Here is a 55,753-nt window from a genome sequence, read left to right on the forward strand (position 1 = left end):
CGCTCCGGCGCGAACGACCTGGGCGGCACGCTGATGGAGGAGACCATCTCGCGGATGGCGGGATCGTCGTACGGCTCCTACAAGTCGGTGAAGGACCTGATCGCGGTGGCGGAGGCGGCGGGCCGGCCCGCACGTCCGCGCACGACCCTGTACGGGGACGTGCCCGAGGAACGGCAGAAGGCGGCGCGGGTCTCCGACGGGCACCTGCCGGAGCTGCTGCCGGTGCTGGACTGAGCGTCGGTCGGGACAGGCGTCGAGACGGGGGCCGGTACGATGATCCGACCCCCGTTCGACGGGGATCCTGAGCCGAGGAGATGCGTGCCGTGCCAGCCCCGAAGGTCTGGGTGACGGGTCTGACCGTGGGGGCGATCGCCGCCGTCGTCGCCCTGGCCGTACAGGCCGACAAGGGAACGAAACCGAGCGTGGCCCTCACCGGCCGGCCCAGCGCGTCGGCGTCCCCGAGCGCGTCCGCGCGGCCCGAGCCGTCCGCGACCGCGGTCCCGGACGACTCCGGCACCGGCCGCCGGATCGTCTACTCGCTCGGCGACAAGCGGGTCTGGCTCATCGACGCGAGCGAGGCGGCCCGGCGGACCTTCGCCGTCTGGCCGGGGACGGTCGACCCCGCCCCCGGCACCTACTCCGTCTCCCTGCGCCGGGGAGACCCGACGACCGGGTCCGACGGCGTGCGGATCGAGCACATCGTGTACTTCACCGCCGTCGACGGCGTGAACGTCGCCTTCTCCAACGCGGTGGACGGCTCCTCGCCCCCGCCCGCGAACGGCGCACAGACCGGCGGCATCCGCATGAAGGCGGCGGACGGTTCGGCCCTGTGGACGTTCGGCGAGACGGGGACGAAGGTCGTCGTCGTCAACTAGCGCTGCGGTCCGGCAGGTTGACCACCAGCAGCACGACCCCGCTGAACACGAACACCCGCAGCGCCGCGTCCAGCCCGTTCCAGGTGTCCGACTGCCACATGGAGAACCACTCGCCGCCGATCGCGATGAACCCGGCGCCGAACAGCAGCATGAGCATGAGCAGACCGTAGGTGGAGAACCGCCGGGCGGCCTGGTCGTCCCGGCGCACCCACAACCACGTGCCGTAGATCAGCACAAGTGCCGCGAGCGTCTCCCAGACGATGATCGCGACGTACGCCGTGTTCTGAAGTCCCTTGCTGGTGACGGCTCTCCACATCAGATCGTCGTCCTTGAACGTCGTGTCCATCGCGAGAACATGCTGCACGAACGCCTGGTTGGTCCCGAAGTCCGTGATGTTCCCGAACGCGACGAGCGCTATGTACAGCGCGACGCTCGCGGTCAGCAGGGTGGCGGAGAGGTGGAGTGCGCTGCGTGGGGTGCGTGGGGGTGTCGATGCCATGGGGGCCATCTTCCCTGCGCCGGGCGGTGTGATCCAGATCGGTTGCGTCAGAATGAGAGGCGGACGGGCCGCGACGAGGGGACGGACGCATGACGCAGGCGGAGCCGTCGGCGCAGGAACTGATCCTGCGGCGCACACGAGCCGGCTTCGTGGGCCGTGAGGCCGAACGGACCGTGTTCCTCGGCAATTTCGACATCCCGCCCTCGGACCCCCGGCACCGCTTCCGGTTCCATGTCCACGGCAGCGCCGGCATCGGAAAGACCTCCCTGGTCCAGGAGTTGGCCCACCTCGCCCGGGAACGCGGGGCGCTCACCGCCCACGTCGACGACAGCGTCGGCAGCGTGCCCGAGGCGATGGAGACGCTGTGCCGCGAATTCGCCGACCAGGGACGCCGGTTGAAGGACCTGGAGCGGCGCCTGGCGACCTGGCGGGAGCGCCGGCGCGAGGCGGAGGCGGCCACCCTCGCCGCACTCGCGCCCGAGTCGGCGCCGGAGACGGCGTCGACCGGAAGCAGGATGGCCGTGGACGTCGGCCTGGGCGCGCTGGAAGCCGCCCTGCCGGGCGCCGGGCTGGTCACGCGGGCCCTCCCCGCCGACCGGCTCGCCCAGGGGGCCGACCGGCTGCGGGCCGGCCTCGGCGCCCGCTTCCGCAACCTCGACGACGTCGACCTGGTCCTCACCCCCGAGCGGGTCCTCACCCCCGTGCTGCTCGGCGAACTGCGGACCGCCGCCTCCGCCGTCCCCTGGATCGTCCTGTTCTTCGACACCTACGAGCGGACCGGCCCCTTCCTCGACCCCTGGCTGTACGACGTCCTCACCAAGCCCCGCGAACACGGCCGGCTGCCCGCCGCCGTCGTGGTGGTCACGGCGGGCCAGCGCCCCCTGGACACCGCCCGCTGGGGCGGCCTGGACTCGGTGGCGGAGCTGCCGCTCGCCCCCTTCACCGAGGCCGAGGCGCGCCGCCTGCTCGCGGCGCGGGGCGTCGTGGCCGAACCGGTCGTCGAGGAGGTGCTGCGCCTGACGGGGGGCCTCCCGGTCCTCGTGTCGACGCTCGCGGCCAGACGCCCCGACGGCCCCGACGACGTGATCGACCCGAGCGCGACCGCGGTGGAACGGTTCCTGAAGCCGGAACCGGAGGCCCGCCGCAAGGTCGCCCGGGCCTGCGCGCTCCCCAGACGGCTGGACGCGGACGTCTTCCGGGTGCTCGTCACCTCCCCGGAGGACGAACTCGACGACCAGTACGCCTGGTTGACGGGGCTGCCGTTCGTCGCACAGCACGGTGAGCGGCTCCAGTACCACGACGTCGTCCGCGCCCAGATGCTGCGGCTGGAACGGCGCCGGTCCCGGACCGAGTGGACCAGCCGCCACCGCAGACTCGCGCAGGCGTTCGCCGAGTGGCGCGAGGACGCCGAATTCGGCCGCCGTCCCGAGGAGTTGTGGAAGGACGAGGAGTGGTGGGAGCTGCGCCTGGAGGAGGTGTACCACCTGCTCTGCGCCCGCCCGCCGGCGAGCCTCGCCGAAGCGCTGCGCGGCCTCGTCGTGGCCTGCCGCCAGGACGAGGTCGTCGCCCGCCGCTGGGCACGGATGCTGGAGGAGGCGGGCGAGGCGGCGGACAACGCCGTACTGCGCACGTGGGGACGGTCGTTGAGCACCGCGCTCGCGGACGAGGAGAACGGGCAGGCCCGGGCGGCGGACCTGCTCCTGGCCCGTCCCGGTCTCGACCCGGCCGGCCGGGCGGAGGCGCACGTGCTGCGCGCTCGGGAACTGCGCAGACGGCAGGAGTACGGGCAGGCCCTGGAGGAGTACGCCCACGCGCTCGAACTCGACCCCGGGCAGCCGCTGGCCCACTACGGCAGAGGACTCACCCACCAGCTCCTGGAGGACTACCCGGCGGCGCTGGCCGCCCTCGACCGGGCCGTCGAACTTGCCCCCCACACCGGGTGGATCATCGCCGAGCGGGCCGAGACGTACCGTCTGGCGGGCCGTTTCGAGGAGGCGGACGCCGACTTCGGCCGCGCCGTCGCCCTCGACCCCACCGACGACGTCGCCCTGACCGGGCGGGCGGTGTGCCGGCACGGCATGGGCCGCCTCGACGAGTCGCTCGCCGACTTCAACCGGGCGCTGAGCATCGACCCGGAGCACCTGTGGGCACTCGTACGCAGGGCCCGGCTGCACCGCACCCGGGGCGACCTGGACAAGGCGTTCGCCGACCTCGACCGGGCGGCCGCGCTCGCACCCGACCTGGCCTGGGTCGCGTCGGAACGCGGGGACGCGTACCGGATCGCGGAACGGTACGAGGAGGCGGTGGCGGAGCTGGGGCGCGCGGTGTCCCTGGAGCCGGGCTACGCGTCGGCCCTCGCGAGCCGCGCCCAGAGCCTGCACGAACTCGGCCGCCACGAAGAGGCGTTGGCCGAGTTCGACCGGGCCCTCGCGCTGATCCCCGACTACGCGTGGGCGCTGGTGATGAGATCCCGGGTACGGCGTCGACTGGGCGACCGGGAGGGCATGTTCGAGGACCTGCGGCGCGCCGCCGAGGCGGAGCCGGGCGCCCACTGGATCCACTCCGAGCTGGGCTGGGCGTACTGGCTCGCGGGGCGGCACGACGAGGCGACGGCCGTCCTGAGCGCGCTCCTGGAGCAGGACCCGGACCACGAGATCGCCCTGGCCGGCCTTGGAGCGATCCACCACGCCCGCAAGTCCTACGAGGAGGCCCTGCGCCACCTGGACCGTGCCGTGGCCGCCGACCCCGAGTACGCCTGGGCCTACGGCCGACGGGGCCGGGTGTGCCTGGCCGTCGGCCGCACCGAGCAGGCCCTGGCCGACTTGGACCGCTGCGTGGCGCTGGACCCTGAGATGACCTGGGCGCGGGAAGAGGCGATCGAACTGCTGGTGCTCTGCGGGCGCTGGGAGGAGGCGGAGGAGCGGCTCGCGACGACCTCCCTCCCGGAGCTGGACGACACACGCGTCGAACTCCACCGCCACCACGGTCGATGGGCGCAGGCCCGCGCCCTCGCCGAGCGCCTGCGCGAGAGGGAGCCACTGGTCGGCGCGTTCCAACTGGCCATGACGGTCCACTGCTCCGAAGGCCCGGAGGCCGCAGAAGCCCGCTGGCGCGACCTCGCCCGACTGGTCGAGCAGGACCCCGACATGGAGCCCGTGATGCGAGCCCAGGCCCACTGCTTCCTGGGCTGCGCCCTGTCCGACGGCCCGCAGGCGGACCGCGGCCTGTCCGAACTCCTCGCCCTCGCCCCGGAATGGGACGACCTGGCCACCCTGGCCGCCATCCTCACCGAACTGCGCACCGCCCCCGCGACGGCCCCGTCCCCCCACCTCACCACGTGCCTCGCAGCGGTGACCGAGGCGAGGGACGCGATACGGGTATCCGGCTGATAAGCGGCCTTCCGGGGGCAACCGGGTCTCACCTCGCATACCCGTCCGCCCCCTGAACCCCGCACCCCCCGTCGATTACAGTGCTGAGCGTCGTACATACGGACGGTCGCCACGGGAGGTCTTGGTGGGTGCGACAACCGGGGCCGTCGTCTGGGGGCGAGCCGAGCAACAGGACTTCCGCAGCCGGGTGCGCGGGACGCTCCTCGGGGTGGCTGTCGGGGACGCGCTGGGCGCGCCGGTCGACGGGCTCGGGCTGGACGAGATCCGGGAGACGTACGGCGCCGAGGGCCTGGTGGACCTCGCCCTCGGGTACGGCCGGCGCGGCGCCGTCACGCATCTCACCCAGCTCAGCCTCTTCACCGTGGACGGCCTCATACGGGCCCAGGTGCGCCGGGACACCGGCGCCTGGCATCCGCCCACCGACCTGCACCGGGCGTATCTGCGCTGGTTCGCCACCCAGCGGGACTGGGGGCCCGACGAGCGGCGCAAGGACGACGGCTGGCTGGCCCGGGAGGAGTGGCTGTACGCCCGCCGCGACCCGACCCGGTCCCTGCTCATCGGGTTCGGCGACGACACCATGGGGACACTGGAGTCGCCCAAGAACCCGAACGAGCTCGGCCCCGAGGCCACGGCCCGCTCCGCGCCCTTCGGGCTGCTCGTCGGATGGGAACCGCAGCTCGTCGTACAGCTCGCCGTGGAGTGTGCCGCGCAGACCCACGGGCATCCCGTCGCCTATCTGTCGGCGGGCGCGTACGCCGTGATCGTGCACGCGCTGGCCCTCGGCGACAGCCTGGACGGGGCCGTGCAGCGGGCGCTCGCGCTGCTGGCCGCGCGGCCCGGGCACGAGCCCGTGTCGGACGCGCTCCAGCACGCGCTGGGTGCCGTACGGCAGGGGATGCCCACCCCGGCGCGGGTGGAGGAGCTGGCCGCCGACGGTTCCGCTGACGGACTGCTGTCCGCCGCCGTGTACTGCGCGCTGGTCGGGGAGGACGTACGGCACGGGCTGTGCCTCGCTGTGAACCACGACGGCCCCTCCGCCGCGGCCGGCGCCCTCACCGGCGGCCTGCTGGGCGCCCTGCACGGCGAGACGGCCCTCCCGCCGGCCTGGCTGGCCGAGCTGGAGGGCCGCCCCACCCTGCTGGAACTCGCCGACGACTTCGCGATGGAGATGACCCAGGGCCCTGCCCTGCACGGCCCCGCGGGCGCGTCCCCGGGGTGGCTGACCCGGTATCCGCGGGCCTGAGCCGCGCGTGGCTGGGCGCCGGGCCGGCGGCTTGAGCCGAGGTCGCGCCGAGCAGAACTGAGGCGAGTGGGGTGGGTCGGCGGCCCCGCGCGGCGAATACTCCCCGAGCCGGGCCGCCATACGGTCCACCGTGCTGAGCCGCACCCGGCCGGGCCGCCGCGCGTGGCCGCCCACACGGGCCCCCGGCCGGCCACGCGGTCGGTCCTCGCCGAGTCCGAGCCGCCAGGGCGCCCCGAAGGCGCCCGCCCGGCCTCGCGGGACGCGCCCCGCCCGCGGTCCGCGTGACCGGGTGGGGGCGCAGCCCACTTGAACCTGGGGGCTGCGACTCGGGCCCGGCCGCGGCCCACCCGAACCTGGAGGCTCCCCCCTACAGGGCGGCGGCCCCCTGGAGCAGGCCGCACCCCGCCCCGCTCAGTCCTTCACCGGCGTACGGTCCGCCGGCCCCACCGGCGTCGGGATCGCGGCGGCCGCCGACCCGTCCCCGTCCGTGTTGATCTTCTCGATGATCGCGAGGCGCTCCGGGGTGTCCTCGGGCTTGATGAAGCCGACGAGGATGTAGAGGACCAGGGAGACCGCCAGCGGGATCGAGACCTGGTACTGGAGCGGGACCCCGCCCTCGACGTTCCAGCTGATCGGGTAGTTGACCAGCCAGAAGGCGAGCAGACCCATCGACCAGCTGGTGAGCGCGGCCGTGGGGCCCGAGCGGCGGAAGGGGCGGAGCAGGCCGAGCATCATCGGGATGGCCATCGGGCCCATCAGACCGGCGACCCACCTGATGACCACCGTGATGATGTCCTTGAAGGTGGGGGAGTTGACCTGGGTCGCCGCCGCCATCGACAGGCCGAGGAAGACGACCGTGGTGATGCGGGCGACCCTGAGCCCCTGACCCTGGCTCCAGCTGCGCGCCCTGCGCCACACCACCGGAGCGCAGTCCCGGGTGAAGACGGCCGCGATGGCGTTGGCGTCGGAGGAGCACATGGCCATGGTGTGCGAGAAGAAGCCGACGATGACGAGGCCCAACAGGCCGTGCGGCAGGAGCTGTTCGGTCATCAGGCCGTAGGAGTCGGAGCCGTCCGGCTTCTGCGCCTCGACCAGCAGCGGCGACATCCACATCGGGAAGAACAGGACGACCGGCCACACCAGCCACAGGATCGCCGACAGCCGTGCCGAGCGCTCGGCCTCGTGCGCGTTCGCCGTGGCCATGTAGCGCTGGGCCTGGTTGAGCATGCCGCCGTTGTACTCGAAGAGCTTGATGAAGAGGAAGGCCAGCAGGAAGACCGTCCCGTACGGGCCCACCAGCGGCTCTCCGTGGCCCTGGAGCTCCGGCTCGTCCCAGGCGCCGAAGAAACCGATGCCCTTGTCGTTGAGCTTGAGGACTACGGCGACGAACATCGCGACACCGGCGAGGAGTTGGATGACGAACTGGCCCAGCTCCGTGAGCGCGTCGGCCCACAGACCGCCGATCGTGCAGTAGACGGCGGTGATGCCGCCGGTGATCAGGATGCCCTGGTTGAGGGAGATCCCGGTGAACACCGACAACAGGGTCGCGATGGCGGCCCACTTGGCGCCCACGTCCACGATCTTCAGCAGCATGCCGGACCAGGCCAGCGCCTGCTGGGTCTTCAGGTCGTAGCGGTTCTTCAAGTACTCCAGCGGGGAAGCCACATGGAGCCGTGAGCGCAGCCGGTTGATGCGCGGCGCGAACAGCTTCGAGCCGATCGCGATGCCGAGGGCGATGGGGAAGGACCAGGTGATGAACGAGGTGACGCCGTAGGTGTAGGCGATGCCCGCGTACCCGGTGAACATCACCGCGCTGTAGCCCGACATGTGGTGCGAGATGCCTGACAGCCACCACGGCATCTTGCCGCCGGCGGTGAAGAAGTCGCTGACGTCGTCCACGCGTTTGTGCGACCAGACGCCGATCGCGACCATCACACCGAAATAGCCGATGAGCACGGCCCAGTCGAGACCGTTCATATGCGCCCTCCCAGGGATCAGCCCGGCGCTCATCGTGGGTGCCACCGCGTGGACACGACAAGCTGGTGTAGGGTCAAAGGGAGGTAAAGATATTCGAGGTGATGGCCCCCGTTCACCTATATGAACTCACCGCATCAGCTCCCCGGCGTTGACCAGCAACGACTGTCCGGTGATCGCCCGCGCCCGGTCCGAGGCCAGGAACGCCGTCGCGTCCGCCACGTCCCCGTCGGTCGCGAGGTCGGGCAGCGCCATCCGGTCGGTGAGCCGCTTCAGCACGTCCGCCTCCGACACCTTCTCGGTGTGCGCCGTGAACCGCACGTACGCCTGCACCGGCGGCCCCCACATCCAGCCCGGCAGCACGGTGTTGACCCGGATCCGGTCCGGGCCGAGCTCCCGCGCCAGCGAGTACATCGCGCTGGTCAGTGCCCCCTTCGAGGCGGCGTACGCGGCCTGCCGCACCTGTGAGGGGGCCGCCACGGCCGACTGCGTCCCGACGAACACCACCGAGCCCCCGCCCGCCGCCCGCAACCCCGGCAGACAGGCCCGGGTCATCCGCAGCGACCCCAGCAGGTTCACGTCGATGACCGACTGCCAGGTCGTGAAGTCCGCGTCCTCCAGACCGCCGAAGTAGCCGTCCCACGCGGCCACCTGCACCACCGCGTCCAGCCGCCCGAACCGCTCCAACGCCAACTCCGCGAGCCTCGCGCACTGTTGCTCGTCGGTGATGTCCGTCGGCCGGTACGCGGTGTGCGCCCCGTCCGGATCGATCTCGGCGGCGCTCTTCGCGAGGTTCGCCTCGGTCCGCGCACCCAGCACGGCGTTGCCGCCGTCCCGCACGACGGCCGCGGCGACCTGGTGTCCGAGCCCGGCACCGACCCCCGACACGACGACGGTCTTCCCGGAGAGAAGTGACATACCGGCGGCCTCCCTGATTCCTGCCTGGCTCTGGCTCTGGCGCATTATCTGACGGGGCGTCAGAGTATGGGCGGGCGCTGGAGGAGGGAAGGTCCGATGTCAGAAGAGACCCGCAGCGAGACGTACGCCGAACTGGCCGCGACGGGACCCTACGGAGTCCGCCCGGGGCACGCGCTGATCACCATGGTCGAACCGCATCCCGGCCACGAGTACGCCTACAACCGCTGGTACGAGGACGATCACTACTACGCCGGCGCGATGGCCATGCCCTGGATGTTCGCGGGCCGCCGCTGGGTGGCCACCCGGGACCTCCAACTCCTGCGCGTCCCGGAGAAGTCGGCGGTGGCCCAGCCGGTGACGACAGGCTGCTACCTCTCCGTGTACTGGGTCACCGAGGGCCGCTACGACGACCACATGCGGTGGACGGTCGCCATCAACAAACGCCTCAACCGCGACGCCCGCGTCTACCGCGACCGCACCCACGTCTTCACCGCCTTCCAGGACCACGAGGCCACGGTCTACCGCGACGGAGCGGCGGGCCCCAGGGACTTCCACGCCCTGGACCACCCGTACGCGGGCCTGGTGCTGGAGGTGGTCGACGCGGAATCCCCGGAACGGCGCGGGGAGTTGCTGGAGTGGCTGGTCTCCCGCCACCTCCCGAAGCGACTGGCCGGCTCACCGGCGGCCATGGTGACCGTCTTCCGCCCGACCCCCCTCCCCGGCGACCGCATGACGTACGTGAAGCAGGTGGAGGGCGTGGACACCCGGCTCACGCTGCTGTGGTTCCTGGAGAGGGACCCGAGGGAGTGCTGGGAGCAGTGCTTCGCCGGCCTGGAAGACCCGGGCATGGGCCGCCGCGAGCTACTGGCGCCTTTCATTCCAACGATTCCGGGCACGGACCAATTCGTGGACCAGTTGCGCTGACCGCTTTCAGGGGCGCGGGGAACTGCGCGACCAGCCCCCACGCGCCCGCAGCCGCCCGACTACTTCAACTCATCCGGACAAGGCGTACCGCGCGGCACGGTGTACGGCGCCGCCAACCGATACGTCCCCGCCCGCGGAGCGATCAGCATCGTCCACTTGTCCCCGTCCGCGTCCTCAGGCGTCTCCATCAGACACCCGTTGACGTTGTCGAACGTCTTCGGCTCCCCGTCCCCGCGCTCCTTCGACGCCTCCGTCTCCTGCGGGGCCTTCAGCTTCTTGCCCTCCGCGTCGACGATCGACAGCCACGGCGAGTACGGGATCCGGATCAGAATCCGCCCGGCCTTCTTCACCCGCATGGTCATCTCGCCCTGCGCCGCCCGGTCGACCACGGTGTTCGGCGAGGCCAGCGGCGCCGGGTCGGTGACCTGGAACAGCTGCCAGTTCGCGTCGCCCCAGATCTGCTTCAGATACGGCATCCCGCGCTGGACCAGCTCCCGCTCCCGCTCGCCCCCGTCCCCGTCGGGCTCGTCCTTCGGCACGACCACGAAGTGCACGGCCCAGCGCTGGAGCCACTCGTGGTAGTTCGCGGAGTTCAGGGTGTCGTCGTAGAAGAGCGGGTTGCGCTCCATGTCGGCCTGCCGGTTCCAGCCCCGGGCGAGGTTGACGTACGGCGCGAGCGCGGACGCCTCGCGGTGGGAGGCGGCCGGGACGACCTCGACGCGGCCCTTCTCGGCGCCGACCTCCTGGAGCTCGTTGACGAGGGGGGCCAGCTCGCGCGCCCAGGACGCCGTGGGGGTCGTGTGGACCACGTCGTCGACGGACTTGAAGCCGATCCAGACCGTGAAGCCGACGAAGGCGACGACGACGGCGTACCACTTGCGGGTGCGTGGCACCGTGAACGGCAGCGCGGCCGCCAGGGCCACCCCCGCGAACAGCATCGACAGGCGCGAGATGTTGGAGCCGATCTGGGAGCTGACCAGCCAGACCAGGACGACCGAGAGGCTGTACACCCCGGCGGTGATCCGGACCGTCGTCCACTCGCGCGGGACGAGGAGGAAGACCAGGAGGCCGTAGGCCAGGGGCAGCAGCACCGAGGCGATCTTCATCGGCTGGGTTCCGGCGAACGGGAAGAGCCAGGCGGACAGGGCGACGACGGCCGTGGGCGCGAGCCCCAGCGCCCAGGCGCCCGGACGCCGTTTCTGAAGGAAGAGGGCGACCGCCACCAGACCCACGAAGAGACCGGCGACCGGCGAGGCCATGGTCGCGAGCGCGGCGAGCGGGGCCGCGCACAGGGCCTTCGCCCAGCGTTTGTAGCGCCAGCGGTGCGGCCAGCAGAAGACGACGGCGACTGCGCCGAGCGCGAACACCGTGCCGAGGCCGAAGGTCACCCGGCCCGAGGCCGCGTTGCACAGGAAGGCGTACACGCCCGCCAGCGAGGCCCACAACGGGTTCCGCACGGACCGGCTGCGGATGAGGATCAGCGTCAGCAGCCCGGCCGAGACCGTCCCGGCCAGCATCATCGTCGTACGGACGCCGAGGACCGACATCAGATACGGCGAGACGATGCTGTACGACACCGGGTGCATGCCGCCGTACCAGGCCAGGTTGTACGCGGAGTCCGGGTGCCGACCGACGAACTCGGCCCACGCGTCCTGCGCCGCGAGGTCGCCGCCACTGTTCGCGAACGTGAAGAACCAGACGATGTGGAGGACGCCGGACAACGCGGTCATGGACAGGACGGGGTGCCGAAGCAGCCGCTCGCGCAGCGCGAGGAGAGCGGTCCTGGTCCTGGGTCCGTGGCCCTTGCCGGGGCCGCCGTTCCCGGTCTCAGGTGCCGCGGGCACCCCTATTCGCGGGCCGGTACCCGGGCCCGGGTCGGTGTCGTCGGCGCGTGTCGGCTCCGCAGTGGCCACCTGAAGGCACTCCCCGTGGTGTCCCGTCTTCATCTCTCGGCCGCGCCCCAGCGTCGACCTGCCCCGGTTCGTGACGCTAGCACGCGACCCGCCGACCGGAACCCGGGCGGGGTCCGGCCGACGGGCCGAGAAGGTGCGTGCGTCCCGCCTCAGGGTCAGCCGACGCGGGTCAGCTTGTCGGTGAGGCCCGGTTCGGTCAGATCCTTCTGGAGGGTGACCGGGACCTTGACCGCACCGCCCTCGCCGTCACCGACGGTCAGGGTGCCGACCTTGGTGCCGGCCTTCGCGGTGTGCGGTACCTCGTCGGCGGCGAAGGACAGCTTCACCTTGAAGCCGGCCCAGCCGACGGCGGTGACGTCCTTGGTCAGTACGACGGGGGTGTGGCCGCCGAGACCGTCGTCCACGTAGCCGACGACGTCGCCCTTCTTCAGGATCTTCGTCGATTTCAGGGCGCCCTCCGCGGCGAGCAGCGCGACCTTGCTGACGTCGTTGACGGTCTTGATGATCGGCGCCTTGTGCTGGCCGAGGATCGCCCCGACGACGGTGACGGTCTCCCCGCCGACCTCCTTGCGGGACGCGAAGAGGAGGTTGCCGCCGGCGGCGCTGGTGGTCCCGGTCTTGATGCCGATGCCGGTGTAGGGGACCAGATAGTTGTAGTTGTACCACTTCTGTCCGGACGGATCGACCCACTGTCCCATGGACGTGATCTCCATCAGTGCCGGGATCTTCACCAGCTCGTTGCCGAGCTTCACCTGGTCCTCGGCGGAGGAGACGGTGGTCTCCTTCAGGCCCGAGGCGTCGGTGTACTTCGTGTTCTTCATACCGAGTTCCCGGGCGGTGTCGTTCATCTTCTTGATGAACGCCGCCTCGGAACCGGCGTCCCAGCGGGCGAGCAGCCGGGCGATGTTGTTCGCGGAGGGGATCATGATCGCCGCGATCGCCTGCCGCTGGGTGAGGACGTCGCCCTCCTTGACGGTGTTGAGGGTGGACTCACCCTGCTTGTTGTAACCGCCCTCCTTCTCGGCGAGCGCGTCGACGGTGATCTTCGCGCCCTCCTCGCCGGACTTGAGGGGGTGGTCCTTCAGCACGATGTACGCGGTCATGGCCTTGGCCACGGAGCCGATCGCGACGGGGGTCTGCTTGCCGAAGTTCCCCATCGTGCCGACGCCGTTGACGTCCATCCAGCCCTGGCCCTGGGTGGGCCAGGGGAGGTTCGCCCTGCTGCCGTCGAAGGTGTAGGAGTCCTCGGCGGTGAGGCTGAGCGTGGGCTCCGGCAGCGGACGCAGAGCCTGCACGATCGCAAACACGACGACCAGGAGGATGAGCAGCGGGGTCCAGATCTTGACCCGGCGGCCGAGGGTGCGCAGGGGGGTGGGCGGGGGCGGCGGAGTGTTGGTGAGCTCCGCGAGCAGGTCGAGGGGCGGCTTCGGCGGCAGGGGCTGCTGCGTGGTCCGCTCCGGGCCGACCTGGGGGACGGCGGCGGTCACGTCCGCCTTCGGCCGCGCCTCGCGGGGCTCGTCGAGGGCCTTCAGCGCGACGAACCTGCTCGTCCGCTCGGCGGCGGCCTCCGGCTCGGGCTTCGCCTCCGGCTTGGCGTCCGGTGCCTTGCCGAGCTTCAGCATGGTGGTGGGCTGGTCCACGGGGGGCCGGGGGGCCTTGAAGACGGCGGTGGGCTGGTCGACGGGGGGTTCGTCGGCGACATCCGCGTCATCGCCGGGCTCGCTGCTGCCTTGCGGCTTGGCGTCTTCGGGCTCGCTGTCTTCGGGGGCGCCGTCGTCACCGGGGCCGTCGTCCGCCTGGGCGGCCTTGTCGGGCGCGTCGTCCGCCTGCGGGCCGGTGGGCGCCTTGTCGGCCACATCGGCGTCAACGTTTTCGCCGTCCGCCTGCGGGGCCTCGTCGGGCGCGTCGTCCGCGGGGGTTTCCTCGGCCACAGCCGTCTCGGCTGCGTCGCTCTCGCGGGCCGGCTCCGGGGCGCTGTCGGTCTCCGGGGCGGACTCGGCCTCGGGGGCCTCGTCGGCCGGTCCGGCGTCCTTGCCCTCAAGCTTCTCCGCGGGCTTCCCCTCGGGCGTTTCCGCGGACTTCTCCGAGGACTTCTCCGCGGCCTTCGCCTTGTCGGAGCCGTCCCCCGTGGCCACCCACGCCGCCACCGCGTCCCGCAGCCGGGCATCGCCCGCCGCGCCCGGCTCGCCGCCCTCGCCGGACCCGCTGTCGGACACACCGGAGCTCATGGGCGTACCGGAGCCGTCCAGGTCCTCGGCCGTACGGGATTCGTCCGCGGCCTCCGCCTTACGGGAGTCGTCCGCAGTCTCCGCCGTACGGGACTCGTCCGCGGCCTCCGCCTTACGGGAGTCGTCCGCAGTCTCCGCCGTACGGGACTCGTCCGGGTCCTCGGCCGTACGGGACTCGTCCGCGGCCTCCGCCGTACCGGAATCGTCCGGGTCCTCGGCCGTACGGGATTCGTCCGCGGCCTCCGCCGTACCGGAGCCGTCCGAGTCCTCGGTCGTACCGGACTCCTCCGCGGCCTCCGCCGTGCTCGTGTCCTCCGAACCCTCAGCCGTGTCCGAGTCGCCGTCGGCGCTCTCCGCCCCCTCGGCCTCCCCGGAGCCCTTCTCCGGGGCCTCAGGCGCGTCCTCGGGCTTCCCGGCCCCGGACCCGGCCGAACCGGCCGCGTCGGCCTCCACGGGGCTCCCGTCGGCGTCCTCGGGGGCCTCGGGGGACTTCGGGAGGTCACGTACGGAGAAAATCCTCGTGGCCGTGTCGACGCCTCCGAGGGAGATCGACTCCCGTGCCACCGCCAGCCGGGGATCGCGGGCCGAACTCCTCGCCTCGGGAACCGGACTCGCGCTCCCCGACGTCGGTTCTGCCGACGACTCGCGCTGCTTCGACCTGTCGGGGGACTCGCCCGCCACCGATGCCTCCTCCATGTGCCGCAGGTGATCGGTCTCCGTCACCCTGCGTCTGCCGAACCGTTGAATCGCCGCCCGGGCAAGCCACACCACGCTGTCCGAACCATGTACCAGTGTCCTGTGTGCGGCCCTGTCCCAAGCGGTAGACGAGAACGACATACCTACTGGTTCCACTACAAACAGGTCACGCACCCTCGACAGATGAATGTGAGAGGGGTCACCCTGTCTTTCATCCACGCGGGGAGGCATGGATGGGCAGGAGCCGCAGAACACTTCCGGAGGAGCTTCTGCTGCTGGCGTTGGACCCGACCACGGGTACCACCGCACAGCCGCAGTCGCTCGACCTCGGTCTGGCCGGAGCACAGCTAGTGGAGCTGGCGCTGGCCGGACGGATAGCCCCAGACGGGGATCGTATCGCCGTGGTAGCCCCACGGCCGACTGGAGATCCGACTTTGGACTGCGCGTTGGAGTTGCTGCGAAGGCGTGGCGCTCCCGTGCGGGCAGTGAACTGGATCGGCGGGCCGCGCCTTGGGCTCCGCCAGACCTACCTCTCGCATCTGGAGCGGTGCGGCATGGTGCATGCCGTGGCGGGTCAGATGTGCGGAGTGCTGCCGACGACCCGCTACCAGGCGACGGACAACGAGATCAGCCGGGAGATCAGGGCCCGGCTGGACTCGGCGATCCGCACCGGCGTACCGCCGGACCCGCGGACCGCGGCGCTCGCCGCCCTGGCACACGCGGTAGGCCTCGGCAAGCACCTGTATCCGGGCAACGAGGGCCGTTCCTCGCGCTCCCGGCTGCGGGACCTGATCAGGCACGACCCGATGGGCGGACTCGTCGCGCACGCCGTGATGGACGTCCAGAACGGTGTGGCGGCACAGCCACGTCGTAGCCCGGCACCGGCCGGCCGCCAGGCCGCCCCCGGAGCCAGGCCACCCGCGCCGGAGCCCGCTCGTGGCGTTCCGATGCAACCGCGCCGAGGACCGATGGCGCGCGCCGTGGCCCACTGAGCCGCAGTCCCACGGCACACACCACGCACGACCGCACCAAGCACGACCCGCACCACGCACCACTCAGCCGCCGCACCGTCAGTCCCCAAAGACCGGTTCGGGAGCCGCTGGTCCGCGCGGGGCGACGGAACCGTACGTCCGTACACCGGACGTCGCCGGGTTCCGACGCCCCGCGCGGCCGCATGTCCGGGCGCGGTCGGCGAGCGGTCCCGCACTGACGTGCACGCAGCGCATATACACCGTTTCCCAGCGGTAATAAGCACCTTGGTGGCAGTCTGCTCAACAGCAGATACGCAAAGTCAAGAACGAGGCACGCAGCCGGAGGTGCACGTCCCGTGGCGTCCAATGTCAATCCCACCGTCAGGCGGCGCCGGCTGGGCCAGGAGCTGCGCAGGCTCCGCGAGCTCAAGGGCATGACGGCCGAAGAGGTGGCGGAGCGGCTGCTCGTGTCGCAGTCGAAGATCAGCCGGCTGGAGAACGGCCGGCGCAGCATCAGCCAGCGTGACGTCCGCGACCTGTGCGGGGTGTACGAGGTCGAGGACCAGCGCATCGTCGACTCCCTGATGCAGATGGCCAAGGACTCGCGCCAGCAGGGCTGGTGGCACGCCTTCGGGGACATCCCGTACAGCGTCTACATCGGTCTGGAGACCGACGCCGAGTCGCTGCGCGTGTACGAACCCCAGATCATCACCGGGCTGTTGCAGACGCGGCCGTACGCCGAGGCCATCGTGCGCGGCGGCGCGCCGGAGGCGACCGAGACGGAGAACGACAAGCGCGTCGAGGTACGGCTGCGGCGGCAGAGCCGGGTCGCGGCCGAGCGGGATCCCCTGCGGCTGTGGGTCGTTCTGGACGAGGCGGCCCTGCGCCGGGTCGTCGGCAGCCGCCAGGTGATGCGTGAGCAGCTCGAGTACCTCGTGGAGATGTCCCAGCAGCCCCACATCACCGTGCAGGTGCTGCCGTTCGACGTCGGCGCCCATCCCGGGCTCAGCGGGCAGTACTCCATCCTGGAGTTCTCGGACGCGGCCGACTCCAGCGTCGTCTACATCGAGGGCGTCACCAGCGACCTGTACCTGGAGAAGGCGCACGACGTGCAGAAGTACACCGTGATGTACGAGCACTTGAGGGCCCAGGCGCTCAACGTCGACCAGTCGCGTCAGCTCATCGAGGACATCGCCAAGGAGTACGCCCGGGAGTACGCCCGGTGAACCGTCGTTGAGCCGCTTCCGGACAGGGCGGGCCGGATAGTACACCCCGGCCTCGTCCCTCTGGAAGAGTCCTTTGGAATATGCCGCCGTAAGAGTGAATGACTGCTCCGAAAGAGGAAGTCGGCGAGTAGCGTCGATCACGCCAACGATCAGTAAAGGTTGGCGTAATCCGAACACTGCGCATCTGGCTACGGAGCGAATATGGCAATTCGTCTGGGCAACCTGGACTCATGGACGACCTCCACCTACACCAACGCCAACGGGGCGTGCCTGATGGTGAGGTCGACCGAGAAGGAGGCTCTCGAACTCGGCGACACCAAGATCCCCGAGGGTCCCAAGCTGGCCTTCCCCGCCGAGGCGTGGAGTGCCTTCGTGGCCTCGGTCAAGGTGTGACACCACGCCACACCCCTACAACTGCACAAGCACCACCACAGAGCCCTCTCGACCAGATCGCCGTCCTTGCCGAGGGGGCCTGCGGCGCTTTCGCCGTGGGGTCGTGTGTCGGGTGCAGGCCGGTGGGGGCCGATCGCGCAGTTCCCCGCGCCCCTTGAGCAGGTCCGGCTGCACCCAGTCAGGGGCGCGGGGAACTGCGCGACCAGCCACGACGCACCCGCAGCCGCTAAGCCAGAGCACCCTCCACGGCGGTGACGACCTCGTCCGACTCCGGCTCCGTCTGCGGGGAGAAGCGGGCCACCACCGACCCGTCCCGCCCGATCAGGAACTTCTCGAAGTTCCAGCGGATGTCCCCGCTGTGCCCCTCCGCGTCGGCGAAGCCCACCAGACGCTCGTAGAGCGGGTGCCGCCCCTCACCGTTCACCTCGACCTTCTCGGTCAGCGGGAAGGTCACCCCGTACGTCGCCGAGCAGAACTCCGCGATCTCCTCGGCACTGCCGGGCTCCTGCCCGAGGAACTGGTTGCAGGGCACGCCGAGCACCGTGAAGCCCCGCTCCGCGTACCGCTCCTGAAGCTTCTCAAGCCCGTTGTACTGCGGGGTGAGCCCGCACTTGGAGGCCACGTTCACGATGAGGACGGCCTTGCCGGCGTACTGGGCGAGGTCGGCGGAGCCGCCCGTGAGGGCCCCGATCTCGACGTCGAGGGGAGAGGAACCATCTGAAGTCGTCATGAGCGGATGCTAACTCCGCCCGGTCAATCCCCGTTCCCGGCCCCCGACGCCTCCACCAGCACCTCCCCGGCCGCCGTCCGCACGTACAGCACCGACCGCCCCGCCCGCCGCCGCTCCACCAGGCCCGCGTCCCGCAGCACCCGCAGATGCCGTCCCACCGACCCCAGCCCCTGCCCGGTCACGGCGACGAGCTGGCTGGTGCTCAGCGGGGAGTCCAGGAGGACGAAGACCCGGGCCCGCCCGGCACCGAGCAGTGTGCCGAGGCTCGCGGGCACGCTCCGGGCGCCCGGGTCGGCGAGGGCGCCCGCACAGCCGTAGACGAGGGCGTACCGGCCCGGCTCCTCCCACGTCGCCCAGCCGCGGCCCGGCGTGACCGGGACGAAGACGAGTTCGGCGCCGCGGATGTCGCGGGGCGCACGCTCGTACCGGTTCACCTGGAGCCGGTTGCCGCCGAGCCAGCGGGTCTGCCCCGGCAGCAGGGAGTCGATGACGGCCGCCCAGCCGCCCCGGCTCACCTGCGCGGTCCGGGCCACCACGTCCGCCTCCAGGATCCGCCGCCGACGGTCCCAGTACGGCCGTACGGTCGTCGTCCACACCCAGGCGAGGAGCGCGGCCGCCCGCTCGGGCAGGTCGTCGCGCTCCAGAGCGGCGGGCAGCGGGCCACGCAGGGAGACCTGGAGGTGGGCCCGCGCGAGAGCGGGGTCGGTGGCCCGGATCCGCGCCAGCGTCTCCTCCAAGGGCGTGCCGTCACGGGGCAGGGGCGCCAGGAAGTCGGCGATCCAGGACGTGCCCACCCCCGACCGCACCAGCAGCGCGGTCACCGGGTCGGCCGCGAGGCGCGCGCGGTAGCCGGGCAGATGGGCGCGGAGCCAGGCCTCCTCGCCGGGGTGGGCGGTGGTGCCCGTGTGCAGCAGGCGCAGCGTCGCGAAGGTCTCGGTGAACGGGCAGACCACGAACCGGCTGCGGACGAGGGTGTCCCCGTCGACCTGCCACCAGCCCATGAAGCCCCCCGTGGTTTCGCGATCGCGCGAAACACTAACCGTCAGCCGCCGACCGCTCCGAGACTCCCCCGCATGCGCAGCTACCGCACCCTCTTCCGCACCCCGGAATACGCCCCTTTCCTCCTCTCCTTCGCCGCCCACGCCGCCGCCCAGACGATCGGCGGCCTGGCCCTCGCCACGCTGGTCTACCGGGCAACCGGCTCCCCGCTGCTTTCGGCGGTGAGCATGTTCGGACCGCAGCTCGCGCAGATGCTCGGGGCCGCGTTCCTGCTCTCGGGCGCCGACCGGCTGCCCCCGCGCGCGATCCTGACCGTCATCTCCCTGGCCTTCGCGGCGGGCACGGCGGTACTGGCCCTGCCCCAACTGCCGGTCTGGGCCGTCTTCGTCGTGCTGCTCCTCCAGGGCCTGGTCGCCTCGCTGGGCGGGGGAGTGCGCGGCGGACTCCTGAACGAGATCCTGCCCAAGGATGGTTACGTCCTTGGCCGTTCGGTCTTCAACATGCTCTGGGGGCTCGTCCAGATCACCGGCTTCGCCGCGGGCGGCGCGCTCCTGGAGCTCCTGACCCCCCGGGCCTGCCTGCTCCTCGCGGCGGCCTGCTACGTGGCGTCGGCCCTCGTCAACCACCTGGGCCTCACACCCCGCCCACCGCGCTCAGCGGGCCGACCCTCCTTCTCCGCGACCTGGCGCACCAACGCCCTGCTGTGGTCCTCCCGCCCCCGCCGCCTGGCGTACCTGGGCCTGTGGGTCCCCAACGGCCTGGTGGTGGGCGGCGATTCGCTCTACGTCTCCTACGCCCCCGCGGCCGCCGGCACGATGTACGCCTGCGGGGCGCTGGGCATGTTCGTGGGCGATCTGGCGATCGGCCGCCTGGTGCCGCCCGCGCTGCGGCCCCGTCTCGCGACCCCGCTGCGCCTGCTGCTGGCCACGCCCTACCTGCTCTTCGTCCTACGGCCGTCGCCGGCGCTGTCGGCCGTGGCCGCCGCCGTGGCCTCCGTCGGCTTCGCCGCGAGCCTGGTCCTCCAGGAACGCCTGATGGCCCTCACCCCCGACGACCTCGCCGGCCAGGCGCTCGGCCTGCACACCACCGGCATGGTCGCCCTCCAGGGCATCGGCGCGGTCGTCGCCGGCACCCTGGCCCAACTGACCTCCCCGGCCACGGCGATCACCCTGATGGCGACCGCGTCGATCGCGGTGACCCTGACGCTGTTCCTGCTGGAGCGGCGTCACGGCCCGGACGAAGCGGTCCCGGACCTCCCGGCGCCTCTGCCGACGCCCCGGCAGACACGCCCGTGAAGGTGAGGGGGACCGTCTCGGCGCGCCGGTCCCCGAAGTCCTTCAGGTAGGTCTCCAGCGCCGGCGGACGATAGTCGGGGTCGCCCTCGCGGCGGCGCAGGACCGTGTCGGCCAGGTGCTCGTTGCCGGCGAGGCGGCCCTGCTCGTCCTTCTCCAGCCCGATGGGCCGGTGCAGCGGCTTGAAGAGCCGGTAGAAGCCCTTGCGGGAGGGGTTCCACGGGCCCAGCGGGTCGGGCTGGACGGCGAAGTCGGCGCACTCCTGCGGGCGCATGCGGTCCGGCCCCTCCGCGCTGAGGACCAGGGGGTCGAACTCCAGGTCGTACCGGGCGGCCTGCCGGGCCATCCACAGCAGGGTGATGTCGGACAGGCCCGAGTCCTTCTCGCCGCCCCCGACGGAGAGATGCACCCCGGAGAACCACACCTGCCTCAACTCCTGGCTCGTGTCGGCGCCCTTCTCCTGCTGCCACAGGGTCGGCGGGAACGCCGAGCGCTCCTCGTCGACGGCCAGGGCGTGGAAGGCGCCGTTCACCGACTTGCTGAGGGTGGTGTCGTGGAAGGCCCAGCGGTGGTTGAAGCGGTCGACGAGCGGCTGGAGGAACCGGGGCGCGGGCACCGGGATGCCCAGGGAGCCGACCGTGTCCCAGACGCCCACGAAACGGATCTCCGTCTCGTACGAGTACGCCCCGCGGAACAGGGTCGCGGCCACGCTGGTCGGTTTGTCGGCGCGGCTTCGGTACAGCGCCCACGCCTCGTCGATCCGGTCGGCCTGTTCCCGGCGCAGGATGCCGCAGTTGCGCACCAGACCGGCCAGGCTGCGCGCGGTGAACGCGCCCCGGCTGAACCCGAACAGGTACAGGGAGTCCCCGGGTTCGTAGGTGTGGATCAGGAAGCGGTAGGCGTCGAGCACGTTGCGCGACAGGCCCACCCCGAAGGCCCCGCCCCGCAGCTTCTCCCGCCGGCTCGTGCCGACCCCGCTGTGGTAGTACACCCGCTGTTCCGTTCCGGCAGCGGAGCGTCGCCGTACGGCCAGGGCCACCTTGGCGACATTGGTCTTGCTCGGCTGGTCGGCGAGATTCCACGTCCCGTCGCAGCAGACCACCAGACGCTTGGCCATCATGTGCCTCCTCTCCCTGTAGAGAGGACCCCGCGACTGCTCGGTAGATACAGCCAGTACCGCAGGGACTGCGCCGACCCGCAACTCGGGGCCCGGAAGCGGATCGGCGACGGAGCGCGCGGGTCAGGCCACGACGGTGAAGAGTCCCGTCCTGTCGCCCAGCCTGGACAGCGAGATCTTGCCGGGGATGCCGTTGGCGTCGGCGCCGGTGTAGCCGAGGTGGCGCTGCCACTTGGCGTAGGCGGCGACCGTGGTGGTGCCGAAGGAGCCGTCCCCGGCGTAGGACCGGTCCAGGTAACCGAGTTCGGCGAGGGCGGCCTCGGTGAGGTTGGTGCCGGCCAGGTAACTGACGTGGCCCTGCTTGGCCCCGGGGTCGGTCCTCGCCGCCTTCACCAGCCGGGACAGGTCCACGCGGGGCTTGCCCGCCGGCTTCGTCGGCTCCGACTTGCCGGGCCCGGCGGCCAGTTGCTTCTTCACGGCGGCCCGGAAGTCGTCCATGTCGAAGCTCGGGTCGATCTTCCCGGGCTGGCACTCCTTGTGCCCGGCGACGGACTTCTCGCTCCAGCCGTGCGCCCGGCAGATCGCCGCCGCCCACAGCACGGCCTGCCGGTACTGCGCCGCCGGGTAGGGGTCCCCGCCCTTGCCGCGGTTCTCGATCTCCAGCCCGTACAGACAGTCGTTGCCGTCCGCCTTCGCCACGTCGTCGTGGGGGAGCGGCCTCTCGTCCCGGAGCGCGTTCAGGACATCGATGTCGGCGTAACCGGCGTGGTTGGTACGGCCGTTGCCGATCATCCACAGTCCCGCGGTCTTGCCGAGCCAGGCGTGGCACAGCGGTCCCGGCAGATCGGATCTGCCCTTGAAGCAGAGCTCCTTGTCGTCATGGCCGCCGGTGTGGTGGATCAGCACCCCGATGACGGGCCCGAAGGACCTCCCGGAGGCCGCGTCGCGGTTGTGGGTCTTCCAGCCGGAGTGCTCGTGCACGGTGAGGCCCTCGGCCTTCAGTGCGGCGAGCATCTTCGCGGCGGACAGGGGAGTGGCCATGGCGGTGCGTCCCTCCGTGGCGACGCGTCGAAAACGCGTCAAGTAGCCGTTGGATCTTGTGAGTTGAGGTGCTGATGACATTCAGTGGTACGTGCCCGTCCCACTCGCCGCTCATGATTCCGGCAATGGCGCGTCCCGTCGGGGAAAACGCGGCATTCACAGCCGAACGGAGTCACCGGCCCTCGTCCCCAGGAGTTCCGCCGTGCCGCACAGCCCGATCGACACCAGCAGGCCCCACTCGGCCCGCTTCTGGAACTACTTCGTCGGCGGCAAGGACAACTACGAGGTCGACCGGCAGATCGGCGATCACATCAAGGAGATCTTCCCGGGCCTCGTCGACGTGGCGCTCACCAGCCGCCGGTTCCTGGGCCGCGCGGTCCGCCACCTCGCGGGCGAACAGGGCGTACGGCAGTTCCTGGACATCGGCACCGGCCTGCCCACCGCGGACAACACCCACGAGGTCGCCCAGCGGGTCGCCCCGGACGCCAGGATCGTCTACGTCGACAACGACCCGGTGGTGCTGGCCCACGCCAACGCCCTGCTCACCAGCGCCCCCGAGGGCAGGACGGCCTACCTGGACGCCGACCTGTACGACCCCGAGGCCGTGCTGCGAGCGGCCGCCGAGACCCTCGACCTCGACCGGCCGGTCGCCCTGATGATCCTCAACACCCTCGGCCACGTCGCCGACCACGACCGAGCCGTCAACCTCGTCCGGCGGCTCATGTCGGGCCTGCCGTCCGGCAGTTACCTGGTCCTCAGCGACAGCACGGCCACGAGCGAGGGCATGATCGCCGCGTCGGAGGCGTACAACTCCAGCGGGGCGGTGCCGTATTACGTGCGGGCCGTCGACGAGATAGCCGCGTTCTTCGACGGGCTCGAGCTGCTCGCGCCGGGAGTGGTGCGGGTGACGGAGTGGCGGCCGGAGGAGCCGGGCCCGGCCGGGGTGGACGCCTACTGCGGGGTCGGCCGCAAACTCTGAGCGCCGCCGACGTCGTACGCGCGCGGTGTCTCGGTGCACCGGTTCGCCGTGTTCGGCGCGGCGGCCCGAGGGGGAATCGGCCGCCGCGCCGAGGCCGGGTGGCTGTGGCCGGATCGCCGTGGCTGCACGACTGCCGCCGCGCCACGGTGGCCGGATCCCGCGGCTCCGGTCAGCCCGGTGCCACCGCGCGGCCGGTCTGGGGCGAGATCATGCCGGAGCACAGCCCCTTGGCGGCCAGTGTCTGAGCGATGCGCGGGATCGCCGCGCGGGTGTTGGCGGGCCAGTCGTGCAGGAGGATGACCTGCCCGTTGGTGAGGCGGCCGGCCGCCGCGACGATCGCGTCCGTACTGGCGTTGTTCCAGTCCTGCGAGTCGACCTGCCACAGGACCTCGGTGAGCCCGTACTTGGCCTCGACGGCCCTGACCGTCGCGTTGGTCTCGCCGTACGGCGGCCGGAACAGCCTCGGTGTGCCACCGCCGGCGCCGGCGATCGCCTGCTGGGTGCGGGAGATCTCCGAGTCGATCGTGGCCTGGCTCTGCTGGGTCAGATGCGGGTGAGTGTAACTGTGGTTGCCGACCCACATCCCGGCGCTGACCTGGGCCCTGACGAGTGCCGGGTTGGCGGCGGCGTTCTGGCCCGTGTTGAACATGGTGGCCCTGAGGCCGTACTGCCGCAGGGAGTTGAGCAGGGTGGTGGTGCCGCTGCCCGGGCCGTCGTCGAAGGTGAGCCCGACGTATCCGGAGCAGGCGGCGGCCTGCGCGGGGGCAGCGGCGGCGGGGGCGGTGAGGGTGCCGGCGGCGGCCAGAGCGGCTGCGGCCAGTAACGGGAGGTGCGCCCGGGCCCTCATCAGGACACCGTGATGTTGGAGCTGCCGCTGCTCTGGTACCCCTCGGTCGCGAGGATCATGTAGTACTTGAAGCTGCCCATCGGCATGCCGGCCCGGGCCCACGCGTCGAAGTGGTTGCCGGTGGTGATGGTGCCGCCGGTCCGCTTCGACTGCCGCACGCTCCAGTACTGGTTGAAGGTCTTGGTGCCTTCGACGGACGGGGCGTTGTAGCGGGTGGTCTGGTAGATGTCGTACGTCCCGCCGTCGCTGGTGACGGTGCCCTTGTACGTGCCGGTGGGTCGGTAGGTGCCCCAGTTGTCGACGACGTAGTACTCGACGAGCGGATTGGACGTCCAGCCGTACAGGGCCAGGTAGGCGTTGCCGGACGGGCTGAAGCTGCCGGAGTAGCGCACGGTCCTGCGGGAGCCGTTGCTCCAGCCCTTGCCGGCCACGAAGTTGCCGGTGTTGCGCCAGGACGTGCTGTAGTTGCCGCCGGAGTTGAGGGTCATGGAGACGGTGCCCTGGGCGTCGGTCCAGAACGAGTAGTAGTAGCCGCCGTTGGTCCCGGTCTGGTTCGTGGTGATGACCGTGGCCGCCTCGGCGGTGCCGGGCAGGGCCAGCGTGGCGCCGGTGGCCAGCAGGAGGCCGCAGACGCTGCGGCGCGTCGGGTGTGCGGGAGTGTCAGTCATGCCCCACAGTTTTGGTCTGCCCCTGTCAAGCGTCAACACTTTCGACGTATGTTTCGAATGCTTCGAGATCCCTCTCACCTCAGGAAATCCGCGAAATCTTTCGGAAGATCGCAGGAAGATGGAGAGTGGTGAAGGTCCCCCAGCTTCGAATGTTTCGAAGAACTTCCGGATGATCAGGGGCAAAAGAAAAGGCAGGGAGGTCAGCACCTCCTTGCCATGTTCAACGTATAGCGCACCGGGGGACTTGCGGCAAGGCCCCCGTCAAGGCGCACACTTACCGGCCGTAGGCCCCACGGCCGCTGACCTCACACCGGAGCTGTTGCCTTGAGTACCCTGCCCACCAGCGTGTTCGACCTTCCCGAGCGCCTCGCCGCCAAGGCCGACCCGACGCTGATCGCCGCCGACGAGGAACACTTCGCGGCCATCGCGGAGTGCCTGGAGCAGACGATCGCCGAACTGTCCGCCACCCTCGCCGCCACCCTCCGGGCCCCCGGCGGCATCGGCCAGGAGGCCATGGACCGGGACACGGAGGTGCACCGCCTCGGCGCCCGGCTGCGCACCCTGCGCCGCTTCGGCCTGGACCTGTGCCTCGGGCACATGGTCGGCGCGGACGACTCCGAGCCGGTGTACGTCGGACGGCTCGGCCTCACCGACAGCACGGGCCGCCGACTGCTCGTCGACTGGCGTTCCCCCGCCGCCGAGCCGTTCTTCGGGGCCACCCACGCCAACCCGATGGGGCTCGCCAGCCGCCGCAGGTACCGCTGGAAGAACGGCCGGATCGGCGACTACTGGGACGAGGTGTTCGCCCCGGACGGCTTCGCCGGGCACCACGCCTCGCTCGACGACCAGTCCGCCTTCATCGCCAGCCTCGGCAGCGACCGCTCCGAACGGATGCGGGACGTCCTCGGCACCATCCAGGCCGACCAGGACGCCATCATCCGCGCGGGATCACGCGGCGCCCTCGTCGTCGACGGCGGTCCCGGCACCGGCAAGACCGTCGTCGCCCTGCACCGCTCCGCCTACCTCCTGCACTCCGACCCGCGCCTGGGACACCGGCGCGGCGGCGTGCTGTTCGTCGGCCCGCACCGGCCCTACCTGGCCTACGTCTCCGACGTCCTGCCCAGCCTCGGCGAGGAGGGCGTGCAGACCTGCGTCCTCAGGGACCTCGTGGCCGAGGGAGCCACGGCAGGCGTCGAGACCGACCCGGAGGTGGCCCGCCTGAAGTCGTCCGCGGACCTGGTGAAGGCCATCGAGAAGGCCGTCCGGTTCTACGAGGAGCCGCCCACCGAGGGCATGACCGTCACCACCCACTGGTCCGACATCCCGCTGACCGCCGCCGACTGGGCCGAGGCGTTCGACGCGGCGGAGGGCGCCCCGCACAACGACGCGCGCGACCAGGTCTGGAACGAGCTGCTCACGATCCTGGTGGACAGGCACGAGGGCGACGCCCCGGAGGCGCTGCTCCGCAAGTCCCTGCGCCAGAACAGGGAACTGCTCACCGCCTTCAACCGGGCCTGGCCACTCCTGGAGGCCGCCGACCTGGTCTCGGACCTGTGGACCGTCCCGGCCTATCTGCGGATGTGCGCGCCTTGGCTCAACCGCGACGAAGTACGAAAGCTCCAGCGCGCGGACGGCCAGGACTGGACGGTGTCGGACCTGCCGCTCCTGGACGCGGCCCGGCAGCGCCTCGGCGACCCGGAGATCTCGCGCCGCAGGCGCCGCAACGAGGCCACCGTCGCCGCCGAACGCGAGCGCATGGCCACGGTCGTGGAGAACCTGAGCGCGGTCGCCGACGACGAGTACGGCATGGGCCTGGTGACGATGCTCAAGGGCGAGGACTTCCACCACGCCCTGGTCGACGAGAGCGCCCTCCAGGTGAGTGACCCCGACCTGCTCGCCGGCCCCTTCGCGCACGTCGTCGTGGACGAGGCACAGGAACTGACCGACGCGGAGTGGCAGATGCTGCTGCTGCGCTGCCCGTCCCGCAGCTTCACCATCGTCGGCGACCGCGCCCAGGCGCGCCACGGCTTCACGGAGACCTGGCAGGAGAGGCTCGCGCGGGTGGGTCTCGACCGCGTCGAGATGGCCTCCCTGAGCATCAACTACCGCACCCCGGAAGAGATCATGAAGGAGGCCGAGCCGGTCATCCGCGCCGCCCTCCCGGACGCCAACGTCCCCACCTCGATCCGCAGCACCGGCACCCCCGTCACCCACGGCTCGGTGACGGAACTGCCCACCCTGCTGGACACCTGGCTCACCACCCACCCCGAGGGCATCGCCTGCGTCATCGGCGCCCCCGACTTCGAGCCGACCCCGCGGGTCCGCTCCCTGACCCCGGCCCTGTCCAAGGGCCTCGAATTCGACCTGGTGATCCTCGTGGACCCGCAGAACTTCGGCGAGGGGGTGGAGGGGGCGGTGGACCGGTACGTGGCGATGACTCGGGCGACGCAGCGGTTGGTGGTTCTGACGAGTGGCGGGCCGGGGAGCTGACGTATGGTCACGGCCGTTGGAGCATTACGGGGACGAGCGCGACGACGGTGGGCAGGAGCAGGGAGAGAGCGGGACGGGTCCTGGGCACGGGTCCTGGGGACGGGTCCTGGGGACGGGGCCTGGGGACGTCTGATGGCGCACCACTCATACGCGCCTGTCGGCTGTCATGGCTCGCGGTCGCGACCGTCGACCAGGCGGAGGCGGAGTTGGTGAAGACCTTCGGCTTGACGGATGTACGGGACCGTCTGGGCCGATGGCGTGGAACTCATCGACGAGGCGGCACACGATGAGGAGGCGCCGGTCTCCACGGTCGTCGTCACGCCGCCCCTGCAAGGGTGGACCCTGGTCGTCGGACCGTACTCGGCCTGTCCTATCCGCAGAGACAGCGCACGTCACTGACCTGTGCCGGAAGCTGAGCGTGCACTTCGGCCAAGCTCAACTCTTCTTCCACAGCGAGCAGCACGACGGAGAGGGCATGGCTGATCGCCGAGCGCGGACGGATCCTCAGACGGTGGATCAGCGACAACCCGGAGCTCGCCCTGGGCGAGCCGTTCGGAGTCGAGCGACGACTCCTCGACGCCTACGGCATCGGGGGCAAACACGAGGACCTTGCCCCCGACAGCGACCGGGCCGGCGACTGGGGGAGATTGCTGGTCGCCGATTGTCGCGGAGGAAGGCAGCGTCGACCCCTCCAGAGCAGCCGTCGATACGAGCTCAAGGGGCCGCGTATTGGTGGCAGTCGCTCCCCCTTCGAGTAGACGCACCGCGGCTTCAAGGGGTAGGCATCCCGCCCAGAAGCACGGCCACCACGACGTACACCGGTATAGCCAGGGCCACGGCCAACCCGGCGAGGCAGCCCCACATGGTCAGCCGCCTGCTGGTTCTCGCGTGGTCATCGCTCTTCGTCACGTCCGCATCTAACAGCGAGAGCCTGTGGCACGGCCACGCACACGATGAAGGGCCGGCCTGGGAAGAAAACCTCCTGGGCCGGCCCCTTCTGCTGTGCCCCCGGCAGGATTCGAACCTGCGACATCCGCTTTAGGAGTTCGATCACTCATTGGTACGACCGGGAAAACCACTCGGTAACTCTGGCCATGTCGGACCGCCTAGGAGTACTCGCGTCCGGCGCCGTTGATGTCACATGGATGTCAGATCGGCCCAATTGCGCGGGCTCGCTGGCACGATGGTCCCATGGTTGACCTGGAGCACATCGCGGCCGAGATTACTGCGTACTACCGAGCCCTCGACGAGAGCGCCACCCTGCGGCACCACTTCCGCCACGCTGATGAAGAAGGCGGGCTCTGGTACATCGAGGCCGCACCCGACCGCGGCGAGTTGATCGTCATCAAGCAGGCCGAGTTGACCTTGGCCGGCCGACTCCGCCGGTACAGCTGGGAACACCTGGAGGATGAGCACGGTGGCCTGACCGACCAAGCGATTGATCCTGAACAGGCTCCGCTGGAGGCCATCTCAGCCGAAGAGTTCCGCCGGGTATGGACTCGGTGAGCTGACTCGACAACCACTTTAGGAGTTCGGCCCGTGCCCGCTCCGGCTGCTGCAGTCGGGTGGTGCGACGGTTGGATAGAGACGCTGGTGTACGAACTGCTGCGCAGCGTAGGTAGTTGTCAGGTCTGGTTACCAACGAGCGCTCTCCCACGGCTGCGGGAGAGCTCGGAAGAGATCACCCCCACCAGCCCCTAAAGGCAGCGGTAAGAACTGCACCTACTATGACACCCAGAAGGGAAAAAGATATTGTTGCGAACCTCTGAACCTCTTGGCTATGCCGTCCTTCAATGATTTCGAGAATTTTTTCGGATGCTTCAATATCTTCTATGAAATCTTCCTCCGATACCTTTTCGAGATGTTCCTTGATGCCGACGCTTTCGGTGCTGCCGTATAGGCGATCCAGATTCTCTTTCGCGTTCCTCTTGTGCCACGTCACAAGCATCCGCGCCGAGATGGCTTCAAGTTGGGCAGACTGCAAACGATGTCCTAGGGCGAAAGCTCGGTATAGGTAGTGCTTGATGCCCTTCTTTTTGAATCGCTCGGCCAGCCTTGCTGCATCCATGTAAAGCTCTGCCATCGCCCGCCCGCGGGCGTTCCTGAGGGATTCGAAGTGGTAGAAGTAAGAAAATTCCTGTTTTGTGATTAGATAGAGACTGGCTAGCGCCTCATCTGCCGAGATTGCAGATCTTTCATCTTCCCGCGTGTAAAAGTATTCGATTCTGTCATACCCGGGTTGCTTTTTTCTGCTATAGCTGAATCCATCCATGATGTCTATGACCCCATTTCCGGGGCTCAAGAAAAAGTCTGCATGGAAAGGGGTTGGACCTATTCTGATCAGGTCGACCTTCGGCTCCGTCTTCTGCAACTCCGCGTTCAGGAACTCCCGTACTATGATCACGGCAGCGGCGGGCGCCCGTACTTCACCCGTTGAGTCTAGGAAACTCACATAGGTCACCGGGTGTACGTGACTAAAGAACGTAAACACATAGAAGTCTTCGACGTCGTCGCTGCCCAGAGGTGCGCCCAACTTTGTTCGTAGTCGAGTTGGGATGTGCACCTTGAAGCTCAATGTTCCGGCCTCGGGAATGTTAAGCTTCTCGTCGCCCAACTGTCCAATTTCACCTCCTCTCCAGCTGTAATTAATGTCGGTAATTCCCGTGAAACTTAACTGGTGAACTGAAGGTATGGCTTCGAGGTGCTTCTTTGTCTTTTTGAGCCATTCGTCGACATTTTCTGCGGAAATCCTCGGGATGAGGCAGCCGACGCCGAAGTATCGAATATCGCTCATTTATTCCTCCGGTTCGCCATGGGCAGGTCATGCTAGCGGTCGAGGACTGCTCATGTGGAGAGATCGACGGGGCCGAGGTTGATGTCCGCCCAGTGCAGAGCGCACATCTCGCCGCGGCGTGACCCGGTGACCATCGTCATGAACAGAAAAGTGCCCCAGTCCAGGTCCCGCTGCCGGCGGTGTTCAGGACCAGGACTGCCTCTTCAGGAGCGGGCGGATCGGGGTTCGGCTTGGGCTGGGATGGCGGCTTGGCGAGTGCCGCCACAATCGTCGTCATGTAACCCCAGTGCAGACCGCGGTTGAGCGCCGGGCGCAGGATGAAGTGAATCTTGCGGACGGAGTTCGCGCCGAGCGGCTCGCAGACGTGCTTCTGCTTCGTCTTGGGGTCGATCTTGCCGTTGCGTCGGCCATCGCACTGTTCCTGGCATTGCCGGAGACGGGCGTAGAACAGCTCCAGCATCTCGGCGGTGAGCGCGCTCGCCTTGAGGTCCACGAACGTGGGCTTGAGGTAGTTGCGGATCTGCCCCGCGGCGCGCTCGTACGACGTCTCGTCGAGTGCGGCGACGCCGAGCCACCGGTCGAGGAGGAAGGACATCGTCACCTCTCTCTTGGGATGGCGCTTCTCGTCGACTGATGGAGGAGCTTCGTGCGGACCTTCTCGGCCTCGACCTCTTCTCGGCCTGCTCGTGGAGGTACAGATCCTTCTTCGTGAGGGGGGCACGCCCGGCGTAGAGCCGGACCTGGAAGCCGGCCCCGCTGGGGCGGATGCTGCCTCGTTGACGTCGCTTGTTCTTGGTGTTCGCCATGGCTACGACGAACAGCGCGCCTACCTTGGAGAGGTAAACGCGCTGGTCAGAGACTGTGCCCCGGCAGGATTCGAACCTGCGACACCCGCTTGCCGAATCCGTTCCGGACGGTCCCTTGGCTGGGGGGCGGTACCTGTTGACGAGGGCGACCAGGGCGCACGCCGAAAGGCCTGCTTCTGTCGCTCGGCGGCCAGGCTGACGGCTGCCCCGCTCTCGTCCCAAAGTTGTGAGTGGGTAGGCGGAAACCCGTAGCCTGAGGAGCAGCAGCAGTACGCAGCCCGATGCATGCGGAGGGGATGCCGATGACCACAGCTCCGAGCGGTGTGCCTCACCCGCCGCGCCCGTCGTCGCATCCGCTGCGGACCATTCGTGACATCCGGGAGTCCCTGCCTGAGGACCAGCGTCGGCACTTCGACGCGGAGCTCGCCGACACGGAGATCGAGGCTCTGCCCGAGATGCTGCACCGCTGGGTGGCGCTGAGTAACGACGGCTTCGAGGAGTTCCTGCTCTCCCGGCCCTTCGAGGGTCTGGAGTTCGGCGCCCGCTCCTACGATGGGCATACGGACGCCGAGTGATCTACCTGTTCGACACCAATGTCGTCGCCGAGCTCACGACCCGGGCGAAGCCCGACCCGCGCGTCCTGGCCTGGTTCCGGTCCACGGCCCGCCCCAACCGCTTCCTGAGCGTGATCACCGTGGCCGAGATCGAGGCCGGCGTTGCCGCCGCCCCGGACCCCGTAAAGCAAGCCCGCTACGCACAAGCCCTCGCTGCGGTGCGGCACGAATTCCGTGACCGCATCGCACCGATCGGCGAACCGGAAGCGGCCGCCTACCTCACCATTCATAAGACGCTCAAGGCCGCCGGCACCAGCATCGACCCACCGGATGCCCTGATCGCCGCCACCGCCCTGGCCAACGGCTGGACGGTGGCCACACGCAGCATCAAGCACATGGCCCGAACCGGGGCTCTGGTGGTCAATCCGTGGGAGCAGCAACTGTAGGTGGCCGCGGCGTCGATGCCGTATCTGTGCTGCCACCTCGCAGGCCCTTCCGTCCGACGGACGGACGGGCCTGCGACCAGGTGTTTCTCTGTGCCCCCGGCAGGATTCGAACCTGCGACACCCGCTTTAGGAGTTCGATCCGGTGGCCGTGCCTGCCCCGTATCCCCGGTATTGGAGGGCGGTGCCGAATCCGAGGCCAACTGCCTTGGTACGCCACCGTGCGCGCCTGTTGATGTCAGTAGTGGATGTCATTCCTCTCCACCCATCTGTCTTCAACCGAAGGGCTCGCCCTCGCCTGGCTCCCGTGCAAGGCTACGGTGATTCCGTGCTGCAGGGGGACCCATGTATGTGCCGTCAGACGGACCCGCAGACCGCTTCGTACCGCCGCCGGGGGGCCTGCACCGGCTTCACCTCGTTGAGTACCAAGGTGGTCTACGCCTCTGCGAAGACGGTACGGGCCTCCTCGTCGGTCCAACCGATCGGCGGCTGCAGCGGGCCGGGCTCTACGTCACGAACCTACGAGGTGTGACGTACTACCAGGCGGCGGCAAAACGGGCTGACCTGCGCCCAGGTCAGCCCTTGCGACTGGTGCCTGAGCCTGACAACCCCCACGATGGCTATGCCGTAGCGGTCTATCCCAACACAGGCAACGGTCCGATCGGCTACGTCAACAAGCAGAAAGCTCGTGCCTGGTCTCGGTTGATCGCCGACGGAGCAGAGCTCTCCGCGGTGAGCCTGAGGGGGACTGGGCCGGGAATGAAGTGCGATGCAGTGGCAGTTCTGGCTGCCGAGCCTAGGGTGGTCGCCCATCTCCTGTCGCCGCGGCCCTCGTCGCTTCCGCGGCCGGCGTTCCTCGGGTAGCGATCGGCTATGGCGCGCTCTCAGCTTGGGAAGCTGCGGGCGTTTTGCGGCTGGTCTGGGCGTTGACCTGGGCGGAGGGCTTTGAGGCGGCCTGGGTGACCTCGTCGGCCTTCACCGTGGTTCCCCGCCGTTCCCCGCTCGATCTGGTGCGCCGGTGGTGCGGCTACTGAGGCATGGCAACGAGGTCAGTGCTCGCGTCGGCCGCACTCAGCTGGGTAGAGGACAGAACCCGGGAGCACATCGGGCAGCGCTTGCCCAAGGTGGAAGCATGCGGCGCCCGAGACGTCGGTCGTCAACGCGTCGATCCATACGGCGGTTGCAGGTCGCTCGGAATGTGGGCTGTGCAGCTCAGCCTCGCCCGGTGTTGCGAAGGGTGTGCCTTCGAGTGCGGCGAGGGCGGTCAGAGTGTTTTCAGGCTGGAGTTCTGTCTCCTCGATGGTCATCCGCCAGTGAAGCTCTGCCTCTGTCAGGAGTTGCTTGCCGGATTTCCCGTGGACGAGAAGAGCGCTGCGACGGCCGCGGATGAGGCGCGCTATGGCGCAGCAGAGGGGGACGTCGGTGCCGTAGGGGGTGTCCACCCGGTTGTGGCCGGCGGTCGGAAGGTAGCCCAGCGCATCGTCCAGGAGCCCGAGGGCTGCCTTCTTGATGCGCGGCCGCTGGCCGTGCTCGACGAGATCCAGCAAAGCCGGGGTGGCAGCGTAGGCGGCCGGAAACACCATGGCAGCGTGGCTGCAGACGAACCCCCCACCGGCAAGCAGGGACGCAGCGTCGCCCGTCTCGTTGGCCGTGGTGGACACGGTCAGCAGTCGCAGTGCGTGAGCAACCCGTTCCGGATCGTCGCACTGGTGCCACGTAGGGTTGGGTATCGTCGACCAGTCCACGGCGTCAATGGCGTCAAGGGACACCCTCACATTCTGCCGGACTGAAGCTCTGAGCTTGGGAAGCTTATGTGCTCCGGCCTCGAAACCCTTGCTGACCTGCGATCAAAGGCCGTAGGTCCCCGAGCTATCTGCCGAGTTGGTCTCCGGCGTTCCCCGTGAGTCGCCGCACGACCTGGCACGGTTCTGGCACGGCAGTCACGGCCGACTACCTGGGTCCTCCTCGTGCTCGCCAGGCCCCACGGCAGGTCGGGCTGTGCAGATCGGTACAGGCCGGCGAGGCACGGGGCAGCGAGGGGGACTGTCCGCTTGCTCGAATGTCTGGAAACGCCTCCCGCCCAATGCGACCATCCCTTAACTTTGGGGTGGATAACTGCAGGCACGGCAGAAAAGTGGGGCAATGGGATACGACACCTACTTGGAAATCGGAGACAAGTGCACGTTCATGTGGCGCAAGCACGCCAGCGAGCTTCCGCGCATGCTATTTAGCTTCGACAGTCTCCGAGTTGAGCAAAAGGCAGATCGAGAAGATGGCAACAATCAGTATGCGGTGAAATTCTGTAGCACGGTCGAAAAATCACTAGAGGTGCTCTCAAATTCTGGTCTTGGCTGGAGCGCTGCTGTTTCCGCGTATGCGACGATTCGAGTGCAGCGGGGCCAAGCTTCTGGAGCACTCATGGCAGACCTCCACTCCAAGGGCCTAGCCTGGACTCAAGTGCAGGAAAAGCTGGAGCGTTTCAGGAACAGCTCACCAGAAATCGACTTGACACAACTTGGCGTCCTTATGAATAAGCAGATGGACGCAGATTCGGATGGAATCATTCTTCTTGAGGATTTGACTGATTACGAGACCCCGCCGCACGCCTTCAATGATGTGTTCAGGGCTTACGAAGAGGCAGATAAATACAGCCTTGATCTAAAGTGTGAGATCTTGCGTGCAGTCGAATCATTGACTTATCTGAAGAGAGATGCCCCACTACTGGCTTGGCCGCTCATTATCTGCATTCTGCTGAAAAGTCTACCTGGAGACACTCCTGTTGAGTTTGACATTTCCGACGATGCTGCCGAATATTCGATGGCGAACACGAAGGAGGATGCTCGCTCCTATGCGGCTGAGTATTGGGAGGACTCGGGAAAAGCACTCGCTGGTACAGCGCAGTCCCTTGCCCGTCTTTTCGGCGTCCTTTCATCGTTTGATGGGGCCCTGAGCGAGGAGTACTGGGCTGCCAGGTCTGTTGAATTGCTAGATCGACTTCGCAAGCTAAACGAGGATCCTGGGGCTTACACTACAAAAATGAGGGGAGATGCTCTGGAAGGTCTAGTTGAATCACTTCTCCGCATGGAAGGCGCGGGTTTGTCGGTGGTTGAAAAGAACTTTCGAACCGCCGAGGAGGAGATTGATATCCTGGTTAGCAATAACCTAAGGGAGCCGTTTTGGGCATCCCAAGGGAGTCCGCTAATGCTGATCGAGTGTAAAAATTGGAAGAAGAAGGTGGGCGTGCCAGAACTGCGCGTGTTCGAATCTAAGCTGAGAGATAGAGGCGCACTCTGTCGTATTGGAATCTTCGTTTCATTGTCTGGATTTGCAAAGACATTCCTCGAACGCTTGAAAACCTTCCAGGCTGACGGTGGCATCATTTTTGCCGTGGATGGTGACGATCTGGCCCAGATGGTCGCTAGCAAGCAGAAGATGACGGACTGGTTGCGAGAGAGTGGGCTCAAGAGGGCTCTGGGAAGATGAGCTCAGGCTTACCAGATAAATACGCTTGACGGGCATCTGTTGCCACATCAAAATGATCCTGTGGGCGAATATTCTGGCATTTATGTAGGCGGTAAAGAGATCTTCACTTACAGGAATGAAATGCACCTGGAGTTGGAGGATCTCTTCTCAAGACAAGAAGCTACTTACCTCGTTGGTGAGGATGCCGTTCCTTACTCGTCGGCGTGGCATGCGGGAAACCTGGACTGTGAAGTCGGTGATGTTGAGGTCTACGGGCTCTGTGCCTCGATTGGGGCACTTAAGGAGCGACTGAATACTTTGGGATTTGGCTACCAGGTTATGCAGAGCAGCGTCCGCCGTCTGCTCAAGGAGGAGATTGAGCAGTCTAAAAGGTTCCTAGAGCAATACGAAGGTAGGAAAACCGCTTCCCGATTTCAAGAATCTCTGCGAAGGAAGATTCAGGATCTTAGTAACCTGAACTTTGAAGAGTGGCAAGCGCGGGTTTCTTCACATATCGCTAAAAAGCAAATTTCCTCTCCAGATTGGCGAGAGAGCGGTCCTCTTGACATTTTCCAAGGCGCCGATTCTCGCATTCTTATGCGTGTGCTGGTAGAGCACTTCCCAGACGATTTCCGGATTTTTCTCGATCTGACAGACTACATTGAAGACGCCTACCCGATTAATGAAGCGGGCGAGTGGATGCCAGTATGGCAGCTTGATGCGGCACCGCCCATCGTGATCACGGAAGGCAGCTTCGACGCAGCAGTGTTGCGAAGCGCGATCGCGATATTGCGACCACACCTGGCGCCCTATATCCGCTTCCTTGATTACAGTGTAGGTAATGAAGGGGGAGCGGCGGCTGCGGTAAGGACGCTGAAGAGTTTCGCCGCGGCTGGCATCTCCCATCGAATTGTCGCTATCTTTGATAACGACAGCGCCGCCTACGAGGCAGTCCTCGCGCTGCGACCTAACTCAATTCCGGCACATTATGGCGTAATGCATTATCCCCATCTCCCGCTGGCTGAGGCCTACCCTACGCTTGGACCTCAAGGCGACTCCGTAATGGATGTCAACGGCCTCGCTGGTTCCATTGAACTTTACCTAGGCAGGGATGTACTAGAAGGGGAAAATGGAACACTTGCGCCAGTTCAGTGGAAAGGGTACATGCATAAAGTTGGCGCTTATCAGGGTGAAGTCACTAATAAGGGGCCCCTGCAGAACGCATTTCGTGCGAAAGTGGACGAAGCTTTGGCCAATCCAGAAGTGGCCAGGCGCCAAGATTGGTCGGGGCTGGAGCTAATCTTGGATGCTTTGGTGGAAAAGCTCAGTAATTTGCCTGCCGCCCGCCCGTACGTTGCGCCTCTTTCCATAGCGGATTTCACGGGCGATTGAGAGTCTTTTTCTGGCGTAACCTTGCTGGGCTCTAATCCGCTGTGTTACGTAGGTCGGCGGAACGGCTTTGGGCTGGAGCTGCTTTGGCGCGAGTGATCATGGCCCCGTAAGCTTTCGGCGCGTCGGGCAGTCTGTGGACCTGCCCGGTAAAGCACGACGTTGGGGCCATGATCTTCGAGGCTCGCGCCAAAGTGGCTGCCTAAAGCCGTGGAGCCGACCGCCCCAGCCACGACGTACCCCTTCTCTGACTTCAAGCGGCTGATCGCTGTACAGCGCGGCACGGGCGCCGGCCGGGCTGGAGCGGGGCGGAGACAGGAGCGCAGGCCCGGCCGGGGGCCGGGCCGCGCGCGGGGAGCGGAGCGAGCCGCCTTGAACCAGTAGAGAAAGTTGTAACTCAGTCGGCCTGTTGGGGTGTGTGGGGCTCTGTGTGCGGTTTGAAGTCGTGTGCACAGGAAGGAAGTTCGGCCCCTTGGCGGTGTGCCAGCGGGAGGAAGATCACTGGCCGGATCGTCCATGTGAGGCGTGTACGGGCCTGGGTGAGCGTCACTGTGCTGGGCTCGGCGCGTAGGAGTGCTCTCCGCGTAATGATGCGGCCGTCGTACAGCCACTCCCACGCTTCTTGTGAGGCGTCGGGGTCCAGTGCCGGTGAGATTGTGCGGAGTGCGACCGCTACCCATCTGTCGGCCTGGGGCGCCGAGTACGCGTCGAAGGATGCCCGGAGGGTCGGCAGTGTCTCGGCGGTGAGGTCTTCGGTCCAGCACTCGCACCAGTAGCCCCGCTGCGGCTTGTCCATCAGCACGGGTGGCCTCCCGCTGGCAGCTCCGTGTGGAGCTCCGCGGTGACCGTGTGGCCGCCGTCGCTCTCATGGACGACGACCCGGTGAGCGATCACGCTGACCATGCCCAGGCCCCGGCCGTGCTCGGCGTCCTGGTCTTGGCGCTCGATCTTCGGGGCGCTGCCGGCGCCTCCGTCGTCCGTGACCGACAGCGCGATTGCCTGTGCCGATACCGCCAGTGCCAGGTGGAAGCTGCCCGAGTCCTGGCCGCTGGCCGTGTGAAGGATCGCGTTCGCGCTGAGCTCGCTCACGATCAGTTCCGCGTCTTCCGCCCATGGCGATCCGCGCAGGATGTCGCGGGTCCAGCGGCGGGCCCGGCTGACCTCTTCCGGGAAACCTGGGCAAGTGAGCCCCCAGACCCGGGCTGTACTCGTATACTCGTGCATACAAGTTCCTTCGTGCTGGTAGGCCGCCATGTGCAGCGGGTTCGGGCTAGACGAGTTTCACGCCGTCGTGGGCGCGGATGGCAGGTGGAGACGCCGCGTCCATCGCGTCCAGGACGCGGATGGCGTACGCCTCGTCGGCAAGCTCGGAGACTTCTTCGCGGGTGGCCCAGCGCAGTGCGCGGGTCTCGTCGCCGGTGGTGGGGGTGCCGTCGGCGGCCTGGCAGCGGAAGACCAGGGAGACGATCAGGCCCGTCATGTTCTTGTAGACGCCGGTCAGAGTCGCCGGGAGGGCGATCTTGATGCCGGTCTCTTCGAGGACTTCGCGTTGCAGTGCCTCGGGGATGGTTTCCTCGCGTTCGAGGACGCCGCCCGGGGGCTCCCACTTGCCGTTGTCGCGGCGCTGGATCAGGAGGGCCCGGCCCAGGTCGTCGATGACGACTCCGGCCACGCTCACGGAGTGCGGGCGTTCTGTGCTCACGTTCCTCGGCCCTCTCGGATGGCTAGGCTCTCCACCGTAGCAACAACACTCGCCCACACGTCTAGATACCTAAAGGAGTGCACTCGTGACCCCTGCTCTTCCCTCCGGCCAGCTCGGTGATCTCGACCCCACGAGCGATCGTGCGGTCTTCCGGCAGATCGCCGACCAGCTGCGCGAGGCCATCGACCGTGGGCGGTTCCGAGAGGGCGAGAAGCTGCCCTCCGAGGCTGAGCTTGTGGACCACTACGGGGTATCCCGGATGACGGTCCGCAACTCCTTCTCCATCCTCCAGGGGGAAGGACTCGTCCATGCCGAGCACGGCAAGGGCGTCTTCGTCCGGCCCCGCCCGCCTGTACGGCGGCTCGCCTCCGACCGGTTCGCCCGCCGGCATCGCGAGCAGGGCAAGTCCGCGTTCATCGTCGAGGCGGACACGGTCGGCAGTCATCCCCAGGTCGACAGCCTGGAGGTCAAGGAAGAGAAGGCCAGTCAGGACATCTCCACGCGGCTCGGGTCTGTGCGGCGGGTGCTTGCCCGGCGCCGGCGGTACCTCCTCGACGGGCGGCCGGTCGAGTTCGCCACCTCCTACCTTCCCCTCGACGTCGCCCGCGGTACGCAGATCGCCGAACCCAACCCCGGGCCCGGCGGTATCTACGCCCGTCTCGAAGAACTCGGTCACCGCCTGGACCACTTCGAGGAGGAGATCCGGGCCCGGATGCCCTCACCGGACGAGGTCAAGACGCTCCGGCTGGCCTCCGGCGTGCCCGTCATCCACCTGATCCGCACCGCCTTCGACACCGAGGGACGGGCCGTCGAGGTCTGCGACACGGTCATGGCGGCGGACGCCTATGTCCTGTCGTATCAGCTCCCCGCGACCTGATCGCATGGGCGGCGGCGCAGTTCTAGACAGTCGGATCGTCTTCATTCTCAGGGGCTGGCGTGAACCAGTGGCCGATGTTGGTCCACATGAAGCCCTCCCGCCACGCGGGCTTGTCGGCCACCCAGTCGAGGAGTGCTTGCCGGGCCTTCTCCTGCGACACCGTCTGCGTCTGGTAGTGCTCTGCGGGAACGCCGTCTCGGTACTCCAGCTGGTAGGTGTTGTTCTCGCGGAACAGCACCTGGATGTACCAGTTGCCTTCCTGGCTCTCGTCTTGCCGCTCAAGAATCAAGTGATCGTCCTGATCCAGGTCAGCGAGCATCCTTCCTATCTTCGGCTTCGAAGGGCGCCTCACCACGTGGCCCCGGCTGTTGGTCGCAATCAGCATGGGCAGAGCATGGCGGTGGGGTCTGACAATGGCCCGGTCCGTGAGGCTTCCTGAACTCGTACACCTCAGCATGCATACTCGTATAGACGAGTGGGCAAGTTGTGTGGCAGGGTGATCGTCGTGAGCCCGGGAGATCGGGTTCGCAGATCGCTACATGTATAGACGAGTAGATAGGGAAACTGCCTTGCGTACCATCCGTGTTGAGCCCTCCGCCGCCACGATCCTCCTCACCGAGGCTCCTGAGCCCAAGGTCCGCGACCGACAGACCGGCGAGATCGCCAAGGACGCCGTCAGCGGTGAGGCCCTGATGACGCTCGGCGTCGTCTACATCGAGGACGGCGAGTCCTCGCTGATCAAGGTCACCGTCCCGGAAGGCGGTGTCTCCGAGGGCCTCAACCTCGGTGCTCCGGTCTCCCTGCCGGGGCTCATCGCCCGGCCGTGGGAGTCCGTGTTCAACGGCCAGCAGCGCCACGGCATCGCCTACCGGGCCGCCGCCGTCACCCCGGCCGCGTTCCCGGCCGCCATGGGGGCCACCGCCTGATGACCGACCTGACGACGCTCCTGGAGCTGGGTGGTCCCCTCGCCGCGCTCGGCGGCGGGACCGCCTACACCCGGGCCAAGTACCCGGCGGTCTACTGGTCCGCCGTCGGCGGCCCGATATCCACCGCCCGCCTGCTCAGCTCGTACAGCTCCGTCATGGAGGCGTGCGGCCTGACCGTCGCCCCGTCCCGGCTGCGGGTCCTCGCCGTCAAGGCCACCACCCGGCGGGAGGTCCGCCCGGTCCCGCCCCGCCGGGGCATCATCCGGCCCACCACGACCGGGCTGCGCCTCCGCCTGCGGCTCGCCCCCGGGCAGGAACCCGCCGACGTCGCCGCCTCAGCCGAACGCCTGCGGCACGCCTGGGGAGTTCACGCCGTCTACGTCCTCACCGTCAAGCCGGGTGTCGTGGAACTGCGGCTCGTCGGCTACGACGTGCTGCGGCGGGTGCGCATGCCCCGCAAGACCGTCTCCGGATTCCTCAAGGTGCCGGTCGCCCTGCGGGAGGACGCCACTCCCTTCGTGCGGGACTACCGAACCGTCCCCCACCAACTCACCCTCGGCGCGACTCTGTCCGGCAAGTCCATGTACCTGCGCCACCTCATCGCCGGACTCGCCCCTCAGCCTGTGGCCCTCGTGGGGATTGACTGCAAGCGCGGTGTCGAGCTGGCGCCCTTCGTCGCCCGCTTGTCCGCTCTCGCCACCGACCCGGACGAAGCCGCCGAACTGCTGCCCGTGCTGGTCAAGGAAATGGAGGACCGATACGACCTGATCAAGACCCGGCAGGGCATCGCGCCCGACACCCCGGACGAGGAGATCACCTCCGACATCTGGGGCCTGCCCGAGAGCGAACGGCCCACCCCCGTCGTCCTGTTCGTCGACGAGGTGGCCGAACTCTTCCTCACCGCCACCCGCAAGGACGAGGAACGCCGCGACGAGATGGTCACCCAGCTCATCCGCCTCGCCCAGCTCGGCCGCGCCGCCGGCATCTACCTGGAGGTGTGCGGCCAGCGCTTCGGCGCCGAACTCGGCAAGGGCGCCACCATGCTCCGCGCCCAGCTCACCGGCCGCGTCTGCCACCGCGTCAACGACGAAGCCTCCGCCAAGATGGCCCTCGGCGACATCGCCCCGGAAGCGGTCTCCGCCGCCTGCGCCATCGCCCCCGAACTGCCCGGCCTGGCCGTCGCGGGTGACACCTCCGGCGGCTGGTCCCGCATCCGCACGCCGTACCTCTCCCTCGGCAATGCCGCCGAGATCTGCCGGGAATCGGCGCACCTGGTGCCCGACCTGCCAGCGCTCAAGCCCTTCCAGCCCGAGGTTCCCATACGTCTAGTCGAGACCCCGGCCCCGGCAGCTTTGCCGCACCCGGTGACCGACTGACGCACCTTTCCACCTGGTCGGCGTGACCGCCTCGCGCCACGTCCCTACCCCTGCCATGCCCGAAACCGAAAGGAGCCGGACCGTGCGCGCCCATCTGGCCCGTGTCGACGCGGCGTTGGTCCAGGCGCTCATCGCCGCCGCGCTGTCCTTCGCCCACATCCATGACATCGCCATGGCGGCCGGACAGGACGGATGGAAAGCGTGGGCCTACCCGATCAGCGTTGACCTGCTGCTCGTCGCCGCATGGCGTCGACTGCGCTCCGGTACGGCCAAGGCGGCGGCCTGGTGCTGGTTCGTCATCGCACTTACCGCCTCCCTCGGCGCCAACGTCGCCACCGCCGGACTGCTCGACATGACCGACGTCCCGGCCTGGCTGCGCATCCTCGTCGCAGGCTGGCCCGCGGTCGCCTTCCTCGGCGGGACCCTCCTCGCGCACTCGGCGCCCAAGGCAGCCACCGATGAGAGCAGCACGGAACTCATCCAGGACCAGGAGGACGAGCCCGAAACCACACCCGAAACGCCCGCCCACCCCGCCGCCATCGAGCCAACCCTGTCCACCTCGCCCGTTCCGGTGCCGACCGCCCTGGTCAACCACGCCCGCAAGGTCGCCGCCGAACACCGCACCCGCACCGGCGCTCCCATCGACACCCCGACCCTCCGCGCCCGCCTCGGTGTCCCGGCGCCACTCGCCGAAGCCATCGCCGCCCAACTCTGAAAGGAGACCCGCGTGTCCGCCAACCGCCGCTTCCGCAACGTCACCCGCATCGGCCCTGTCCAGGTCGCCAGCTCGTTCGACGGCCGGGGCCGAGAGAAGCACACCGCTGCCTGCACCGCCCCGCGCTGTGGCTTCTCCGCCGACTACGACAGCCGGGCCGCCGCCGAACTGGCCGCCCGCACCCACCGCTGCCCCGTCCGCTGAAAGGACCCACCACCCGTGACCGTCAGCCTGCCCCTCGTCGTCGTCCTTGGCTTCTTCGCCTGGGGAGCGGTCAAGTTCCTCGGCGTCCGCACCTGGATCGTCGTCCTGATCGCCCTCTTCGGCTTCTGGCTCTCCCACACCTTCCTCGCCCCTGCCATCGAATCCGGCACTCGCTCCGGCGTGACCGTCATAAACGGCCGACACATCTAGACGAGTAGATAAGGAGTCTCCCGCCGTGTTCCTGCCCAAGTACCCCGACAACCCGACCCCGCCGCCCGCACACACCCACACCACGACGACCGACCCGGCACCCGCACGCCGCTCGCTGCCCTCGGTGTCCATCGATCAGAAGACAGTCGTCGCCCTGGTCGTCGGCGGAGCCGTCCTCACCGCACTCCTGGCCGCCGTCGCCGTCACGGCCATCTCCGTCGCCGTGGCCGCCGTCGTCCTGCGCTCCATGCTCCGCGACCAGCACCGCCGCCAGATCCCGCCCGGCCTCCGGGGCGGCGGCACACGACCAAGCATTACGCCGCCCCGGGGCCTTCCTCCCGACCGAGCCAGCCAGAAGGAGAAACGCCATCTTCACCCGCACCACCCCGGCCCCCGTGCCGGAACTCGCGAACCTGGCCGCCCAGGGCACGCTCCCCGGTATCCTCCGCCAGCTCTCCGGCCTCGGCGGCTGCACCCACCCCATCCGCCTCGACGGCCACCGCACCGAATACGACCTCGACACCACCACCGGCGAGATCGGCCGCGTCCTCCAGCACCTCGACTCGACCAGCCTCCCCGCCGGCCAACTCCTCGTCCGCTGCAACAACCGCCGCACCACCCGCTGCGCGGCCTGTGCGGAGGTCTATCGCCGCGACACCTTCCACCTGATCACCGCTGGACTGCGCGGCGGCAAGGGGACCCCGGAACAGGTAGGCGCCCACCCGCGCGTGTTCGCCACCTTCACTGCCCCCGGCTTCGGCCTGGTCCACAACCGCCGCACCGACGGCCGCCCCTGCCGCTGCGGCCTCCACCACGACCAGGACGACGACACCCTAGGCACCCCGCTCACCCCGGGCACCTACGACTACGAAGCCGCCGTGCTCTGGAACGCCCACGCGGGAGCTCTCTGGCGCCGGTTCTCGATCTACCTCCGCCGGGAGGTCGCCAAGCGCGCAGGGCTCTCGCAACGCCGTCTCCGCGACCACGCCCGCGTGTCGTTCGCAAAGGTCGCCGAGTACCAAAAGCGCGGAGCCGTCCACTTCCACGCAGTCATCCGCATCGACGGCCCCGGAGGCGGCAACACCCCACCGCCCGCCTGGGCCACCGCGGAACTCCTCACCGACGCCATAGAAACCGCCGCCTCGAAGGTCCGAGTCGACGGCCCAGTCATCAACGGCCGCACCCACACCTTCCCCTTCGGCCGCCAACTCGACGTCCGCACCATCCGCTCCGCCGACTTCAACGACGGCCAGGAGCTGACCGAACGAGCTGTTGCCGCCTACATCGCCAAGTACGCCACCAAGGGCGCCGAAACGGCGACCGGCGTCCTCGACCGCCCGCTCAAGTTCGTCGCCGAACTCGCCCAGCTCGACATCAGCGACCACGCCCGCCAACTCATCCGAACCGCCTGGGACCTCGGCGCACGCAAGGACCTCGAACACCTCCGCCTGCGCGCCTGGGCCCACATGCTCGGCTTCCGCGGCCACTTCTCCACCAAGTCCCGCCGCTACTCCACCACCCTCGGCGCACTCCGCAACGCCCGCGCCGAATGGCGCCGCGCACAAGCCACAACCACGGGCAACGGACCCGAGCCCGAGACGACGTACGTCCTCGCCCACTGGGTCTTCGCCGGAACCGGCCTCTCCGACACCGAAGCCTGGCTGTCCGCATCCATCGAACCCGCCCTCGGCACAGAAGGAGAGCCAACCCATGCGTGAAGACGAGCTGTTGACCGTGCCCGACGTGATGGCGCGCCTCAAGCTCGGGCGGTCCACGGTCTACGACCTGATCCGCTCCCGTCGCCTGCCCTCGATCACCATCGGCCGGTGCCGTCGCATTCCGGCGCGGGCTGTCCGCGAGTACATCACCAACGAACTGGAGGCGGCGGCCTGATGGCCCAGCAACGCAAGCGGAACCCCAACGGCGCCGGCACCATCACCAAGCGCAAGGACGGCCGCTATCAGTGCGCGGTCTACGTCCTCCAGCCGGACGGCACCCGTGCCCGCAAGTTCGCGTACGGCAAGACCTGGCAGGAGTGCGACACCAAGCGCCGCGAGTTGCTGGCCAAGGTCGACCAGGGCGTACCCGTGCCCACCCGCTCGGCGAAGCTCTCCGACTGGCTGCCCTACTGGCTGGACAACATCGTCAAGCCCCGCCGGAAGCTCAGCACCTTCGACAAGTACGAGACGCACGTCAGGCTCTACCTCGTGCCCATGCTCGGCTCCAAGCGGCTCGAATCCCTCGGCGTCGCCGACGTCCGGCGCTTCCTCAACCAACTGGAGACGAGGACGACAGCGGCCACCGCCAAGGAGTCGCACCGGGTGCTACGTACGGCCTTGTCCGCTGCGTGCCGGGAAGAACTCATTGCGCGGAACGTCGCGGGCCTTGTCGAGCCGCCCCGGGCCTCGTCGCGTGAGCTGAGTCCTTGGACGCTCGACGAGACCTTGGACTTCCTCGCCGCCTCCCGGAAGGACCCGCTGTACGCGGCCTTCGTGCTCGCCATCGCCATGGGACTGCGGCGCGGCGAACTCGTCGGGCTGCGCTGGACCGACGTGGACCTGGACAAGCGCGTCTTGTACATCCGCCAGCAGACACAGAGGCGGCGCGGCGTCCTCTACGACGACGACACCAAGAACCGCCGCAACCGTGCCCTTCCGCTCCCGGCCATGTGCATCGCTCCGCTGCGCTGGCACCGGATGCGGCAGGTGGCTGCCAAGCAGCGTGCGGGGGAGTCGTGGGATGACGGTGGCTACGTCTTCGCCACCCGGAACGGCCGTCCGGTCGAGCCGCGCAACGTGTACCGCTCCTTCACCCGCGTCGCCCAGTCCGCCGGCCTCCGCGTGATCCGGCTGCACGATGCCCGGCACGGGTGCGCCACGCTCCTCACCGCTGCCGGAGTGGCTCCCCGCGTCGTGATGGAGATCCTCGGGCACAGTCAGATCAGCATCACCATGGACGTGTACACGCACGTCGTGCAGGACACCCAGCGGGAAGCCATCAGTCACATGGATCGGCTGCTCAAGAGGCGGCCCGGTCGTGAGTGACCAGTCGTGAGTGACCGCCCTCGTTGATGTCAAAAGTGGATGTCAAAGGCCCCGGACCATGATCGGTCCGGGGCCTTTTGTCTGGTGCCCCCGGCAGGATTCGAACCTGCGACACCCGCTTTAGGAGAGCGGTGCTCTATCCCCTGAGCTACGAAGGCGGGGGCTTGTAGAAAACCTTGTCGAGAATCCAGGGCGTGGATCTTCGTCAAGGAGAACAAGCCCGCTGGTCAGACGTGGTGTGGAGCTCTCTGTGCTGCGGTTTGAGCAGACAGGGCGCCGTACCAACGACCGACCAGGGACAGCCTAGCGGATGTGTGCCAGTGGGTGTCGTCCGTATCGGAGGGGGTGAGCGGCATGGTCCGCAGGAGCGCCTCTGGCTATGCGTGCGGGTTGTCGTGAGCGTCGGGCGCCGACTCTCGTCGTCTGGAACACCGACGGCGGGCTGCCGTTTCGGACGCGTTCAGACCGGGACCGCGGTTTTCGGCGGCGGACCACAGGCCACCCTCGGCGATGAACCTCCGGTACTGGATGGACGGCAGCGTGGTGCTGCTGTCCCACACGCGGATCTGGACCGGGCCCTCGACGATCTCCAGGCCCGGCAGGCCCGGCAGGCACGGGCCGGGTGCGTACAGCCCATGCACGGCATGCACCGAGGTGAGGAAGTCGCGGGCCATGGCACGGGCCTCGGCGATCTCCGCGCTGCCGAGCAGCGCCCCCCGCATACCCCCGGAACCCCACAGCACGCGCCAACAAACGAGATCGCGGCGTCGAGGTGGGCCGGCCGCATCGGATGCCGGTGCAGCGAGGCCGGCCGTGCCCTTGTCAGTGGTGGCGCGGGCGAGGCAGCAAGGCGAACGCGCTTTCCGCGATCGAGGTGAGGCGGTCGGGGCTGTGGCCGTAGGCGCCGACGACGTCGCTGCCGCGGATGATGGTCAGCAGGAGGTAGGCGAGGTCGTCGGGGTCGGCGTCGGGGTCGATGTCGCCGTTGCGCTGCGCCGCTCGCACGCAGTCGGCCACCGCCGTCCGGACCACGGAGAAGCAGTCGTTGGCCAGGCGTTGCACCTCGGGGTCGGAGGCGCCGATCTCCAGGGCCATTTTGGCGGCGAAGCAGGCCGCGGCCGTCCGGTCGGCGGCGGGGGGTACGTCGGGGGCGAGTGGCACCCCGTGGACGGCGCGGAGCAGGTATGCGTGCAGTCGTTCCAGGGCGCCCTCGTCCGGTCCGTCGAGCACCTTCCGCGGACCCTGGGCCAGCCGGGCGAAGTAGCCGGTCATGGCCTGCAGCAGCATGCCGTGCTTGCCGTCGAACGCGGCATAGAGGCTGCCGCGGCCCAGGCCGGTGGCGGTGCTGATGTCGTCGACGCTGGTGCCGTTGTAGCCCGAGGTACGGAACTGCCGCTCGGCGGCATGCAGGACGTGGTCGGGGTCGAAGCTTCGTGGTCTGGCCATGCGTCGAAGGTAAAGCCGATCCACCGTATTTGACAACCTAGTACAGAACCACCTAGGTTTCTGACTGTTCAGTCCACAACGGTCCTGAGCTCCCCGGACAGGCTGCGGGCATGCCTGGCGTGATTGAGGGCGACCCATGCCTTCGAACTCCTCCGCGCCGCCCGGCGTGGCGACGCCTTCCAGGCCGGTAAGGCCCGGTCTGGTCCTCGCCGTCCTGGAGACGGCGAGCTTCATCGCCGTACTGGATCTGTGCATCACGAACGTCGGGCTGTCCTACCTCGGCCGCGGTGTCCACGAGTCGTCGCTGTCGAACCTGAGCTGGGTGCTCGGCGCATGTGCGATCACCTACGCCGCTCACTTGCCACTTGGTCCGGGCTTGCCGGACCGCGACGCCGCGAAGGCGGCCTGGCCCGACCACATCGTGGGCTTCCTGAACGGCTGACTCCCTCCACCCAACCACCCGGAACTCGAAGGGCTGACCGAACCATGACTGACAAGGAAAGGCAGGAGGCCATGGCTGTGGCGACTTCTCCGTACGTGAGCGACGCACTGGCCGAGGGGACCGTCGACGCGGTGGTGATCGGCGGGGGCGCCGCGGGGCTGAACGGTGCACTGATCCTCGCCCGCTCCCGCCGCTCGGTCGTCGTGATCGACAGCGGCTCCCCGCGCAACGCGCCCGCGCAGGCCGTGCACGGCCTCCTCGCCCTGGACGGCACCCCGCCGTCCGAGATCCTTCGGCGGGGGCGGGAGCAGGTGCGCCAGTACGGCGGACGCGTCGTGGTCGGCGAGGTGGCCTCGGCTGAGCCTGCCGCCCCGTCGGCGGACGGGGACCTGCGGTTCACCGTCACCCTGGCCGACGGCCGCAGCATCACCGCTCGCCGCGTCCTGGTGGCCACCGGCCTGAAGGATGTGCTGCCCGAGGTGCCCGGGCTCGCCGAGCACTGGGGGGACAGTGTGGTGCACTGCCCGTACTGCCACGGCTGGGAGGTGCGCGACGAGCCCATCGGCGTCCTGGCCACCGGACCGGTCTCCATCGAGCACGCGTATCTGTTCCGTCAGCTGACCGAGGACCTGACCTACTTCACCCACGGCACCGACCTGGACGAGGACAGCCGCGCCCGCTTCGCCGCCCGCGGCATCCGCGTCATCGACACCCCGGTCACCGAGGTCGTCAACGACGCCGACGGTGCCCTCGCCGGGGTGCGCCTGGCCGACGGCCAGGTCGTGGCCCGCCGCGTCGTCGCGGTCGCCGCGCAGCTGCAGGCCCGCACGCAGGGCCTGGAAGGTCTGGGCCTGCCGGTGCAGGACCTGCCGAAGGGCCGCGGTTTCGCCTCCGGCGCGGCCGGCGCCACCGAGGTGCCGGGTGTGTGGGTGGCCGGAAACGCCACCGATCTGGTCGCCCAGGTCGGGGCCTCCGCGGCGGCCGGCGTACTGGCAGGCGCCGACATCAACCGGATGCTGACCATCGCGGACACCGACGCCGCCCTCCAGAAGATCGCCGAGGCAAGCCCCGCAGCGGCCACAGGGTGATCTCGAAGCCCCTCGGCTTCCTGAACGGCCGACCCACCCCCACCAGATGGAGAGCACAACAATGACCGAACGCAATCCCATTCTGATCACCGGCGCCGGCGGCCAAATCGGTGGCGTGAGCAGGCTGATGGTCGACATGCTGCTCGAACAGGGCCACCCGGTGCGCGCGTTCGTGCGGCGGGACGACGAACGCGCGCAGTCGCTGCGCGAGGCAGGCGCCGAGGTCTTCGTCGGCGACCTGCTCACATTCGCGGACGTGGCCGCCGCGCTGAAGGGTGTCCGGCGCATCTACTTCAGCATGAGCCTGTCGCCGTACTACGCCGATGCCCTCACCCTGATGGCCGCGGCGGCGCGAGCCCAGGGCGACATCGAGGCCTTCGTGCACATGTCCGACTACGAGCAGGTGTACATGACGCTCGAGAAGATGACCACACCGGATGAGGAGCGGCGTTCTTGGCTCGGCGGACTGGTCACGGACTGGTCACCGCAGCAGCGGGCACACTGGGTCTGCGAGCAGGTGCTGGACTGGTCCGGCCTCCCGACCGTCAACGTGCGTGCGACCCTGTTCGTCGAGAACGCCATGATCACCTGGATGCAACAGGGCCCGTTGAGCAACGGTGAACTGCGCCTGCCCTTCGGCAACCAGCGGCTCGCGCCCATCGCCGCTCACGACGTGGCAGAGGTGTGCGTGAAGATCCTGGTCGACCCCGCACCGCACATCTCGAAGTCCTACGAGCTCACCGGCCCGGAGCTGAAGGACATGTACGGGTTCGCTGAGGACTACGCGGCCGCGCTGGGACGCCAGGTCACCTACGTCCCCGAGGAACTGGAGGCCTGGCACGAGGCCTTCGTGGACGAGACCTTCCTGCGGGAAACCCTGGGCGACTCCGCGGCCCAGCACGTGGCGGAGCACATGAAGACCCTGACCAGGCTGGTCGCCGGCGGGCGGTACGACGTCGTCACCGACCAACTGGAAACCCTGCTCGGGCACCCACCGCGGACCATGCGGTGGGCGCTGCAGAACAATGCTCACCTGCGCGAGCTGGCGGTTGCCCCGAACGACTGAGCGCTCCGGAGCAGAACATGAGGTGGGGCGGGTCCCGCGGGAGGCAGCGGCCGCTGGGGCGTGATACGGGGGCTTCGGCTCGGCGTGACAAAATGGGAGGCCGTTCGTCCGTCCTTTGATGCTGCGAGGTTCTCGGTGAGCAAGCACGTGGGCCGCGAGCCGCTGCGCAGTAATGCGCGGTCCAACCGGGCGCGCATCCTGGCCACGGCCCGTGAGGAGCTGGGGCGGAACCCCGATGTCACCCTGGAGGAGCTGGCGCGGGCCGCCGGGGTCGTCCGGCGCACCCTCTTCGGGCACTTCCCGGGGCGGGCGGCGCTGGTGGAGGCGCTCGCCGAGGAAGCCGCCGAGACGTTGCGGAACTCGGTGGAGGCCGGGCCGGAACCGGGGGAGTCGGCCGAGCGGGCGTTGGCGCGGTGCGTACTGCGGATGTGGCCCGTGGGCGATCGCTACCGCATGCTGCTGGCGCTCACCCGCCGGGACCTCGGCTCCGAGCGCGTCACCGAGGTGCTCGCGCCGGCCCGGGAGGCCGTCACCGGGATTCTGGAGCGCGGGCAGCGGGACGGTGTCTTCCACTCCCATCTGCCGCCGGCCGTGCAGAGCACAGGCCTGATGGCGTTGATCGTGGCTCTGGTGGAGTCCGTCAACACCGGCGCGCTGGAGGACGACGGGCACCGGATCGCCACGGCCACCCTCATCGCGGCCGGCGTGCCGAAGGATCGGGCGAGCGCGGTGGTCGAGGAGGTTGCGTCGGCGATGGCTGCGGCTCCTCCGGCCCACGGCACCTGATTTCTCTCCGACCGACCCGTCGACGAGGTGCCCCGGGCGTCGTCGCGGCGGAAGGTGACCGACCTGCCGGAGAAGTGGGCGGTGAGCTCGGATCCGGTCGGAACCGTAGCCCCGGGTTCAGTTTCGGGCCCAGGGCGTCGGACAGGTCCGCGTACGACAGGGGGGGGCGGTCGCCTCCGCCGAGCGGGCCCGAGCCTCGCTGTCGTCGTCCGAATTCATCAACCCGCCCATCCGCAGGGCGAGTTCGCTCACCGGCAGCCGGCAGCCGGCAGCCGGCAGCCAGCATCCGCAGCCGGCATCCGCAGCCGTCGGCGGGTTCGTGCAAGTAGTACGGGCACGGGGTTTCAGGCGGGACTCGGGGGCGCCCCGGACTTCCGTACCTGATCGACCTTCGCGGCGGCGGTGTCCGGGGCGACTCCGGCGGCAATGAGGGTGGCGGTGGCGGCGCCGGTGCCGTCGTCGGACCACAGGCCGCAGTCGGCGCAGTCGAGCAGGGCCAGCAGTTGGGCCTCGATGGCTCGGCCGAGCGGGCCGGGCGGGACCGTGGTCTGGAAGACGCCCTGTCGGCGGCCGTGGGCGAAGACCCTCGCGGCCATGGAGCGGGCGGGGGTCAGCAGTTCGTCGACGCGTGCGCGTGCGAGGTCGTGGCCGCGGGCCAGCCGGATGAGGGCGCGGTAGCGGTCGCCGACGGGCCACACCATGAGGACGAATCGCGCCAGGTCCGCGACGGCGTCGGGGGTCGGGGCCGGGGCACCTGCGACGGCGCGCCGGATCGCCTCCGCGGCCTCGGCGGCCAGGCCCTCGACGAGCGCGGCCCGGCAGGCGAAGTGGACGTACACGGTGCGCCGGGCCACACCGGCGGCGGCGGCGATGTCCTCCAGGCGGCTGTCGGGGTCGCAGGTCAGTTCCCGGCGAGCCGCGTCGAGGATCCGGGCACGGGTGGCCCGCGCGTCCCGACGCTGCGTCGAAGTCGAAGTCGAAGTCGAAGTCGAAGCCGGAGCCGGAGCCGGAGCCGGAGCCGGAGCCGGAGCCGGAGGGGGCGGTGTCTCGTGGGGCCGGGCCGGAGACCGTCTCGGCCCCGTCGTCGGTGTTCGTGCTGGTCGGCTGGTCACGTCGGTACCTCGAGGGCGGGTGGCAGGAGGGAGCCATAAGGATAGTTGCACATCGAGGGGCAATAAACTAACGTGCACATCGATGGGCAATTAAGCGCTCCCGCTCATCCGCCCGTCCCTCTCAGGAGCTACCGATGCCCTTCCTTGCAAACACCCCCGTGGAGAAGATGACCGGGCCGTACGCGCGGCGCTGGTGGGCGCTGCTCGTGCTGTGCCTGAGCCTGCTGATCACGGTGATGGCGAACACCTCGCTGATCGTCGCCGCCCCCGACATGACCACCGACCTGGGCCTGAGCAGCAGTGATCTGCAGTGGGTCGTCGACAGCTACACCGTTCCGTACGCGGCGCTGATGCTGGTGCTGGGGGCGATCGGCGACAAGTACAGCCGGCGCGGCGCGCTGGTCCTCGGTCTGCTGATCTTCGCCGGCGGTTCGGTGATGGGGAGCATGGTCGACGAGACCTCGCTGGTCATCGTGGCCCGCGCGATCATGGGTGTCGGTGCCGCGGTCGTGATGCCGGCCACGCTGTCCCTGGTGGTCGCGACCTTCCCCCGGAGTGAACGGGCCAAGGCCATCACCGCCTGGGCCGCGACCTCCGGGGTGGCGGTAGCCGTCGGCCCGCTGGTCTCCGGCTGGCTGCTCGAGGACCACGCCTGGGGCTCGACCTTCCTGATCAACGTGCCCATCGCCGTCCTCGCCGTGTTCGGCGCGCTCGCCCTGGTGCCGCCGTCCAAGGCGGAGGGCATGGGCCGGATCGACTACGTCGGTGGTCTGCTGTCGATCGTCACCGTCGGCTCCCTGATCTACGCCGCCATCGAGGGCCCGCACTCCGGCTGGGGCGTCGGCCCCGTCACCGCGGCCGTCGTCGCCGCCGTCGGTCTGGCCGCCTTCGTCGCCTGGGAGCTGCGGCACCCGCACCCGATGCTGAACGTCCGTATGTTCGCGCTGCGGCCCTTCAGCGGCTCGATGCTCGCGGTGATGTTCTTCTTCTTCGGCATGTTCGCCGTGATCTACTACTCGACGCAGTTCCTGCAGTTCGTCCTCGGCTACGGCGCCCTGGAAACGGGTGTACGGCTGCTGCCGCTGGGCGGTGCGGTGTTCCTCGGGTCCGCGGTGACCGGGGTGCTCGCCCCGAAGCTGGGGGTGAGGGTGATGGCCGTGACCGGCCTGGCCATCGGCACGGCGGGCATGTTCCTGCTCACCCAGATCGACAAGGGGTCGACGTACGGGGACTTCCTGGTGCCGCTGATGATGCTGGGCCTCGCGCTCGGACTGGCCATCTCCCCGGCGACCGACACGATCATGGGCTCCTTCCCCGAGTCCGAGCTGGGCGTCGGCGGCGGTGTCAACGACACCGCGCTGGAGCTGGGCGGGGCCCTGGGCATCGCGGTGCTGGGCTCGCTGCTGGGCACGGCCTATCGGGACGAGCTCACCGACCTGGTGGGCAACCGGCTCCCGGCGGAGGCGATGGAGACCGCCAAGGACTCGGTCGGCGCCGGCCTGGCCGTCGCGCAGCGGGTCGGGCAGGATCCCTCCGCCGGGCCCCAGCAGGCCCAGGCCGCCGTGGACGCCGTCCACCAGGCCTTCGCCCACGGCGTCGCCCAGACCAGCCTCATCGGCGGGATCATCATGGCCGCCGGAACCCTGATCGTCCTCGCGGTCCTGCCGGGCCGGCGCGGCTTCGCGAAGCAGAGCGCCGAGCCGGGGACCGGGACGACGGCGAGCGAGGCTGCGACTGTGCGGGAGCACACCGGGTCCACCCGCTAGCTCGCCGGCGGGGCGTCCGCGGGATCGACGGTCGACGCGTCCGCGGGATCGACGGCGACGCGTCCGCCGGATCGCCCGCCGGGTGCGTCGGCCAGGAGCCCGGCGGCACGGGACGCGCAGGGCACGGGTGTGGTCCACGGTCCACGGCCGGCGGGCTGGGGGTTCCCCGGCGTCAGAGGAGGGGGACCCGGGTGAAGTGGCCGGCCGCGTGGAGTTCCCGCTCGATGCGGGTCGCCGTGAGGTGGAGCTCGGGAAGGATCTCCGCCACGCACTCCTCCGCCGTGCGGCCCGCCGCGTGCAGGGCCACGTTCACGGCGGCGACCGCCCGGCCCGTACGGTCGCGCAGCGGGACGGCGATCGTGCGCAGCCCGTCCTCCCAGTCCTCGTCCAGCAGGGCGTAGTCCTGGGAGCTCTCCCTGTCCGCGAGCAGCACCCGGCCCAGCGATGTCGCCGAGGCCGGCAGCCGGGTGCCCACCCTGATGTCCACGCCCATGATCCGCGGGGACACGGCCCTCGCCGTGTACTGGATCTCCGGGCCGGCGTCCGAGCCGGACGACGGCACCAGGATCGCGAGCGCCGTCGATTCCCTCACCCGGGCCGAGAGGTCCGTCAGGTGGGGGGTCGCGATGCGGGGGAGGGTCGTACGGGAGAGGGGCGGGAAGCCCAGGCCCAGGACCCGGGGGGTGAGGCTGAAGGTACGGGAGTCCGGCCGCTGCCGGACCAGGCCCAGGTGTTCGTAGGTGATCAGGGCGCGGCGGGCCGTCGCCCGGGTCAGGCCGGTCGCCCGGGCCACGTCCGTCAGGGTCAGTGCGGCCCTGCCCTCGCCGAACGCCGTCAGGACCGTCAGTCCGCGGGCGAGGGACTCGATGAACTCCCGGCCCAGTTCGTTCTTGGACGCGCCGATCCAGGCCGCCGATCCGGAGGGCGGCGGGCCCGGGTCCGGCTCCGGGGCGGCGGCCAGTTCGCGTTCCATCCCGGCCACCGTCGCCCGCAGCCGTGGCAGCAGCGTGTCGCGCAGGTCCGTCGCCGTGTGGCGGCTGGTGTGGCTCACCACGCTCGCCACGCAGGCCGTCCGGCCCGTGCGCGGATCCCGTACGGGGACGGAGACCGCCACCAGGCCCGGCTCGATCAACTGGTCGTCCAGCGCCCAGCCGTCCCGGCCCGCCTGTGCCGCCGTCGCCTCGAACTCTCCCTCCGCGAGCGGGAGTTCCCGTGGCGGTACGGCCCGGAAGCCCCGGTTCTCCGGGTCCGCCGCCCGGCGTTCGCGCCACGTCCGCCAGTCGTCGTCCGTCCACTCGGAGGCGAACAGGGGCCCCGGCGCGGTGCGTTCGGCGGGGAGCAGATCGCCGATGCGGAAGCTGAGGGACATCGCGCGGCGGCGGGTGGCCTGGTGGATGAAGCGGATGCCGTCACGGTCGGCGACCGCCAGGGACACCGACTCGTCCAGTTCGTCGGCCAGGGCGTCGGCGGGTCCGGACAGCAGGGCGGGCAGGCGCAGGGCGGCGAGATAGGCGTTGCCGAGCTCCATGAGCCGGGGGGTCGTCACCGCGTCCCGGCCGTCCAGGCGGACGTACCCCATGCGGGCCAGCGTCGCTGTGATGCGGTCGACCGTGGAACGCGCCAGGCCCGTCGCCCGCTCCAGGCCGCTCAGGCTCAGCGTCCCGCCCACGTCGGTCAGTTCCCGCAGCACCCTCACCCCCCGGATCAGCGGCTCGACCGCCTCGGCCGGCACGGCCGGCTCCGGTACCGGCGGGGGAGTGGTCGTCTCAGCGGGCATCGGCTCTCCGGTACGGCGGTCGCGGCAGGCCTACGGTAATCCGCCACGACACCTGCGGCGCGCCACGGGTCCCATGAGCCCTACGGCACCTGCGGCGCGCCCCGCTCCCCATGATCTCTACGGCACCCGCTACACGCCACGACTCCGTGAGCCACGACCTCTACGGCACCCGCAACACGCCACGACCCCCGTGAGCCATGACCCCCGCACCCGCAAGACGCCACCAGCCCTGCGCCACCCACCACCCCTCCCCGCACCCCTACCCCCGCACCCCCTACCCCCGCGTCACCCGCACCCGATAACCCCCGTCCCCGCCCCCGTCCGCCCCCAGCACCCGCACCCGGATCCCCCGCCCC

Annotated in this window: 53 protein-coding genes, 1 tRNA gene and 2 pseudogenes (2 of these 56 cut by a window edge); 32 read left to right on the forward strand and 24 right to left on the reverse strand. The window is 69.1% G+C overall.

The features are described from left to right. Positions 1–234, forward strand: partial view of a bifunctional FO biosynthesis protein CofGH gene (locus tag ABZ098_RS21200; RefSeq protein WP_356593308.1) — the 3' end only. Its footprint begins 2,352 nt before the window's first position; the window shows 234 of its 2,586 coding nt (coding positions 2,353–2,586); its start codon lies off the left edge, out of view; it ends in the stop codon at positions 232–234. An 80-nt stretch (positions 235–314) separates the two neighbouring features. Beyond that, complete coding sequence (locus ABZ098_RS21205) at positions 315–875, forward strand: hypothetical protein (RefSeq protein ID WP_356593310.1); 561 nt, start codon at positions 315–317, stop codon at positions 873–875. On the opposite strand, the gene ABZ098_RS21210 is transcribed toward ABZ098_RS21205, so the two are convergent. Beyond that, on the reverse strand, positions 868–1,374 hold the full coding sequence (locus tag ABZ098_RS21210) for a DUF2165 domain-containing protein (RefSeq protein WP_356593312.1): 507 nt from the start codon (positions 1,372–1,374) through the stop codon (positions 868–870). The two genes, ABZ098_RS21205 and ABZ098_RS21210, sit on opposite strands and share 8 nt — an antisense overlap. Positions 1,375–1,463: 89 nt before the next feature. On the opposite strand from ABZ098_RS21210, the gene ABZ098_RS21215 reads away from it, so the two are divergent. Then, on the forward strand, positions 1,464–4,763 hold the full coding sequence (locus tag ABZ098_RS21215; RefSeq protein ID WP_356593314.1) for a tetratricopeptide repeat protein: 3,300 nt from the start codon (positions 1,464–1,466) through the stop codon (positions 4,761–4,763). Positions 4,764–4,887: 124 nt separating this feature from the next. Next, positions 4,888–6,006, forward strand: a complete 1,119-nt coding sequence (locus tag ABZ098_RS21220) for an ADP-ribosylglycohydrolase family protein (protein WP_356593316.1) — start codon at positions 4,888–4,890, stop codon at positions 6,004–6,006. 411 nt (positions 6,007–6,417) lie between these two features. On the opposite strand, the gene ABZ098_RS21225 is transcribed toward ABZ098_RS21220, so the two are convergent. Beyond that, on the reverse strand, positions 6,418–7,983 hold the full coding sequence (locus ABZ098_RS21225; protein ID WP_356593317.1) for a sodium:solute symporter family protein: 1,566 nt from the start codon (positions 7,981–7,983) through the stop codon (positions 6,418–6,420). A gap of 126 nt (positions 7,984–8,109) precedes the next feature. Further along, a complete protein-coding gene (locus tag ABZ098_RS21230; RefSeq protein WP_356593319.1) occupies positions 8,110–8,898 on the reverse strand; it encodes an SDR family oxidoreductase in 789 nt (262 codons plus the stop codon). A 96-nt stretch (positions 8,899–8,994) separates the two neighbouring features. Here ABZ098_RS21230 and ABZ098_RS21235 point away from each other — a divergent pair, with 96 nt between their 5' ends. Continuing rightward, positions 8,995–9,822, forward strand: coding sequence for a hypothetical protein (locus tag ABZ098_RS21235; protein WP_356593321.1), 828 nt, complete (start codon positions 8,995–8,997; stop codon positions 9,820–9,822). Positions 9,823–9,881: 59 nt separating this feature from the next. Here ABZ098_RS21235 and ABZ098_RS21240 read toward each other — a convergent pair whose 3' ends face one another. Together ABZ098_RS21240 and ABZ098_RS21245 are read right to left on the reverse strand one after the other, a co-directional pair. Next, a complete protein-coding gene (locus ABZ098_RS21240; RefSeq protein WP_356593323.1) occupies positions 9,882–11,735 on the reverse strand; it encodes an MFS transporter in 1,854 nt (617 codons plus the stop codon). Between the two features lie 155 nt (positions 11,736–11,890). Then, on the reverse strand, positions 11,891–14,659 hold the full coding sequence (locus tag ABZ098_RS21245; protein ID WP_356593769.1) for a D-alanyl-D-alanine carboxypeptidase: 2,769 nt from the start codon (positions 14,657–14,659) through the stop codon (positions 11,891–11,893). A gap of 233 nt (positions 14,660–14,892) precedes the next feature. Between ABZ098_RS21245 and ABZ098_RS21250 the strand changes: the two genes are divergently transcribed. The 3 genes from ABZ098_RS21250 (at position 14,893) to ABZ098_RS21260 (ending at position 17,249) form a co-directional block, all read left to right on the forward strand. Beyond that, entirely contained in the window at positions 14,893–15,651 is a 759-nt protein-coding gene (locus ABZ098_RS21250; RefSeq protein WP_356593325.1) for a GPP34 family phosphoprotein, read from the forward strand. A gap of 335 nt (positions 15,652–15,986) precedes the next feature. After that, positions 15,987–16,856 (forward strand): helix-turn-helix transcriptional regulator, encoded by an 870-nt coding sequence (locus ABZ098_RS21255; protein WP_053852920.1) that lies wholly within the window; start codon positions 15,987–15,989, stop codon positions 16,854–16,856. Positions 16,857–17,057: 201 nt separating this feature from the next. After that, entirely contained in the window at positions 17,058–17,249 is a 192-nt protein-coding gene (locus ABZ098_RS21260; protein ID WP_356593327.1) for a DUF397 domain-containing protein, read from the forward strand. Between the two features lie 226 nt (positions 17,250–17,475). Here ABZ098_RS21260 and ABZ098_RS21265 read toward each other — a convergent pair whose 3' ends face one another. Both ABZ098_RS21265 and ABZ098_RS21270 read right to left on the reverse strand, forming a co-directional pair. Further along, a complete protein-coding gene (locus ABZ098_RS21265; RefSeq protein ID WP_356593329.1) occupies positions 17,476–17,979 on the reverse strand; it encodes a glutathione peroxidase in 504 nt (167 codons plus the stop codon). 23 nt (positions 17,980–18,002) lie between these two features. Continuing rightward, on the reverse strand, positions 18,003–18,980 hold the full coding sequence (locus ABZ098_RS21270) for a winged helix-turn-helix domain-containing protein (RefSeq protein ID WP_356593331.1): 978 nt from the start codon (positions 18,978–18,980) through the stop codon (positions 18,003–18,005). Between the two features lie 72 nt (positions 18,981–19,052). Here ABZ098_RS21270 and ABZ098_RS21275 point away from each other — a divergent pair, with 72 nt between their 5' ends. Further along, positions 19,053–20,273, forward strand: a complete 1,221-nt coding sequence (locus ABZ098_RS21275; RefSeq protein ID WP_356593334.1) for an MFS transporter — start codon at positions 19,053–19,055, stop codon at positions 20,271–20,273. A 343-nt stretch (positions 20,274–20,616) separates the two neighbouring features. Here the strand turns inward: ABZ098_RS21275 and ABZ098_RS21280 are convergent. Continuing rightward, positions 20,617–21,390 (reverse strand): annotated as a pseudogene (locus ABZ098_RS21280) (DUF2235 domain-containing protein); the annotation flags it as partial. A 120-nt stretch (positions 21,391–21,510) separates the two neighbouring features. Then, on the reverse strand, positions 21,511–22,428 hold the full coding sequence (locus tag ABZ098_RS21285; protein ID WP_356593336.1) for an N-acetylmuramoyl-L-alanine amidase: 918 nt from the start codon (positions 22,426–22,428) through the stop codon (positions 21,511–21,513). 202 nt (positions 22,429–22,630) lie between these two features. Here ABZ098_RS21285 and ABZ098_RS21290 point away from each other — a divergent pair, with 202 nt between their 5' ends. Beyond that, a complete protein-coding gene (locus tag ABZ098_RS21290) occupies positions 22,631–23,407 on the forward strand; it encodes an SAM-dependent methyltransferase (protein ID WP_356593338.1) in 777 nt (258 codons plus the stop codon). A 169-nt stretch (positions 23,408–23,576) separates the two neighbouring features. Here the strand turns inward: ABZ098_RS21290 and ABZ098_RS21295 are convergent, their stop codons facing one another. Together ABZ098_RS21295 and ABZ098_RS21300 are read right to left on the reverse strand one after the other, a co-directional pair. Then, the gene (locus ABZ098_RS21295) at positions 23,577–24,254 is read right to left on the reverse strand and encodes a polysaccharide deacetylase family protein (protein WP_356593340.1); all 678 of its coding nucleotides are present in this window, start codon (positions 24,252–24,254) and stop codon (positions 23,577–23,579) included. Beyond that, positions 24,254–24,922, reverse strand: a complete 669-nt coding sequence (locus ABZ098_RS21300; RefSeq protein WP_356593342.1) for a glycoside hydrolase family 11 protein — start codon at positions 24,920–24,922, stop codon at positions 24,254–24,256. Before ABZ098_RS21300 ends, ABZ098_RS21295 begins: the two co-directional genes overlap by 1 nt. Before the next feature lie 324 nt (positions 24,923–25,246). Here ABZ098_RS21300 and helR point away from each other — a divergent pair, with 324 nt between their 5' ends. Both helR and ABZ098_RS21310 read left to right on the forward strand, forming a co-directional pair. Beyond that, positions 25,247–27,412 carry an RNA polymerase recycling motor ATPase HelR gene (gene helR, locus ABZ098_RS21305; protein ID WP_356593344.1) on the forward strand — a complete coding sequence of 722 codons (2,166 nt, stop codon included), beginning with the start codon at positions 25,247–25,249 and terminating at the stop codon, positions 27,410–27,412. 1,191 nt (positions 27,413–28,603) lie between these two features. Continuing rightward, positions 28,604–28,918 (forward strand): hypothetical protein, encoded by a 315-nt coding sequence (locus tag ABZ098_RS21310; RefSeq protein WP_356593346.1) that lies wholly within the window; start codon positions 28,604–28,606, stop codon positions 28,916–28,918. Between the two features lie 175 nt (positions 28,919–29,093). On the opposite strand, the gene ABZ098_RS21315 is transcribed toward ABZ098_RS21310, so the two are convergent. Together ABZ098_RS21315 and ABZ098_RS21320 are read right to left on the reverse strand one after the other, a co-directional pair. Continuing rightward, positions 29,094–30,206 (reverse strand): hypothetical protein, encoded by a 1,113-nt coding sequence (locus ABZ098_RS21315; protein WP_356593348.1) that lies wholly within the window; start codon positions 30,204–30,206, stop codon positions 29,094–29,096. A 136-nt stretch (positions 30,207–30,342) separates the two neighbouring features. Next, positions 30,343–30,801, reverse strand: a complete 459-nt coding sequence (locus ABZ098_RS21320) for a hypothetical protein (protein ID WP_356593350.1) — start codon at positions 30,799–30,801, stop codon at positions 30,343–30,345. A 513-nt stretch (positions 30,802–31,314) separates the two neighbouring features. Between ABZ098_RS21320 and ABZ098_RS21325 the strand changes: the two genes are divergently transcribed. The 3 genes from ABZ098_RS21325 (at position 31,315) to ABZ098_RS21335 (ending at position 32,873) form a co-directional block, all read left to right on the forward strand. Next, positions 31,315–31,587: a hypothetical protein gene (locus ABZ098_RS21325; RefSeq protein ID WP_356593352.1), complete on the forward strand. Its 273-nt coding sequence runs from the start codon at positions 31,315–31,317 to the stop codon at positions 31,585–31,587. Next, positions 31,584–32,012 (forward strand): type II toxin-antitoxin system VapC family toxin, encoded by a 429-nt coding sequence (locus tag ABZ098_RS21330; protein ID WP_356593354.1) that lies wholly within the window; start codon positions 31,584–31,586, stop codon positions 32,010–32,012. The genes ABZ098_RS21325 and ABZ098_RS21330 overlap by 4 nt, the downstream gene beginning before the upstream one ends. A 342-nt stretch (positions 32,013–32,354) precedes the next feature. Beyond that, positions 32,355–32,873: an HIRAN domain-containing protein gene (locus ABZ098_RS21335; protein ID WP_356593356.1), complete on the forward strand. Its 519-nt coding sequence runs from the start codon at positions 32,355–32,357 to the stop codon at positions 32,871–32,873. A gap of 185 nt (positions 32,874–33,058) precedes the next feature. Here the strand turns inward: ABZ098_RS21335 and ABZ098_RS21340 are convergent, their stop codons facing one another. Next, entirely contained in the window at positions 33,059–33,778 is a 720-nt protein-coding gene (locus ABZ098_RS21340) for a hypothetical protein (RefSeq protein ID WP_356593358.1), read from the reverse strand. Between the two features lie 373 nt (positions 33,779–34,151). Here ABZ098_RS21340 and ABZ098_RS21345 point away from each other — a divergent pair, with 373 nt between their 5' ends. Together ABZ098_RS21345 and ABZ098_RS21350 are read left to right on the forward strand one after the other, a co-directional pair. Next, positions 34,152–35,492, forward strand: a complete 1,341-nt coding sequence (locus ABZ098_RS21345; protein WP_356593360.1) for a restriction endonuclease — start codon at positions 34,152–34,154, stop codon at positions 35,490–35,492. Between the two features lie 60 nt (positions 35,493–35,552). Next, positions 35,553–36,863: a HEPN/Toprim-associated domain-containing protein gene (locus ABZ098_RS21350; RefSeq protein ID WP_356593361.1), complete on the forward strand. Its 1,311-nt coding sequence runs from the start codon at positions 35,553–35,555 to the stop codon at positions 36,861–36,863. A 394-nt stretch (positions 36,864–37,257) separates the two neighbouring features. Here the strand turns inward: ABZ098_RS21350 and ABZ098_RS21355 are convergent, their stop codons facing one another. Genes ABZ098_RS21355 through ABZ098_RS21365 form a run of 3 tightly spaced genes read right to left on the reverse strand, consistent with a single transcriptional unit; the run spans position 37,258 to position 38,538 of the window. Further along, positions 37,258–37,656 carry a hypothetical protein gene (locus ABZ098_RS21355; RefSeq protein WP_356593771.1) on the reverse strand — a complete coding sequence of 133 codons (399 nt, stop codon included), beginning with the start codon at positions 37,654–37,656 and terminating at the stop codon, positions 37,258–37,260. After that, positions 37,656–38,084 (reverse strand): ATP-binding protein, encoded by a 429-nt coding sequence (locus ABZ098_RS21360; RefSeq protein WP_356593773.1) that lies wholly within the window; start codon positions 38,082–38,084, stop codon positions 37,656–37,658. The genes ABZ098_RS21355 and ABZ098_RS21360 overlap by 1 nt, the downstream gene beginning before the upstream one ends. A gap of 46 nt (positions 38,085–38,130) precedes the next feature. After that, complete coding sequence (locus ABZ098_RS21365) at positions 38,131–38,538, reverse strand: NUDIX hydrolase (protein ID WP_093721932.1); 408 nt, start codon at positions 38,536–38,538, stop codon at positions 38,131–38,133. A gap of 109 nt (positions 38,539–38,647) precedes the next feature. Between ABZ098_RS21365 and ABZ098_RS21370 the strand changes: the two genes are divergently transcribed. After that, positions 38,648–39,439, forward strand: coding sequence for a GntR family transcriptional regulator (locus ABZ098_RS21370; RefSeq protein WP_356593363.1), 792 nt, complete (start codon positions 38,648–38,650; stop codon positions 39,437–39,439). Between the two features lie 22 nt (positions 39,440–39,461). Here ABZ098_RS21370 and ABZ098_RS21375 read toward each other — a convergent pair whose 3' ends face one another. Continuing rightward, on the reverse strand, positions 39,462–39,824 hold the full coding sequence (locus tag ABZ098_RS21375) for a hypothetical protein (protein WP_356593365.1): 363 nt from the start codon (positions 39,822–39,824) through the stop codon (positions 39,462–39,464). 184 nt (positions 39,825–40,008) lie between these two features. Between ABZ098_RS21375 and ABZ098_RS21380 the strand changes: the two genes are divergently transcribed. The 9 genes and pseudogenes from ABZ098_RS21380 (at position 40,009) to ABZ098_RS21420 (ending at position 45,914) form a co-directional block, all read left to right on the forward strand. Then, on the forward strand, positions 40,009–40,365 hold the full coding sequence (locus ABZ098_RS21380) for a hypothetical protein (RefSeq protein ID WP_356593367.1): 357 nt from the start codon (positions 40,009–40,011) through the stop codon (positions 40,363–40,365). Beyond that, on the forward strand, positions 40,365–41,741 hold the full coding sequence (locus tag ABZ098_RS21385) for an FtsK/SpoIIIE domain-containing protein (RefSeq protein WP_356593369.1): 1,377 nt from the start codon (positions 40,365–40,367) through the stop codon (positions 41,739–41,741). The genes ABZ098_RS21380 and ABZ098_RS21385 overlap by 1 nt, the downstream gene beginning before the upstream one ends. Positions 41,742–41,823: 82 nt before the next feature. After that, complete coding sequence (locus ABZ098_RS21390; protein ID WP_356593371.1) at positions 41,824–42,456, forward strand: DUF2637 domain-containing protein; 633 nt, start codon at positions 41,824–41,826, stop codon at positions 42,454–42,456. 12 nt (positions 42,457–42,468) lie between these two features. Next, positions 42,469–42,660: a mobile element transfer protein gene (locus ABZ098_RS21395; RefSeq protein WP_356593373.1), complete on the forward strand. Its 192-nt coding sequence runs from the start codon at positions 42,469–42,471 to the stop codon at positions 42,658–42,660. Positions 42,661–42,675: 15 nt separating this feature from the next. Next, positions 42,676–42,870, forward strand: coding sequence for a hypothetical protein (locus tag ABZ098_RS21400; protein WP_356593375.1), 195 nt, complete (start codon positions 42,676–42,678; stop codon positions 42,868–42,870). A 25-nt stretch (positions 42,871–42,895) separates the two neighbouring features. Then, positions 42,896–43,141, forward strand: a pseudogene (locus ABZ098_RS21405) (SpdD protein); the annotation flags it as partial. A 124-nt stretch (positions 43,142–43,265) separates the two neighbouring features. Beyond that, a complete protein-coding gene (locus ABZ098_RS21410) occupies positions 43,266–44,588 on the forward strand; it encodes a replication initiator (RefSeq protein WP_356593376.1) in 1,323 nt (440 codons plus the stop codon). After that, the gene (locus ABZ098_RS21415) at positions 44,581–44,763 is read left to right on the forward strand and encodes a helix-turn-helix domain-containing protein (protein WP_356593378.1); all 183 of its coding nucleotides are present in this window, start codon (positions 44,581–44,583) and stop codon (positions 44,761–44,763) included. Before ABZ098_RS21410 ends, ABZ098_RS21415 begins: the two co-directional genes overlap by 8 nt. Beyond that, on the forward strand, positions 44,763–45,914 hold the full coding sequence (locus ABZ098_RS21420) for a site-specific integrase (RefSeq protein ID WP_356593380.1): 1,152 nt from the start codon (positions 44,763–44,765) through the stop codon (positions 45,912–45,914). Before ABZ098_RS21415 ends, ABZ098_RS21420 begins: the two co-directional genes overlap by 1 nt. An 82-nt stretch (positions 45,915–45,996) precedes the next feature. Here the strand turns inward: ABZ098_RS21420 and ABZ098_RS21425 are convergent. From ABZ098_RS21425 to ABZ098_RS21435, 3 genes are all read right to left on the reverse strand, one after another. After that, positions 45,997–46,072, reverse strand: a tRNA-Arg gene (locus ABZ098_RS21425). A gap of 219 nt (positions 46,073–46,291) precedes the next feature. Continuing rightward, on the reverse strand, positions 46,292–46,636 hold the full coding sequence (locus ABZ098_RS21430; RefSeq protein ID WP_356593382.1) for a hypothetical protein: 345 nt from the start codon (positions 46,634–46,636) through the stop codon (positions 46,292–46,294). Between the two features lie 100 nt (positions 46,637–46,736). Then, positions 46,737–47,360, reverse strand: coding sequence for a TetR/AcrR family transcriptional regulator (locus ABZ098_RS21435; protein WP_356593384.1), 624 nt, complete (start codon positions 47,358–47,360; stop codon positions 46,737–46,739). A gap of 136 nt (positions 47,361–47,496) precedes the next feature. Here ABZ098_RS21435 and ABZ098_RS21440 point away from each other — a divergent pair, with 136 nt between their 5' ends. From ABZ098_RS21440 to ABZ098_RS21455, 4 genes are all read left to right on the forward strand, one after another. Beyond that, positions 47,497–47,802 carry a hypothetical protein gene (locus ABZ098_RS21440; RefSeq protein ID WP_356593386.1) on the forward strand — a complete coding sequence of 102 codons (306 nt, stop codon included), beginning with the start codon at positions 47,497–47,499 and terminating at the stop codon, positions 47,800–47,802. 71 nt (positions 47,803–47,873) lie between these two features. Beyond that, the gene (locus ABZ098_RS21445) at positions 47,874–48,890 is read left to right on the forward strand and encodes an NAD(P)/FAD-dependent oxidoreductase (protein ID WP_356593775.1); all 1,017 of its coding nucleotides are present in this window, start codon (positions 47,874–47,876) and stop codon (positions 48,888–48,890) included. A 61-nt stretch (positions 48,891–48,951) separates the two neighbouring features. After that, entirely contained in the window at positions 48,952–49,956 is a 1,005-nt protein-coding gene (locus ABZ098_RS21450) for an NAD(P)H-binding protein (RefSeq protein ID WP_356593388.1), read from the forward strand. Between the two features lie 135 nt (positions 49,957–50,091). Then, positions 50,092–50,742, forward strand: coding sequence for a TetR/AcrR family transcriptional regulator (locus ABZ098_RS21455; RefSeq protein ID WP_356593389.1), 651 nt, complete (start codon positions 50,092–50,094; stop codon positions 50,740–50,742). Positions 50,743–51,086: 344 nt separating this feature from the next. Here the strand turns inward: ABZ098_RS21455 and ABZ098_RS21460 are convergent, their stop codons facing one another. Beyond that, positions 51,087–51,671 carry a TetR/AcrR family transcriptional regulator gene (locus ABZ098_RS21460; RefSeq protein WP_356593777.1) on the reverse strand — a complete coding sequence of 195 codons (585 nt, stop codon included), beginning with the start codon at positions 51,669–51,671 and terminating at the stop codon, positions 51,087–51,089. Between the two features lie 317 nt (positions 51,672–51,988). Between ABZ098_RS21460 and ABZ098_RS21465 the strand changes: the two genes are divergently transcribed. Next, positions 51,989–53,620, forward strand: coding sequence for an MFS transporter (locus ABZ098_RS21465; RefSeq protein WP_356593391.1), 1,632 nt, complete (start codon positions 51,989–51,991; stop codon positions 53,618–53,620). Positions 53,621–53,792: 172 nt separating this feature from the next. Here ABZ098_RS21465 and ABZ098_RS21470 read toward each other — a convergent pair whose 3' ends face one another. Together ABZ098_RS21470 and ABZ098_RS21475 are read right to left on the reverse strand one after the other, a co-directional pair. Next, positions 53,793–55,397, reverse strand: coding sequence for a helix-turn-helix domain-containing protein (locus tag ABZ098_RS21470; RefSeq protein ID WP_356593393.1), 1,605 nt, complete (start codon positions 55,395–55,397; stop codon positions 53,793–53,795). Between the two features lie 274 nt (positions 55,398–55,671). Beyond that, a protein-coding gene (locus tag ABZ098_RS21475) for a M6 family metalloprotease domain-containing protein (RefSeq protein ID WP_356593395.1) crosses the window boundary here: on the reverse strand, positions 55,672–55,753 show its final stretch. The gene runs 1,199 nt beyond the window's last position; only the last 82 of its 1,281 coding nucleotides appear in the window; the start codon falls outside the window, past its right edge; the stop codon is at positions 55,672–55,674.

Source organism: Streptomyces sp. NPDC006335 (genome assembly GCF_040612795.1).
GTDB lineage: Bacteria > Actinomycetota > Actinomycetes > Streptomycetales > Streptomycetaceae > Streptomyces.

Bases quoted from the DNA above. Each gene is read 5' to 3' on its own strand.
- ABZ098_RS21260 (WP_356593327.1), top strand. From the start codon at position 17,058: ATGGCAATTCGTCTGGGCAACCTGGACTCATGGACGACCTCCACCTAC.
- ABZ098_RS21360 (WP_356593773.1), bottom strand. From the start codon at position 38,084: ATGCACGAGTATACGAGTACAGCCCGGGTCTGGGGGCTCACTTGCCCA.
- ABZ098_RS21355 (WP_356593771.1), bottom strand. From the start codon at position 37,656: ATGGACAAGCCGCAGCGGGGCTACTGGTGCGAGTGCTGGACCGAAGAC.
- ABZ098_RS21265 (WP_356593329.1), bottom strand. From the start codon at position 17,979: ATGACGACTTCAGATGGTTCCTCTCCCCTCGACGTCGAGATCGGGGCC.
- ABZ098_RS21270 (WP_356593331.1), bottom strand. From the start codon at position 18,980: ATGGGCTGGTGGCAGGTCGACGGGGACACCCTCGTCCGCAGCCGGTTC.
- ABZ098_RS21320 (WP_356593350.1), bottom strand. From the start codon at position 30,801: ATGTCCTTCCTCCTCGACCGGTGGCTCGGCGTCGCCGCACTCGACGAG.
- ABZ098_RS21210 (WP_356593312.1), bottom strand. From the start codon at position 1,374: ATGGCATCGACACCCCCACGCACCCCACGCAGCGCACTCCACCTCTCC.
- ABZ098_RS21295 (WP_356593340.1), bottom strand. From the start codon at position 24,254: ATGAGGGCCCGGGCGCACCTCCCGTTACTGGCCGCAGCCGCTCTGGCC.
- ABZ098_RS21435 (WP_356593384.1), bottom strand. From the start codon at position 47,360: ATGGCCAGACCACGAAGCTTCGACCCCGACCACGTCCTGCATGCCGCC.
- ABZ098_RS21325 (WP_356593352.1), top strand. From the start codon at position 31,315: ATGACCACAGCTCCGAGCGGTGTGCCTCACCCGCCGCGCCCGTCGTCG.
- ABZ098_RS21310 (WP_356593346.1), top strand. From the start codon at position 28,604: ATGGTTGACCTGGAGCACATCGCGGCCGAGATTACTGCGTACTACCGA.
- ABZ098_RS21420 (WP_356593380.1), top strand. From the start codon at position 44,763: ATGGCCCAGCAACGCAAGCGGAACCCCAACGGCGCCGGCACCATCACC.
- ABZ098_RS21225 (WP_356593317.1), bottom strand. From the start codon at position 7,983: ATGAACGGTCTCGACTGGGCCGTGCTCATCGGCTATTTCGGTGTGATG.
- ABZ098_RS21465 (WP_356593391.1), top strand. From the start codon at position 51,989: ATGCCCTTCCTTGCAAACACCCCCGTGGAGAAGATGACCGGGCCGTAC.
- ABZ098_RS21345 (WP_356593360.1), top strand. From the start codon at position 34,152: ATGGGATACGACACCTACTTGGAAATCGGAGACAAGTGCACGTTCATG.
- ABZ098_RS21205 (WP_356593310.1), top strand. From the start codon at position 315: ATGCGTGCCGTGCCAGCCCCGAAGGTCTGGGTGACGGGTCTGACCGTG.
- ABZ098_RS21415 (WP_356593378.1), top strand. From the start codon at position 44,581: ATGCGTGAAGACGAGCTGTTGACCGTGCCCGACGTGATGGCGCGCCTC.
- ABZ098_RS21375 (WP_356593365.1), bottom strand. From the start codon at position 39,824: ATGCTGATTGCGACCAACAGCCGGGGCCACGTGGTGAGGCGCCCTTCG.
- ABZ098_RS21450 (WP_356593388.1), top strand. From the start codon at position 48,952: ATGACCGAACGCAATCCCATTCTGATCACCGGCGCCGGCGGCCAAATC.
- ABZ098_RS21235 (WP_356593321.1), top strand. From the start codon at position 8,995: ATGTCAGAAGAGACCCGCAGCGAGACGTACGCCGAACTGGCCGCGACG.
- ABZ098_RS21440 (WP_356593386.1), top strand. From the start codon at position 47,497: ATGCCTTCGAACTCCTCCGCGCCGCCCGGCGTGGCGACGCCTTCCAGG.
- ABZ098_RS21385 (WP_356593369.1), top strand. From the start codon at position 40,365: ATGACCGACCTGACGACGCTCCTGGAGCTGGGTGGTCCCCTCGCCGCG.
- ABZ098_RS21215 (WP_356593314.1), top strand. From the start codon at position 1,464: ATGACGCAGGCGGAGCCGTCGGCGCAGGAACTGATCCTGCGGCGCACA.
- ABZ098_RS21335 (WP_356593356.1), top strand. From the start codon at position 32,355: ATGTATGTGCCGTCAGACGGACCCGCAGACCGCTTCGTACCGCCGCCG.
- ABZ098_RS21315 (WP_356593348.1), bottom strand. From the start codon at position 30,206: ATGAGCGATATTCGATACTTCGGCGTCGGCTGCCTCATCCCGAGGATT.
- ABZ098_RS21230 (WP_356593319.1), bottom strand. From the start codon at position 8,898: ATGTCACTTCTCTCCGGGAAGACCGTCGTCGTGTCGGGGGTCGGTGCC.
- ABZ098_RS21430 (WP_356593382.1), bottom strand. From the start codon at position 46,636: ATGCGGGGGGCGCTGCTCGGCAGCGCGGAGATCGCCGAGGCCCGTGCC.
- ABZ098_RS21285 (WP_356593336.1), bottom strand. From the start codon at position 22,428: ATGGCCACTCCCCTGTCCGCCGCGAAGATGCTCGCCGCACTGAAGGCC.
- ABZ098_RS21250 (WP_356593325.1), top strand. From the start codon at position 14,893: ATGGGCAGGAGCCGCAGAACACTTCCGGAGGAGCTTCTGCTGCTGGCG.
- ABZ098_RS21470 (WP_356593393.1), bottom strand. From the start codon at position 55,397: ATGCCCGCTGAGACGACCACTCCCCCGCCGGTACCGGAGCCGGCCGTG.
- ABZ098_RS21445 (WP_356593775.1), top strand. From the start codon at position 47,874: ATGGCTGTGGCGACTTCTCCGTACGTGAGCGACGCACTGGCCGAGGGG.
- ABZ098_RS21245 (WP_356593769.1), bottom strand. From the start codon at position 14,659: ATGGAGGAGGCATCGGTGGCGGGCGAGTCCCCCGACAGGTCGAAGCAG.
- ABZ098_RS21300 (WP_356593342.1), bottom strand. From the start codon at position 24,922: ATGACTGACACTCCCGCACACCCGACGCGCCGCAGCGTCTGCGGCCTC.
- ABZ098_RS21275 (WP_356593334.1), top strand. From the start codon at position 19,053: ATGCGCAGCTACCGCACCCTCTTCCGCACCCCGGAATACGCCCCTTTC.